Genomic DNA, 57,435 nt, shown 5'->3' with positions numbered 1-57,435 from the left:
CTTCGGCTTCACCTACGTCATCTACGCCACCTTCATCGTCACCGCCCTGGTGCAGGAACGCGGCTTTCCCGAATCCACCGCCGGCTGGTTCTGGTCGGCCATCGGCCTGCTGTCGCTGGCCTCCGGCCCCGGCTTCGGCGGGTTGTCGGATCGGATCGGCCGCGGCCGGGGGATGATGATCGTGTTCGCGTTCCAGGCGTCGGCCTATCTCCTGGTGGCGCTGCCGCTGCCCGAGCCGTTCCTCTACGCCTCCATCATCCTGTTCGGGCTGGCGCTGTGGAGCATTCCCTCCATCATGGCGGCGGCGGTCGGCGATTACCTGGGGCCGGAGCAGGCCGCCTCGGCGTTCGGCACCATCACGGTGGCCTTCGCCGTCGGCCAGATCGTCGGCCCCGCTTTGGCCGGGCGCATGGCCGACAGCCTGGGCAGCTTTTCCGGCAGCTTCGCCATGGCCGCCGCCATCGCCGCCGCCGCTATCGCGGGGGCGGCGTTCCTGCCGCCGCCGAGGAAGCACTGAGCCTCCTGGCGATCACTCCGGCGGCGATCAGCTGAATCAGGTGGTAGAGGATCGTCGGCGCGATGATCAGCCCCAGGGCGGGGCTGGCGCCGAACATGATCTTGGCCATGGGAATGCCGGTGGCCAGAGACTTCTTGGTGCCGCAGAACATCCCGGCGATGGCGTCCGCCCGCGAGAATCCCAGCCGCCGGCACACCAGCCACAGCAGCCACAGCACGGCGAAGAACAGCGTCGCCGCGCCAAGCACCACCAGGACCAGGGTGGAGCCGCCGTGGCCGGCCCAGACTCCCTCCGCCACCGAATCGCTGAACGAGTTCAGCACCACCAGCAAGATCACCAGCCGGTCCAGGCTTTTCAACCAGCGGGAATTGCGCTCCACCCACCCCTTCAGCCAGGGCCGCAACGCCTGGCCGACGATGATGGGCAGCAATACCAGCAGGGCGATCTTGGTCAGCACCCGCCCCAGGTCCAGCGAGGCGCCGCCGGCAGCCAGATAGGCGTTCACCAGCAGCGGCGTCAGCGCCACCCCGATCAGACTGGACAGGGTGGCGTTGAAGATGGCGGCGGCAACGTTGCCGCCGGCGATGGCGGTCATGGCCACCGATGACGAGATGGTGGACGGCAGCGCCGCCAGGAAGAAGAAGCCCAGCAGCAGGTTCGGATCGGCCCGGCCGGCCAGGACCAGGGCCACCGCCCACATCAGCGCGGGAAACAGCACGAAGGTCGATCCCTGCACCAGCAGATGCAGCCGCCAGTTCATCATGCCGGCCCGCAGGCGCTCGGGCGGCAAGGTCAGGCCGTAGAGCAGGAAGACCAGGGCGACGCCATAGCCGGCGACGAGGTCCATGCGGAGCACCCCGCCGCTGCGCCCCAGTCCGGGCGCCGCCCACGACAGCGCCACCATGGCCGCCAGGCCGATCAGGAACGCATCGAGCCCGACACGCGACAGCAGACGAAGCACCGGATTTCTCCTATATGTCGAACGGCATCATAACGGGGCGTTCCCATGCTGACGACCTTGCGCATCCTGGCGATATCGCTGTCGCTTCTGCCCCCGTTCGCCGCCGGGGCCGAAACCCCGGTCGGCCGGGCCGTGTTCGCCGATTTCGCCTTCGACCCCACCACGGCCGAACTGAAAGCCGCGGAACGCTGGGGCTCCGACCTGTTGGCCCGCGCCAAGGCGGCGGGACGGCCGGTGCGGATCTCGGTGGCGCGAAGCGAGGCGACCACCCTGATCAGCCTGGAATCGGTGGCCATCTGCGAGCGGGCCAAGGGCTGCCCGCTGCTGGTGTTCCGCGACATCACCAAGCCGCCGGTGCTGACGCGCTCATCGTTCCAGAACCTGATTCTCGACTATCGCGACGAGGGCACCTTCCTCGTCATCCGGGTCTGGGAAACGGTCACCGAATGCCGGATCAGCGGCGTGCCGAAGGCCATATGCCGCGACCGGCCGGCGGCCAGGTGATCACTTGGTCTTCATTTCGTGAATGCCGGACCAGTCGTCCGGCGGCGGCTCGGCCAGATAATGGGTGCAGCGGTCGATGAAGGTGGCGGAAAGCTTGCCGTTGGCCGACACCCCGGCAAGCTGCCGGTACAGTTCGATGGCCTGCTCCCAGCGCCGCCCGCGATACGCCTCGAAGGCGGCCGAGGTCAGACGGCACAGCTCGGCCTGTTCCGGGGTCGCCAGCAATTCCGCCGGACCATGGCGCAGCGCCACCAGTTCGTGAACCAGTTCGCCGGCCTTGCGCCCCTTGACCGCCACCACGTCGAGCGGCCGGGTCATGATGGCCTCGCCCGCCACCCGCGCCACCGCGTCGCTGATGCAGATCTGGGTGCCATAGCTCTTGTTGACGCCCTCCAGCCGCGAGGCGACGTTGACGCCGTCGCCCATCACCGTATAGCTCATGCGCTGGGTCGAGCCGATGTTGCCGACGATGACGTTGGCAGTGTGCAGCCCCATGCGGACAAACATGGTGGGCAAGCCCTGGGAAGCCCAGTCCTCGTTCATCAGGGACTGAACCCGCTTGGCCTTGAGGGCGGCGACGCAAGCGCGCAGGGCATGGTCCTCGCACGGATTGGGCGCCCCCCAAAAGGCCATTACCGCGTCGCCGATATACTTGTCGACGGTGCCGTTCTCCTCGCCGATGCATTCTGAGATGGCGGCGAGATGGCGCGAGACATGGACCAGCAGGGCGCCGGGCTCCATGCGTTCCGACAGGCTGGTGAAATCGGCCACGTCGGTGAACATCACCGTCAGGGTGCGGTCGTGCCCCCCCAGTTCGATGGGGCGGCCGCCGGCGACAAGGTCGCGCACCAGATCCCTGGGCACGAACATGCCGAAGGAACGCAGCGCCCGCTTCATCATGTTGAGCGAGTGGATCAGCTGGTTGACCTCGACCACGAAGGAATGGATGGCGATGGGACCTTCCAGGTCGAATTTCTGGATTTTCAGGATCTCGCCCCCCAACCGTTCCAGCGGCCGCGAAATCCACCGGGACAGCATGGTGAGGATGATCATGCCCCCCACCATCATCCCCAGTCCCACGACGACGATGTCCTGGGTGTTGTCCTTCAGGGTTCCGACGAAATCGTCCTCCAGGACGACGATGGCCAGCAGCCATTTCTTGCCGAACCGGTCGGGCAGGCCGGAAAACGAGCCCAGATACCGCTTTCCGCCGGATTCGAAACGGACCAGGGGCGATGGATTGGCCCGGTGGGCGGCGAAGGCGTCGCTGACCCTGACGTCATTCAATTCCTTGGCCTTGACCAGCGACAGCTTCAGCCCGTCCTGGCGCACCGCCTTGGCGGCGTCCGGAAAGGCGATCAGTTGCTCCTTCTCGTCGACGATCAGCGCGATGCCCGACTTGCCGAGGTCGAGACCAGCCAGGAAATCCGACAGCCGGCGGGTGGCGATGTTGGCGGCGGCGGCGCCGATGACCCGGCCGTCCTTGCCGAAGATGGGATAGACGGCGGCGATGCCGGGCTGGCGGTTGCTGGTGAACACCACCAGATCCGTCCATTGCAGGCCGGGCTTGGCCAACAGGTCCTTGTACCAGGAACGGGTGCGGAAATCATATTTCAGGGTGTTGGAGGTCTCGCGGCCGACCACGGTCCCGTCCCGGGCCACATAGGTCCAGGTGTCGGAATAGACGCCCTTGGCCCAGTCGACCACCCGGAGGGCGAACTTGGCGCCGGGCGGCGGCGGATTGTCGTTGGCCCCGAACTTGTCCGTTCCGGGAGGAATCGGAAAAGCCTGGAGAAAGCGCCCGTCGGCCTCGAACGCCAGATAGACGCTCTGAATCTGCGGCGTCGTCTCCAGCAGGCTCATCATGTAGGGAAACAGCGAGCCGTCGCGGCCGCGGGCCACGTCGATGGCGGCAAGCTCGGCCGCCGCCTGGACGTGCGAGGCCGCCGGCTCCAGCAGGGTGATCGTGCTGTTGATGCCCGACACCGCCACCCGTCCGACGAAACGTTCCATCAGATCCAGGACGGACCCCGAGTTCTTCTGGTAGGCGTAGAACAGCAGCGTGACGATGATCACCGTCAGGAGCGAGGCAAAGGCGGTGATGATGTTGACCTGAAGGGTCAGGCCGCGCATCCGCTTGCGCCCCCGCCTCTCCCGCGTCACGTTGGCCGATGGCGCAACCGCCCCACCCGGCCCGTCAGTCGGCGATGCCGCACCCATTTCCCATCCGTTCCGTTCGACCCCGAAATGTCACGGACCGCCCATGTCAGACAGGTGGTCAGGACACGAGCGGAATACAAGCCCAATCCCCGAGCGTCACATTGTCCCGAGCCGGTAAGAAAAGCAACTCTCCAGGAAACCTCCTTGCATACTTCCTGCAACCCCGCCGATGTGTTAGGAACAACGGCGAGGCTGGTGGAACCGGTGGCCTTGGGGAACGGATGGGACGGATGCGAATCAACGGATTGGCCAGACTGGCCGGACGCTGCGCGATGGCGTTGACCGCCCTCGTTCCGGCGGCCTGCTCCATGACTCCCGAATACCAGCGTCCGCAGCAGCCCCTGCCCGCGTCCTTTCGCAATCAGGTGCCCGAACCGTCGCCGGAACTGCCGCGGCCGCTGTCGCAGTGGTGGAAAGGATTCGGGTCCGAGGAACTGAACGCGCTGATCGAAGAGGCGCTGGACAAGAACCACGACATCAAGGCCGCCACCTTCCGCATCGCCCAGGCCGAGGCCCAGGCCGGATCGGCGGCGGCGGCGCTGCTGCCGACCATCTCGGTCAGCGGCAAGCGCAGCGTCGACGCCCCCACCGGCGGCCAGGGCGCCATTCTCGCCGCCGGCACCAATCGCACCCACCGCCTGTCGTCCATGAGCCTGTCGGCCAGCTATGAGCTGGACATCTGGGGCAAGATTCGCGCGTCCGAGGCATCGGCGCTGGCCACCGCCCTGGCCAACGTCCACGACCGCGAGGCGCTGGCCATCACCCTGGTCGCCGATCTGGTGGGAACCTATCTCCAATACCTGGAATTCATGGACCGCGAGGCGGTGGCGCTGCGCAACATCGCCAATATGAAGACCATGCACGCCGCCGTGCGCGAACGGGTCCGCCTGGGCGAAAGCTCCCATCTGGAACTGGCGCAGCAGCGCAACGTCCTGGCCCAGGGCGAGGCCAGCGTGCCGCCGCTGGTGCTTCAGCGCGAACGGGCGTTCAATCGTCTGGCGACCCTGCTGGGCCGGCCGCCGGGAATGCTGCGGCTGTCGGGCAACTCCCTGGAAGGGCTGAAAGTTCCGGAAGTCTCCCCCGGCCTGCCCACCGACCTCCTGCTGCGCCGTCCCGACATCAAGAAGGCCGAGGCCAATCTGGTGGCCGCCAACGCCAATATCGGCGTCGCCCGCGCCAAGATGCTGCCGTCGCTGACCCTGACCGGCGAACGTGGCTGGGCCAGCCAGCTGTTCGACAACATCACCTCGCCCGGCAGCATCTTCTTCGTGGCGGCGGCCAGCGTCGCCGGCACCATCTTCGATTACGGCAAGACCCAGTCCGATATCGAATACAGCCGCGCCAAGCATTCCGAACTGGTGGAGGTCTATCAGCAGACCGTCCTGGCCAGCCTGCGCGACGTGGAGGACGCCCTGGCGGCCATCCGCCTTCAAGGTGAACTGGAAGTGGCCCAGCGCGAGGTTCTGCTGGCCTCCGAGGATGCCTACCGCCTCAGCTCCGAGGCGTTCCGCCTGGGCATGGTCGACTATCTCAACGTCCTGGAAACCCAACGGACCCGTTTCCAGGCCGACGACGCCAACGTCCAGGCCAAATCCGGCCGGCTGGCGGCGGTGCTGTCGCTCTACAAGGCGCTGGGCGGCGGCATGGAACGTCCCGAGGACCGGGCCGAGGAACAGAAGACGTCGGAGCAGAAGCCGGAAGGGAAGAAGCCGTCGGAGCAGAAGCCGGACACCGCCGCCGTCGCCCCCCGGAACGCGCTGATTCCCGTCTCGGCCCCCGTCGCCGAGGCGCCGGAACCGGTTTCGGCCTCCGTCGCCACCCTGACCACCATATCGACGGCGTCGGACATGCCCGTCTTTATCCCGCTGCCGCCCAAGGCCAAAAGCCGGGAACTGCCGGCGCTCAGCTTCACCAACGCCGACTGATCACTTTCCCGCCGGGCGATGCTTGGTCAGGTCGTCCGGCCAGATGGCGCTGGGGTCCATCTTGTCGCGGCCGGGCTCGGGCTCGGACAGCGGCTGGCAAGGCCTGAAGCTTTCCAGGCACTTGGCCGCCAGGTGCTGGTAGGCCTCGGTGCCACGGGTCTTGCGGGCGATCTCGTCCTCGCTCAGTTGCCTGATCACCTTGGCCGGAATGCCGGCCACCAGGGTTCCCGGCGGAATCCTGGTTCCCGCCGGAACGAAGGCCATGGCGGCGATGATGGCGTTCTCGCCGACCTCGGCCCCGTCATAGATCGACGAACTCATCCCCACCAGGGCGTTGCGCCGAACGGTGCAGCCATGCACCACCGAACCATGGCCGACATGGCCGTTGTCCTCGACGATGGTGTGAAACCCCGGGGTGCCGTGCAAGATGCAGTAATCCTGGATGTTGACCCCGGCGCCGATGATGACGCTGGAAAAATCGGCCCGCAGGGACGCCCCCGGCCCGATATAGCAGCCGGGACCGATGCGCACGTCGCCGATCAGGACGGCGGTGGGGTGGACGAAGGCGGTGGGATGAACCACCGGAATCATTCCCTCGAACGAATAGCAAAGACCGCTCATGAAATCCTCCGATGGCGCTCGAACACGGCGCGGACGTCGTCCGGAATGGGGGTGGGGCGCTGGCTGGCCCGATCGACGAAGACGTGAATCCAATGTCCCTCGGCGGCGGCCTCGTCGCATCCTTCCTCGAACAGGGCCAGGCCGTAGCGGGCGCTGGTGCGGCCCATGTGGTCGATGCGGATGCCGGCGATGATGCCGGCGGGATAGGACAGCGGCCGCAGGAACCTGCAATGGCTCTCGGCGGCGAAGGTGATCACCGGCGAATTCATCAGATCGATGGCGCAGGGACCGCGCAGGAACGCCACCACCACATGTTCGAAAAAGCGCTGGTAGAGCACGTTGTTGACGTGGCCGAACATGTCGTTGTCGGACCAGCGGGTCTGGATGGCGACCCGAAAGGGATAATCGGCCTGACGGCCCGGCTCCTTCTTGTGGGTCATGCCGCCCCGCTCATTGCGACGTCCAGCCCCCGTCGACCGGCAGGCTGGCGCCGGTCAGGTTGGCGGCGGCCGGCGAGCACAGGAACACCGCCAGGGCGCCCAGCTGTTCCGGGGTGGTGAACTGTTTCGACGGCTGCTTCTCCGACAGCAGGTCGCGGCCGGCCTGGGCCACCGGAATGCCTTCCCGCTCGGCGCGGGCGTCGATCTGGGCCTGGACCAGCGGCGTCAGCACCCAGCCGGGGCAGATGGCGTTGCAGGTGACGTCGATCTCGGCGGTTTCCAGCGCCACCACCTTGGTCAATCCGACCACGCCGTGCTTGGCGGCGATGTAGGCGGCCTTGTTGGCGGAGGCGACCAGGCCATGGACGGAAGCGACGTTGACGATGCGGCCCCAGCCCTTTTCCTTCATGCCGGGAAGGGCGGCGCGGATGGCGTGGAAAACCGCCGACAGGTTGATGGCGATCACCGCGTCCCAGCGGTCGGGCGGAAAGTCCTCGACCGGCGCCACATGCTGGATGCCGGCGTTGTTGACCAGGATGTCCACCGCCCCGAAACGTTCCCGGGCATCGCGCACCAGCGCGCCGCCGCCGTCCGGTTGCGACAGGTCGGCGCCGTTATAGGCCACCTCGACGCCGAATTCCGCCGCCAGCGACGCCCGCAACGCCTCGATGGCGCCGGCCTCGCCAAAGCCGTTCAGCATGATGTTGGCGCCCTGCCCCGCCAGCGCCCGGGCGATACCGAGGCCGATTCCGCTGGTCGAGCCGGTGATGACCGCCGACTTGCCGTTCAACATGGCCTTCCTCCTGTAGCAGACTGGTCATACCGCGCCCGAATTCGGCAATCAAGTACCGATTTACCGCTTGAAAAACGCCTCGGCGCCGGCCTTCACCGCCTGCTTGCGGGCGATGGCGTCCCGGGCGCGGAGGATTTCCGCCTCCAGTTCTCCGATATAGTCCCGCAGCTCCTCGATGGACAGGGGATCGAGGTTGCGAAGCGCGGCGACCGCCTTGCGGGGCTCCAGATCGTCGGTATCCATGGGCTCATCCTCTCTTGCCTTCGCGACAAGACCGTACCAGATTGGCCCGGCAATCGACAGAGCAGGGGACGATGATGGTGCCCGACGGCATGACATGCGTTGAAATCTCCCGGCCCGGCCCGCCCGAGGCGTTGGTGGCCGTCCGCCGTCCGCCGCCCCGGCCGGCCGCGGGCGAGGTGCTGATCAAGGTCGCCGCCGCCGGAATCAACCGCCCCGACGTGCTCCAGCGCCAGGGCGCCTATCCGGCGCCGCCGGGCGCCTCGGACCTGCCCGGCCTGGAAGTGGCCGGCACCATCGCCGCCCTGGGCGACGGCGTCGCCGCGCTCCAGCCGGGCGAGGCGGTCTGCGCCCTGGTTCCCGGCGGCGGCTATGCCGAATACTGCGCCGTCGATGCCCGCCTGTGCCTGCCGCTGCCCGACGGCTACGACATGGTCCGCGCCGCCGCCCTGCCCGAGACCTTCTTCACCGTCTGGCACAACGTGGTCGAGCGCGGCCGGTTGCAGGCCGGCGAAACCTTCCTGGTGCATGGCGGGGCCAGCGGCATCGGCACCACCGCCATCCAGTTGGCCAAGGCCCTGGGCGCCCTGGTGTTCGCCACCGCCTCCGGCGCGGCCAAATGCGAGGCCTGTCGTCGCCTGGGCGCCGATCTCGCCATCGACCATACCGCCCAGGATTTCGTCGAGGTCGTCAAGGCCGAGACCGGGGGCCGGGGCGTCGACGTCATCCTCGACATGGTGGGCGGCGACTACATGGCCCGCAACATCCGGTCGCTGGCCGCCGACGGCCGGCTGGTCTCCATCGCCTTCCTGCGGGGCTCGACAGCCGAGCTGAACATGATGCCGGTGATGCTGAAGCGCCTGACCCTGACCGGTTCGACGCTCCGGCCGCAATCCAACGACGCCAAGGCCCGCATGGCCGAGGGGCTGCGCCGGACCGTCTGGCCGCTGCTGTCGTCGGGCCGGATCGCCCCGGTGATCCACGCCACCTTCCCGCTGGCCCAGGCCGCCGAGGCCCACCGCCTGATGGAGAGCAACGCCCATATCGGCAAGATCGTGCTGACGGTTTGACCCGGAGGACGTTCGCCCATATAACTAGCGGCGCATTCCAAGGGATCGCCGCCGTCCGTATCCTGACCCCACCGGGTCCGGCAGGCGGTTCTCGCAAGCTCGCGGGCCGACACCCGGCCCGCCCGAAGGACCATACAGGAGGTTTCATGGCCCTGCCGCTCATGCCCAAGGCGACCGCCGTCTGGCTGGTCGAGAATACCGCTCTCACCTTCGAGCAGGTGGCCGATTTCTGCGGGCTTCATCCGCTGGAAGTCCAGGCCATCGCCGATGGCGAGGTGGCCATCGGCATCGTCGGCCTCGACCCCGTCGCCAACGGCCAGGTGACCCGCGCCGAGATCGAGCGCTGCGAGGCCAATCCCGATGCCCGCCTCAAGCTGACGGTCACCGACATTCCGCAGCCGCACGCCAAGGCCAAGGGCGCCCGCTACACCCCGGTGTCCAAGCGCCAGGACCGGCCCGACGCCATCGCCTGGATCATCAAGCATCATCCGGAACTGTCGGACGCCGCCATTTCCAAGCTGATCGGCACCACCAAGCCGACCATCCAGTCGGTGCGCGACAAGAGCCACTGGAACGCCGCCAACATCAAGCCGCGCAACCCGGTGACGCTGGGCATGTGCTCGGAGGCCGACCTGGAGAAGGCGGTGGCGCTGAGCGGCCGTTCGCGCGGACATCACGAGGGCGGCCGCACCGACGAGTCCGTCGCGGAATAGACCCCGTCGCCGCATCCCGCCCCCCCCTTCCGCCACCAAGGCCGGAGGGAACGGGCGGCGGGGCGGCGTCAGTCCGTCAGCCCCCGTCGTGCCCGGTCGGCCGCGGCCAGGGCCGCTTCGGCATCCTCGCCCGGCGCGAGGACATGGTACCCCGAGAACATGGCGAAGGCGTGGGGCTGCCCCAGCCACAAGAAGGGCTGGGCGTTGATGCGCTCCATCACCACCCGCACCTTCTCACGGCCGGCGGCCAGGTCGGTGGCCGGCATCAGAATGGCGAAGTCGCTCATCCCCAGCAATCCCACCGGATCGGTGCTGCGCAGATTGCCCACCAGATTGGCCGAGACGTGGCGCAACGCGCCGTCGCCGGCGGCCAGCCCCTGCACCTGCCGGAGATGCTCGATCCCGTTGACGTGCAGCACCACCAGGGTGCCGTCGCCGCTGCCGGCGGCCAGCAGCGCCTCCAGTTCGCGCATGAAGCCGCGACGGTTGAGCACCGGCACCACGGTGTCGCGTTCCGCCAGCCCCTCCAGGAAGGCCTGGCGGCGGCGGTTCTGCGAATCCAGCCAGCGCAGACGGTCCAGTTCCGACAGCAATCCGGTCACCGCCGCCAGCACCGCCGGGGTGATGACGCTTTCCGGCAAGCCCAGGATGGAGGCGACGTCGGCCGGACTATGCTGGACCGGCGGCGGTTCGCTGGGCGGATAGGGCGATTGATGATGACCGGGATGATGGCCGCCGTGATCGAGCACGTACTCGTTTACGTGCCCGACGGAAAAGATCGGGTCGGTGCGAAACTGACTGGCCATTTCTCGCCTCAGGTTCTGTTCGGCATCCTATCATGGACAGCGGCCGATGTCCGATATTTCGGCAATACGGCCTTGCTTCGCCGGTTGCGTTCCCTATAATTCCGCCCTTTCCTCAACCTCCATCCGGGACTTCAGCCGCATGGTGAACACCAAGGCGCCCCAGGTCGGAATCATCATGGGAAGCCAGTCGGACTGGGAAACCATGCGCCATGCCGCCGCCACCCTGGCCGAGCTGGGCATCGGCTTCGAGACCCGGGTGGTTTCGGCCCACCGCACCCCCGGACGGCTCTACGACTATGCCGGAACCGCCAAGGCCCGCGGGCTGAAGGTGATCATCGCCGGCGCCGGCGGCGCCGCCCACCTTCCCGGCATGACCGCCGCCATGACCCCGCTGCCGGTGTTCGGCGTGCCGGTGGAAAGCAAGACCCTGAAGGGGCAGGATTCGCTGCTGTCCATCGTCCAGATGCCCGGTGGCATTCCGGTGGGAACCCTGGCCATCGGCAAGGCCGGAGCCATCAACGCCGCCCTGCTGGCCGGCGCCGTCCTCGCCCTGCTCGACCCGGCGGTCGATGCCGCCCTGGAGACCTGGCGTGCCCGCCAGACCGCCTCGGTGGCCGAGGCGCCGGTGGACCCCGACAACCCCGACCTGATCCGCCCGTGAGCCCAAACCCCGATTTCCGGCCGCTGCCCCCCGGCAGCACCATCGGCATCATCGGCGGCGGCCAGTTGGGCCGCATGGCGGCGCTGGCGGCGGCGCGGCTGGGCTATCTGGTCCACGTCTACTCGCCCGAGAAGGACGGACCGGCATCGCAGGTGGCGGCGGCGGCGACCCTGGCCGAATACACCGACGAGGCCGCCATCGAGGATTTCGCCCGCAAGGTCGACGTCGTCACCTTCGAGTTCGAGAACATTCCGGCGGAAAGCGTCCGCCTGATGGCCGCGCATGTGCCGGTGCGTCCGTGCTGGAGCGTGCTGGAGGTGGCCCAGGACCGCATCCGGGAAAAAAGCTTCTTCAACTCCATCGGCGTCAAGACCGCGCCGTGGCGGGAAGTCTCCAGCCTGAAGGAATTGCGGACGGCGGTGGCCGAGATCGGACGGCCGGCGGTGCTCAAGACCGCCCGCCAGGGCTATGACGGCAAGGGACAGGTCAAGATCGTCGCCGATACCGATCTGGCCGAGGCCTGGGCGGCGCTGGGCGCCGGATTGACCGCCGGCGGCAACGGCGTGCTGGAAGGATTCATCAACTTCAGAAGCGAGATCTCGGTAATCGTGGCGCGCGGCGCCGATGGCGCCTGGCAGGCGTTCGATCCGGTATGGAACGTCCACCGCGATCACATTCTCGACACCTCCACCGCCCCGGCTCCCATCCCGGCGGCCCTGGCCGGGGCCGCCATGGATATCGCCCACCGCGCCGCCGAGGAGTTGGGAGTGGTCGGGCTGCTGGCGGTCGAGATGTTCGTCACCGACGACGGCCTGCTGGCCAACGAGATGGCGCCTCGCCCGCACAATTCCGGCCACTGGACCATGGACGCCTGCGTCACCGACCAGTTCGAGCAATTCGTCCGCGCCGTCTGCGGCCTGCCGCTGGGGTCGCCCGAACGCCATTCCGACGCGGTGATGAAGAACCTGATCGGCAATGATGCCGCCCAATGGCTCGACATCCTGAACGACCCTTGCGCCAAGCTGCACCTCTATGGCAAGGCCGAGGCGCGCCCCGGCCGCAAGATGGGACACGTCAACCGCATCACCCCCCGGACCGGACGCCCGTGACGTTTTCGTAATCTCCTATTTTGGTCGTTGACGCCCCTACCTGTATTGCTGGATTTTTGCAGGCGTTTTCCCTGTCTCGTGCCCAGGAGCCCCCTTGGAAGAGTTCGTCGTTCACGTCCTCCAGGAATACGGATTTCTGCTGTATCCCCTGATCACCGCGTGGACCTTCGTCGAGGGCGAGACGGTGGTGATCGTCACCGGCATCCTGGCGTCGGAGGGACGCTACAACATCAACGTGGAACTGCTCGCCCTGGCGGCGCTGACCGGCAGCTTCTTCGGCGACCAGCTCTATTACTACATCGGACGCCGGCACGGCGCGCCGCTGCTGAAGCGCTGGCCCAGGCTGACCGGCAAGATCGACTGGGCCTTCGACGCGGTCAACCGCTCGCCGATCTTGTTCATCCTGTCGTTCCGCTGGATCTACGGCGTGCGCAACGCGGCGCCGTTCATCGTCGGCATCGCCGGGGTCCCCCGGGTGAAATACGCGGTGTTCAACTTCATCGCCGCCGCCATCTGGGCCCACTCCTTCGCCTGGGGCGGCTATTTCATGGGCCGCAAGCTGGAGGAATGGCTGGGTGATGCCAAATGGTACGTTCTGGGCGGATTCATCGTCCTGATGATCTGCATCGGCGTCTTCAGCGCCATGTCCGGCCGCCGCAAGCCTCCGGCGACCGCCGCCGAGGTGACTCCCCCCGAAGTCACCCCCAGCGAATGAGGCCATGATGGACGATGCGCCGGCCACCGACATCGCCGAACAGAAATTCGAGAAGTTGAGCGTTCCGGCCGGAACCGTCCTGTTCCGCCAGGGGGCCTCCGGCGATGCCGCCTATATCCTGGACAAGGGCAGGATCGTCATCTTCCAGCAGGTGGACGGCCAGCGGGTCGAGCTGGATTCCATCAAGCCCGGCGAAATCTTCGGCGAGATGGCGGTGATCGACCGCAGCGAGCGCATGGCCACCGCCATCGCCGCCACCGACAGCATCGTCACCCGCATTCCAGAGCCGCTGTTCGCCCGCAAGCTGGAGGGAACCCATAAATTCGTCCGCGCCCTGGTCAACATGTTCATCAAGAACATCCGCGGCGCCCATCGCATTTTCGTGCGCCGACCGCGCAGCTTTCGCGACAACATCAAGCTGATCCGCCATTTCGCCTTCAACATCCGCCGCTACGCCAACCTGATGGACGACCGGCAGGTGGCCGAGGACATCCTGGCCGTGCTGGAGAGGATCGAGCAGAACGTCACCGAACTGGCGGCCATCGGCCCCCGCGCCAAGGACAAGCGTCACGACCACATCCTGGACGATTCCGACACTGGCAACCTTGATCTGAAGGCCGCCATGGGAAGCGAGGGCCGGCGCCGGCTATGAGGCGATTCCGTAGAGCTGGCGCGCCCGCTTCTCGAAGGCGGAAACCATCAGCTTAACCGCCTCGTTGAACAAGGCCCCGATCAGGGTCTGAAGCAGCTTGGAGCGGAACTCGAAATCGACGAAGAAGTCGATCTCGGTCCGACCATCGGGCAATGCCCGGAACACCCAGTGATTGTTGAGGTGATGGAACGGCCCCTCGGTATAGGTGACGTCGACCCGGTCGGGCCGGCTCAGCGTCACCTTGGAAGTGAAGCGTTCCCGCACCATCTTGAAGCCGATCACCAGATCGGCGAAGAACACCTCGCCTTCCCGCCGGCGGATGCGCGACGCCACGCACCACGGCAGGAATTCGGGATAGCGTTCCACGTCGGCCACCAGCGCGAACAGCTGTTCGGGCGTATAGGGCAATATTCTTTGTTCGGCGTGAGTCGGCATGCTTAGCCCTGGCGGCGCAGGCGCTCGGCCCGCAATTCCTCGAAATCGCGATCGGCATGGTGCGACGACCGCGTCAACGGCGTCGCCGCCACCATCAGGAAGCCTTTGGAACGGGCGACCGCCCGGTAATCCTCGAACTCGTCCGGAGTGACGAAGCGCGAAACCGCCACATGCTTCAGGGTCGGTTGGAGATACTGGCCGATGGTGATGAAATCCACCCCGGCCGAGCGCATGTCGTCCATCACCTGCAACACTTCCCCCCGTTCCTCTCCCAGCCCGACCATGATACCCGACTTGGTGAAGATGGACGAGTCCGCCTGCTTCACCCGCTGCAACAACCGCAACGATTCGAAATAGCGGGCGCCGGGCCGGATGCCGGGATACAGGCGCGGCACCGTCTCCAGGTTATGGTTGAACACATCGGGACGGGCGGCGGTGACCTTTTCCACCGCGTCGCCCTTGTCGCGGAAATCCGGGGTCAGCACCTCGATGGTGCAATGCGGCGATGTGGCGCGGATGCGTTCGATGCAGGCGACGAACTGAAAGGCGCCGCCGTCGGCCAGGTCGTCGCGGTCCACCGAGGTGATGACCACATGCCTCAACCCCATGGCCGTCACCGAATCCGCCAGATTCTCCGGTTCGGCCACGTCGACGGCGCCGGGCCTGCCGGTCTTGACGTTGCAGAAGGCGCAGGCCCGCGTGCAGGTGTCGCCCAGGATCATGAAGGTGGCGTGCCTGTGCTTCCAGCACTCGCCGATATTGGGACAGGCGGCTTCCTCGCACACCGTGTGCAGGTTCTTCTGCCGCATCAGGCGGCGCACCTCGGCCGCCTCCTCCGAGGTCGGTGCCTTGACCCTGATCCAGGCCGGCTTGCGCGGGGACGGATTGTCGGGCTTCCTGGCCTTCTCGGGATGGCGGAGAACTGGCTTTTCGGTCATGCCAAATCGGCCGGCAGCTTGGTGGTCTCATCAATGATCGCCGAATCGATCTGGGCCTTGGTCAGATTAAGAGCACCGGTCAGATCGGCACCGCGAAGGTCGGCACCTTCAAGTATCGCCCCAAACATATCGGCACCGCGAAGGTCGGCTTCTCTCATGATGGCGAACCGAAGATCGGCATCTCTTAAAATGGCCTCAGTCAGATTCGCCTTGGTCAAATTCGTACGAGCAAATCGGGCACTGACCAACCGTCCCTTGCTCCAGTCGGAACGTGGCATAAAGCCACCTTCGAGATTGAGAATCGCAGATGTTCCCGACAACAATCCTTTGCGGGAGCGAGAACTCGATCCTTTCTTGGCTCCCGTATCAGCGCCAGGAAGGGAAGGCTTGTCATCCCAAAGAAGGCTTGCCCAGCTCATTCTTCGTCCTCCGCTGCTTCCGGGCCGACATTCATGTGTAGCCACTCGACAATTACCGCCAAATCCTCGGGCATTCCATTTCCGTCAAGAGCAGAGCTTCGGTTTCGTACATAGGCCGACAATGTCTGCACTACCGGAGCTGCATAACTCCTGAACTCTTGATCCTCGCAGATCGCCCGCAACGTGTAGATGGCGCCGAGGCGAACCTCCAGCTTATCATCCCCGAGTTGCCCGACGGCCCTATTGAATAGTTCGGTAATGTGGTCTCGCCGCGCAAGGTCATTCTGCTCAAGGGCAGCCTTCGCCTGCATATTGGCGGCCCGGCTGCGCCACCACGCAATTCCCAATCCGATGATTCCGGCGATCAGAATCCCGAAATTCCGGGCGATCTCGCTCCAGAGATAGAGGTCGCCCGGAAATTGCGGATTCGGCGGCTGCATGCCCTAGAAATGCACCGCCCGCCCATAGGCGTCAAGTACCGCCTCGTGCATCATTTCCGACAGCGTCGGATGGGGGAAGACGGTGTGCATCAGGTCGGCCTCGGTGGTTTCCAGGGTCTTGGCGACGGTATAGCCCTGAATCATCTCGGTGACCTCGGCGCCGATCATGTGGGCGCCCAGCAGCTCGCCGGTCCTGGAATCGAACACCGTCTTGACCATGCCCTCGGTCTCGCCCAGCGCGATGGCCTTGCCGTTGGCCATGAAGGGGAAGCGGCCGACCTTGACCTGATACCCCTTGGCCTTGGCCTTGGCTTCGGACATGCCCACCGAGGCCACCTGGGGATGGCAATAGGTGCAGCCGGGAATCTTCATCATGTCCAGCGGATGGACGTCGGGCAGGCCCTTGATCGTCTCGACGCAGATGATGGCCTCGTGACTGGCCTTGTGGGCCAGCCACGGCGCGCCGGCGATGTCGCCGATGGCGTAGATGCCGGGCTCGTTGGTCCGGCAGTACCCGTCGGTGACCACATGGGTCTTCTCGACCTTGATCCTGGTGCCCTCGAGGCCGATGTTCTCGACGTTGCCGACGATGCCGATGGCGGTAATGACGCGGTCCACCACCAGTTCCTGGGTCTTGCCGCCGGCCTCGATGGTGACGGTGACGTTGGCCGCCCCCTTCCTGATCCCCTTGATATTGGCCGAGGTCAGGATTTTCATTCCCTGCTTCTCGAACGACTTCCTGGCCATGGCCGAGATTTCCTCGTCCTCCACCGGCAGCACCCGATCCATCATTTCGGCGACCGTCACATCGGCGCCCAGGGCGTTGAAGAAGCTGGCGAACTCGATGCCGATGGCGCCGGAGCCGATCACCAGCAGGCTCTTGGGCATGGTATCGGGGACCAGGGCTTCCTTGTAGGTCCAGATGAACTTGCCGTCGGGCTCGAAGCCGGGAAGAATCCGCGCCCGCGCCCCGGTCGCCAGGATGATGTGGGGGGCCGAGATGGTATCCTTGCCCTCGATGGCGATCTTGCCCCCACCTTTCGGATCAAGGCCCGCCAGCTTGGCGGTGCCGTCGATGACGGTGACCTTGTTCTTCTTCAGCAGATGCCTGACGCCACCCTGCAACTGTGCCGAAACGCCGCGCGAGCGCGCCACCACCTTGGTGAGGTCGAAGCCGATCTGGCCGGCCGACAGGCCATAGGATTCGGCATGCTTCATCTGGCGATAGATCTCGGCCGAGCGCAGCAGCGCCTTGGTCGGAATGCAGCCCCAGTTGAGGCAGATGCCGCCCAGATGCTCGCGCTCGACCAGCGCGGTCTTCATGCCCAGCTGGGCGGCGCGGATGGCGGCGACATAGCCGCCGGGGCCGCCGCCGATGACGATGAGGTCGAATTGAGTATCGGCCATGGGTTCTCTCCAGGAATCAGTCGGGCGAGCCGGGGAAGATGAGGTTGAGGCGGCCTTCGATCTCCAGGTCGTAGGCCTCGGCAAGGCGCCAGACCAGGACCCCCAGCAACTCGCGGAAGGCACCGAGCAGCTGGAAGAAGACGAAGGTCGGAATCTGAAAGCGGCGGCCGGTGCGGCGGTCCCACGCATCGGCCTCGAACAGGTACTTGCGGCAGGCCGAGCGCATGGCCGCCAGCAGGTCGAGGGCGGGGGAGCCGGGCGGCAGCAGCTCGGCGGTGTCGCCGATCAGCCGCTTGGCCTCGGACACGGCGCGGTAGCAGCGCTCCTGCTCCTCGGGCAGGACGCCCCGATTGCAGAATGCCGGATTGTTCTCGATCATGGCGATCAGCCCGGACAACACCGAGCGGTCGGCGGCGCTGCCCACCGGAAACGGCGTCGCCTGCAACCCCGGCGGCCTGGGCATCTCCCTTACTCTCAACCCCATGTCACCCCTCCCGGTATTTTTATTATGCTTCAGGCCCCGGCCAGTGGCCGCCAGGCCTGCTCCATGTCGAAATCCAGATCGTGCTCGGCTGCGTAATGGCCGACGAACCCCTCCAGGTCGCCGCCGAATTCCGCCGCGATGAAGGTCTCGAACACCCGGGCCTTGTCGCGGTAGAGCGGCATCAGGTCGAACCGCCAGCCACCGCCGATCCGTTCCGCCGTCAGCACCGCCCCCTCGTCGACGCCGTTGAACAGGCAGCGGACCGACAGACGCTCCGGCCCGGCCTCGCCGGCCACCCCGCCCAGGTCCCATTCCTCCATCATCATGTCGAGATAGGGAAAGGCGGTGAAGGCCAGCACGAAACCAGCCCCCGGCGTGGCGCCGGTCAGGTCGGCCGGAACCGGCATGCCGCGATGGCGCAGCACCCAAAAGCGGGCGAGCGGGTCGATTGCCTCCAGGTCGGCTCGCCCGGCATCCCGGTACAGAGCGAGCAGCCGCTCGCCCCACGCCAGCGATTCACCGGTCAGCCGCCCCGCCGCCACCGGAAAGCGGGCGTCGCGGAAATCGGCCTTGAGGATGTCGAAAGCGACCCTGACCGCGTTCAAGGGCATGGCCCCGCTCCTACAGCAGCATGGCGAGCGGGTCCTCGATCAGCGCCTTGAAGGCGGCCAGGAACTCGGCCCCGACGGCGCCGTCGACCACCCGGTGATCCACCGAGAGCGTGCAGGTCATCACCGTGGCGATGGCCAGCGTGCCGGCCTTGACCACCGGGCGCTGCTCGCCGGCCCCCACCGCCAGGATGCAGCCCTGCGGCGGGTTGATGATGGCGGCGAAGTCCTTGACGCCGTACATGCCGAGATTGGAGATGGTGAAGCCGCCGCCCTGGAACTCCTCAGGCTTCAGCTTGCCGTCGCGGGCCTTGGCGGCCAGCGCCTTCATCTCACCCGAGATTCCCGCCAGCCCCTTGCGGTCGGCATGGCGCACGATGGGGGTGATCAGGCCGGAAGGCGTCGCCACCGCCACCGAGATGTCGATATCGGTATAGCGCCGGATGGCGTCCTCGCCCCACGAGGCGTTGGCGGCGGGCACCTTCCTCAGCGCCAGCGCCACGGCGCGGACCACGAAGTCGTTGACCGACAGCTTATAGGCATCGGAGCGGCCGTTCAGCTCGGCCCGGACCTTCAGCAGGGCGTCCAGCTCGCAATCGATGGACAGGTAGAAATGCGGAATGGTGGCCTTGGCCTCGGTCAGACGCCGCGCGATGACCTTGCGCATGGAGGAATTGGGAATCTCCTCGAACGCCGGCCCGATTGGGCTGGCGGCGGCCGGGGCCGGAGCCGGCTTGGCGGCGGCAACCGGAGCGGTGGCGGCAACTGGAGCCGCCTTGGCGGGGCCGGCTGCGATGACGGAGTCCACATCGGCCTTGACGATGCGGCCGTGGGGGCCGGAACCCCTGACCGCCTTCAGGTCGACGCCGCCATCCCGAGCGATACGCCGGGCCAGCGGGCTGGCGAAGACGCGCCCTTCATCGGAGCGCGGGCGTCCCGCCCGCTGTTCGGCGGCAACCGGAGCGACGGGTGCGGGCGAGACGCCCGCGCTCCGGGAAACCGGAGTCGGAGCCGGAGCCGCCACGATGGCCGAGGAATCCTCGCCATCCTGCAACAGCACCGCGATGGCGGTATTCACCGCCACGCCCGACGTGCCGCCGGCCACCAGGATCTTGCCCAGCACGCCCTCGTCCACCGCCTCGTATTCCATGGTGGCCTTGTCGGTCTCGATCTCGCACAGAATGTCGCCCGACTTGACGGAATCGCCCTCGGCCTTCAGCCACTTGGCCAGAGTGCCCTCGGTCATGGTCGGCGACAAAGCGGGCATCAGAATTTGCACAGGCATCTCGGGTCCCCCCCTCTTAGCGGCGATAGCAGACGGCGCGGGCGGCATCGGCCACCTGTTCCGGCTGCGGCAGCGCCAGCTTCTCCAGATTGGCGGCATAGGGCATGGGCACGTCGGCACCCGCCACCCGCGCCAGCGGAGCGTCCAGCCAGTCGAAGGCGTGTTCCATCATCACGGCGGCGATCTCGGAGCCGATGCCGGCCACCGGCCAGCCTTCCTCCAGGCTGACGATGCGGTTGGTCTTTCGCACCGAGGCGACGATGGTCGCGATGTCCAGCGGACGGATGGTGCGCAGGTTAATCACCTCGGCCTCGATGCCGTCCGCCTTCAGCAGTTCGGCCGCGTCCAGCGCCACCTGCACCATGCGCGAATAGGCGGTGATGGTGACGTGGGTTCCGGCCCGTTCGACCTTGGCGCGGCCGATGGGCAGGACGAAATCCGGATCATCGGGCACGTCGAAGCTCTGGCCGTACAGCAGCTCGTTTTCCAGGAACACCACCGGATTGGGATCGCGGATGGCGGCCTTCAGCAGGCCCTTGGCGTCGGCGGCGCTCCACGGCGCCACCACCTTGAGGCCGGGGCAATGGGCGTACCACGAGGCGTAATCCTGGCTGTGCTGGGCGCCGACCCTGGAGGCGGCGCCGTTGGGGCCGCGGAACACGATGGAACAGGGCTGCTGGCCGCCCGACATGTACAGCGTCTTGGCGGCCGAGTTGATGACGTGGTCGATGGCCTGCATCGAGAAGTTCATGGTCATGAACTCGACGATGGGCTTCAGCCCGGCATAGCCGGCGCCGCAGGCCAGGCCGGCGAAGCCCATTTCGGTGATGGGGGTGTCGATCACCCGTTCGGCGCCGAATTCGTCCAGCAGCCCCTGGCTGACCTTGTAGGCGCCCTGATACTGGGCCACTTCCTCGCCCAGCAGGAACACCGACGGATCGGCGCGCATTTCCTCGGCCATGGCGTCGCGCAACGCCTCGCGCACCGTCTGGCGCTTATGACTGGCATAGACCTTCTCGTCCGACGGCGGAGCGGCCACCGGGACCGGAGCGGCGGCAGGCGCGACAACAGATGCCGGAGGCGGGGCAGCGGCAGCGGGTGCGGAAGCCCCGGACAGAGCCGAGACATCCTCGCCGTCTTCCAGCAGCAGGGCGATGGGCGTGTTGACTGCGACACCCTCGGTGCCGCCGGGCACCAGGATCTTGCCCAGCACGCCGTCCTCGACGGCTTCCATCTCCATGGTGGCCTTGTCGGTCTCGATTTCCGCCAGCACGTCGCCGGCCTTGACGGCATCGCCCTCGGCCCTCAGCCACTTGGCGAGCTTGCCCTCGGTCATGGTCGGCGACAGCGCCGGCATCAGGATTTGAATCGGCATGGTTTCCCCCTCGCGCTCTAGGCTTCGATCAGCACGTCGGTCCACAGCTCGGACGCATCCGGCTCGGGACTGGCCTGCGAGAACTCCGCGGCCTCGGTGACGATGGCCTTGACGTCGCGGTCGATGTCCTTGAGGCCGGCTTCGTCGATCAGGCCATCGGCCAGCAGCTTTTCCTTCAGCTGATCGATGGGATCGTGCTGTTCGCGCATCTTGGTCACTTCCTCCTTGCTCCGGTACTTGGCCGGATCGGACATGGAATGGCCGCGATAGCGATAGGTGTTCATCTCCAGGATATAAGGCCCCTGGCCGGAGCGGGCGTGCTCCAGGGCGCGGGCGGCGGCCTCGCGCACCGCCAGGATGCTCATGCCGTTGACCGGCTCGCCGGGAATGCCGTAGGCGGCGCCGCGGCGGAACAGCTCCTGGCCGGCGGCATGGCGCTGGGTGGCGGTACCCATGGCGTATTTATTGTTCTCGATGACGAAGACCACCGGCAGCTTCCACAAAGCCGCCATGTTGAAGCTTTCGTAGACCTGCCCCTGGTTGACCGCGCCGTCGCCGCAATAGACATGGGCGACGCCGTCGTCCTTGGTGTACTTGTGGGCGAAGCCCAGCCCGGTCCCCAGCGGCACCTGGGCGCCGACGATGCCGTGGCCGCCATAGAACCGCTTCTCGCGAGAGAACATGTGCATCGAGCCGCCCTTGCCGCGGGAATAGCCGCCGGCACGGCCGGTCAGCTCGGCCATCACGCCCTTGGCGTCCATGCCGCAGACCAGCATGTGGCCGTGATCGCGGTAGCTGGTGATGCAGGAATCGGTCGGACCCGCCACGGCCTGCATGCCCACCACCACCGCCTCCTGACCGATGTAGAGGTGGCAAAAGCCGTTGATGAGCCCCATGCCGTAAAGCTGCCCCGCCTTTTCCTCGAACCGGCGAATCAGCAGCATCTCGCGATAATAGCGGATGAGTTCGTCAGGGGTGGGTCCCGCCACGCCCCGGTCCTTCTTCTTGGTGGCCATGTTTCCTCCCGCTGCGCATGATCATCAGAATACGCCGATAGGTAAACCATGCTTCCCTATTTTACAAGTTGATTCTTGGGATAAAATCGTTGTGCTGCGCACCATTGGCGCTTATTAACCAATATCAGGTTAATTGGGATTTCATCGCTGCGATGCAGCATTATTCTTTTGTGATTAACCCCAGATCCAAACACGCCTCCGCCTCACGCCGCCCCACCCTATCGGGCGGGGTGGCATTGATGTGGGGTGGGCAACGGGAAATGGAAAGAGGCCTACTTCCTCTTGTCGAAGACGACCACTTCGCCGTCATGCCCCATGTTGAGCATGACGCGGGCCCGCTCTTCCAGCATGTCGGGGTCGAGATGATCGGGGCGCAGCAGCAGGACGCGACGCTCCATCTCCTGGCGTTCGGAAGCGACCTTGGCCAGACGCATCTCGGCCTCCAGCAGCTCGTTATGCAGGCGGAGATAGGCCAGGACGCCGCGATCGCCTTCCACGGTGTGGTAGGCGAAATAGGTCACGGCGCCAAGCCCGACCAGCGGACCGACCATGTGACCAAAGCGGCGGCGAATTTCCTGCAACATGAAGCGGATGAAATCACAGCCCGATTCCATACGTCAACGAGTGACGCCACAGGGAATATGAAATTTCACCAGATCAGTAATTGTTGTTGCAGAAATGACTCAGTTTCCGTCGCTTGTGTGACGAAGATCACAATTGGCATGTGAACCTCTTATGAACCGGAATGCTTCCATGTAACGCGAGGTTCCGATCAAATAAATAAGCATGGTCCGAGGCAAACCCCCTGGACAGGCGCCGGCGAACCCTCTATGTGACGGGCCATGACCCGAACCGTTCATGTGATCGGCGGCGGGCTGGCCGGGTCGGAAGCCGCCTGGCAGCTCGCATCGGCCGGCATCCCCGTCGTCCTCCACGAAATGCGGCCGGCGCGTCCCACCGCCGCCCACCAGACCGGTGGGCTGGCCGAACTGGTCTGTTCCAACTCGCTGCGCTCGGACGACGCCGATTACAACGCCGTCGGCCTGCTGCATGAGGAGATGCGCCGGACCGGATCGCTGATCCTGGCCATGGCCGACGCCCACAAGGTGCCGGCCGGCGGCGCCCTGGCGGTGGACCGCGACGGGTTCTCGGCGGCGGTCCAGGCGGCGCTGGACGGCCATCCGCTGGTCACTATCCACCGCGAGGAAATCGCCGGCCTGCCCCCCGCCGAATGGGGCAGCGCCATCATCGCCACCGGCCCGCTGACCTCGCCCGCCATGGCCGAGGGATTGCGCGCCGTCACCGGAGAGGCGTCGCTGGCCTTCTTCGACGCCATCGCCCCCATCGTCACCAGGGAGAGCATCGACTTCTCCAAGGCGTGGTTCCAGTCCCGCTACGACAAGGGCACCGGTTCGGACTACATCAACTGCCCACTGTCCAGGGACCAGTATTATGCTTTCGTCGATGCCCTGATTGCCGGCGACAAGGTGGAATTCCGCGACTGGGAGAAGAACACCCCTTATTTCGACGGCTGCCTGCCTATCGAGGTCATGGCCGAGCGCGGCCGCGACACCCTGGCCTATGGCCCCATGAAACCGGTGGGACTTACCCCCCCCACCGGGCCGAAGCCGTTCGCGGTGGTGCAGTTGCGCCAGGACAACGCGCTGGGCACGCTCTACAATCTGGTGGGCTTCCAGACCAAGCTGCGCCACGGCGAGCAGGTTCGCGTCTTCCGCTCGATCCCCGGGCTGGAAAGCGCCGAATTCGCCCGCCTGGGCGGCCTGCACCGCAACACCTTCGTCAACGGCCCCCGCGTCCTGGACGGATCGCTGCGCCTGAAGGCCGATCCGAGGCTGCGTCTGGCCGGCCAGATCACCGGCTGCGAGGGTTACGTGGAAAGCGCCGCCATCGGCCTGCTGGCCGGCCGCTTCGCCGCCGCCGAGCAATACGGCCGCGCGATGCCGCCGCCGCCGCAACTGACCGCGCTGGGCGCCCTGCTGGCCCACGTCACCGGCGGCGGCAACGCCGAGACCTACCAGCCCATGAACATCAATTTCGGCCTGTTTCCGCCGCCGCCCGAACGCGACGAAAACGGGCGGCGGGTCAAGGGCCGCGACCGCAAGAAGCTGTATTCCATCCGGGCGCGAGAGGCTTTCGCCCCCTGGCTGGAACTGGTGGAAGGCGGCCCGTGGCCGGAATGAATATCGGCTGCTGATGAAACGTTAATCATTTCGTAGTGTTGTTCCCTATAATTGAACCAGGATAGAAGCTGAGAGGCATCCCCCCTCGGAGATAGGGTTTCGTGCGAAGAACTCGCCTTGCCATGAATGCGGTGGTCGCGTTGCTGCTGGCCGGGTGCGCGGCTCCGGCCGATCTCGCCCCCGTTGCGGATGATCTTTCCCGTCATGCCGCATCGCTGCCCTCCGACGTGCTGTCGCGGCCACTGACCGTCGACGACGCCATCGCCCTGGCCATGGCCTACAACCTGGATGCGCGGGTGAAGGTGCTGGAGGAAGTGCTGGCCGCCGGCAAGGCCGACCTGTCCCTGTTCGCCCTGCTGCCCGAACTGGCCGCCAAGGGCGGCTGGTCCAAGCGCAATCCCAAAAAGCTGACCACCTCGCGCGATCTGGGCACCGGCGCCATGGGCAATTTCAGCGTCGGCGAGGATGCCATCGGCCGGACCGGCGACCTGACCGCGTCGTGGAATCTGATGGATTTCGGCATCGCCATGGTTCGGGCCGACCAGGAAAGCGACCGGATCAGGCTGGCCCAGGAAAAGCGCCGCCGGGCCTTGCACCTGCTGATCCAGGACGTGCAGGCCGCCTATTGGAAGGCGGTGATCAACGAATACGCGGAAAAGAAGTATAATTCGCTGCAACAGCGCCTGATCAAGTCGGTGGCCGACGCCGAGGCCGCCGAACGCAGCCGGATCGGCGATCCCATGCAGATGCTGGCCCATCAGCGAGCCATCGTCGACACCATGCGCCAGATCGCCGAATTGCAGCGCCAGACCTCCACCGCCAGGGCCGATCTGGCCGGACACATGGGGGTGGGCTCGGTCACCGCCTTCCGGCTGGCCGAGTTGAGCGACGATTCCTTCCTCGACGTCGCCGATCCATCGCAGACCGTCGAGGACATGGAGGTCGTCGCCCTCGACAACCGCCCCGAACTGAAGGGCGAGGAAATCCAGTTCCGCATCGACGTCAAGGAAATCCGGACCGAACTGCTGAAGTCGCTGCCCGGCATCGGGCCGTTCCTGGGCGGTCACTACGATTCCAATTCGTTCATCAAGTACAACGCCTGGGCCGATGCCGGCCTGCACATGGCCTGGAACCTGATCGACATGCTGAGTGCCCCCAAGCGCATCAGCCAGGCCAAGAACGTGGCCGAGGTCACCCGCACCAGGCGTCTGGCCCTCGGCATGGCGGTGGTGACCCAGGTTCACGTCGCCGACATCCAGCATCGCCACGCCCTCAAGGAATACCGGCTGACCGAGCAGATGGCCGCCATCGACCGGCGCATTTCCGGACTGGCCGCCAAGTCCAAGGCGGCCGGCAGCGGCAGCGCCATGGAGGAGATCAAGGCCGAGGCGTCGGGAATGCTGTCGACGCTGCGACGCTTCATCCTGTATTCCGACCTCCAGGCGGCCAAGGCCCGCCTCAATTCCGCCATGGGCATCGATCCGCCCCCGCCGGATTCCGCCGCCGGCGCCGCCCCGTCCCCGGATTCCCCCGCCGATGCCGCCCAGCCCGCAGGCTGACCCCTCCGGTCTGGACGGCGAGGCGCGAGCCATATCAGCCTGCCTGCGTATGCTTGGCCATCCGGTCGCCGCCACGGCGCTGATGGATTCCTACCGCATGGCCGAGGCCGAGGACGCCGCCGCGCCCTGGGTCGTCGCCCTCGGCCGTTACGGCTTCGCCGCCCATGTGGAGGACGGGGTCAATCCCGCCCGGCTGTCCACCGACCTGTTCCCCTGCGTCGATCTCGCCCCCAAAGGCGCGCGCGCCCTGCTAATGCCGCCCCACGAAGGCGAGGCGGGAACGCTGCTGTTCCTGCGCCCCCGCCTGGACCGCGAGGCGACGACCCTGCCGACATCCTGGCCGGCCTTGCTGGCGTCGTGGAAACCGATGGTGATCCGCGCCGGGCTGGCCGGCATGCTGGCCAACATCCTGGCGCTGGCGGCGCCCATCTTCTCGGCCCAGGTCTACGACCGGGTTCTGCCCCATGGATTGCTGGATTCCCTGGCGGTCATGGCCGCCATGTTCTTTGGCGCGGCGCTGTTCGAGCAGGTGTTCCGCCGGCTGCGGGCCCTGTTCGTCGAGGATGCCCTGCACGAGGGCAATGTCCGCCTGGCCATGGACATGCACCGCCGGATCATCGAAACCCGATTCGACGGCGCCGCCGCGCCGTCGGGCCATCTGATGCGGCTGTTGCAGGATTTCGATTCCATCCGCGACGGTTTCGGCGCGGCGGCGGTGTCGCTGCTGGCGGACCTGCCGTTCATGGCCCTGTTCCTGTTCGGCCTGTTCCTGTGCGATCCGCTGATCGCGCTGGTCATCCTCGGCCTCAACGTCCTGATCAGCCTGTCGACCTTCATCGCCATCCGCCGGCAGCGGCTGCTTTACAAGGAGCTGTCCCGCGCCGCCACCCACCGCGCCCAGGCGGCGCAGGAATCGTTCTTCGATCCGGAAACGGTGCGCCGCGTCGGGGCGGGCGCCTATCTCCAGGCCCGGTTCCGCCAGGGCACCGCCCTTTACGCCGCGGCGGCGCGGGCCATCCGCACCTTGTCGGCGGCGCGCGGCAACCTGTCGATGCTGGCCCAGAACCTGTCCATGCTGATCGCCATCGGCCTGGGCGGCTGGCGAGCGGTCGACGGCGACATGAGCGCCGGCGTGATCCTGGCCGCCACCATGCTGGCCACCCGCTTCACCGGCGCCACCATGCAGCTGGTATCGGTGGTGCCGCAGGCCCTGTCGGCCGTCGCCTCGCTGGACGCGCTGAGAACCGTCACCGGCCGGCCGACCGAACGGCCCGAGGGCTCGGCCCTGATCCACCGGCCGGTGGCCCGGGGCGGCCTTGTGGTCGACGGCGTCGTCGCCCGCTATCCCGGTTCCAGCCATCCGGTGCTGGACGGACTGGATTTCACCGTCGAGCCGGGCGGGCGCCTCGCCGTGGTCGGGCCATCGGGATCGGGCAAGACCACCCTGGAAAAGGTGCTGTCGGGCATCATCCGCCCGGCATCCGGCCGGGTGCTGCTGGACGGCGTCGACATCGCCCTGATCGACCCCGCCGACCTTCGCCGCCATGTGGCGGTCTGTCCGCAGACACCGCCGCTTTATTCCGGAACCCTGCGCAACAATCTGTCGTTCGACGGACAGGTCTCGGACGACGACATGATCCAGATGATGAACGCCCTGGGCGCCGGCGGGGTGATGCCCATGGGCATGGGACTGGATTTCGACGTGATCGAGGGGGGGCGGAACCTGTCGGGCGGCCAGCGCCAGCTGGTGGCCCTGGCCCGGACCTTGTTGCGGGCGGCCCCGGTGACCATCCTGGATGAACCCACCGCCTTTCTCGACGAAGCCACCGAGAAGCGGGCCATCGCCGGCATTCACCGCGCCATCGCCAACCGGACCCTGGTGGTGATCTCGCACCGGCCGGCGGTGATGATGCTGGCGCCCCGCGTCGCCCAGATGGAAAGGGGCAAGATCGTCCGCATCGGCCAGCGGACGCCGTCCCCGGCCGCAACCACGCAGGCGGGGACGTGATGGCCCGGCGCGACGGCAAGGCCCCGCCCCCCGCCGCCAGCCTGGACGGTTTTCGTTCACCGCTGCACGGCATCGCCCCCAGGCTGACTCCACCCTCGGCGTCGTGGCTGCTGCTGTGGTCGGCCCTGGCGTTCGTCGGCATGTTCGGTGCCGCCTGGCTCCTGGAGCTTGACGAGGTGGTGACCGCGCCGGCCCGCATCGAACCGTCGGGACAGATTCGCCACGTCCAGCATTTCGAGGGCGGCACCATTCAGGAGGTGCTGGTTCACGAAGGCAGCTTCGTCGGCATCGGCGACGTGCTGGTGCGTCTGGTCAATTCCCAAAGCGCCGGCGATCTGGCCGACAAGCGCGCCCGCTGGGCCGCCTTCCAGGCCCGCGCCGCCCGGCTCAAGGCCGATCTGGCCGGCGTCAAGGACATCGCCTGGCCCAAGGACGTGGTCATCGATTCCGAGACCAGGCGGCGGGAAAGCCTGATCCACGCCGAACGCCTCGGCCATCGCGCCCAGCAGGTCACCGTCATCCAGCGCGAGATCGAACGCCGGCAGCGCGAGGTGACCGAGATCGAGACCAAATCGGCGGGACTGGGCCGCGCCCTGGCCAAGGGCGTCGAGGAAATGCGCATCAAGAAGAAGGCGTACGAGGCCGGCGTGGTCGGCGACCAGGAAATCATCAAGCTGGAACGCGAGCAATTGTTGCTCGAAACCGAGGTGTCGACGTCGCGCGACACCATCGCCCGCCTCAAGGCCCAGATGCGCGAGGCCGAGGCCAAGCTGGCCGAGTTCGAGCAAGGCTGGCGGGCCGGGGTGCTGGACGACATCGGCAAGGTCGAGGCCGAGATCTCGGCGCTGAAGGCCACCATGGAGGTGGCCTCCGACCGCGAATCCCGGTCCGAGGTGCGGTCCCCGGTGCGCGGCGTGGTCAAGATGGCCGCCATCACCAATGTCGGCCAGGTGGCGCGCCCCGGCGACACCTTGATGGACATCGTGCCGCTGGACGACGCCCTGGTGGTGGAGGTCAAGGTGCCGCCCCAGGATATCGGCCATGTCCGCGAGGGGCTGCCGACCTCCATCCGGCTGTCGGCCTACGACCAGTTCCGCTTCGGCCACCTGACCGGCCGAGTGATGATGGTGGGCGCAGACGCCATCGAGGAGGTCAAGGGAACGGCCTCGGTCTCCTATTACAAGGTCCTGGTCCATTCCGAGCAGGGAGCGCTCACCGACGCCAAGGGGATAAGCTATCCCGTGCGCTCGGGCATGGCCGGGACCGCATCCATCGTCATAGGCCGCAAATCCATCCTCCGGATGGTTTTTGATCCGCTGCTGCGCAATGAAATGATTTTTTCATTGAATTCGTTCAAGGTGGAGTGGCCGGGTAGCAAATCCCTTCCCCAGAAGGAGAAGGCTGCGCCCTGACCGCAGGTAGAAGCCATGCATGTCGGTTCGTCGCACATCCCCGCCCCAAAGCCCCTCGCGACCCCGGTCGCCGATGCCGACACGCCGCCTCCGGCCGATCCGGCCAAGCCCGCCGTCTCCGCCAAGGTGATCGGCAAGGTGGTGCAGGTCCAGGGTGAGGCCTGGGTGATCCACGACGGCAAGAAGATACCCGCCAAGGCCGAGATGGCGGTGACCCAGGGCGATTCGATCGAAACCGCCCAGGGTGCCCAGATATCCCTGGTGTTCGCCGATCGCTCCACCTTCGCGCTGAAGGACAAGGGATTGGTGGGGCTCGACGAATTCACCTACGACCCCGTCACCAAGACCGGAGCCGAAACCTTCCTGGTGGCCCAGGGCGGCTTCTCCTTCGTGTCGGGCGACATCGCCAAGACCCAGCCCGACGCGGCCCGCATCGCCACCCCGGTGATGAGCCTCGGCATCCGCGGCACCACCGTCGCCGGCAATGTCGGCGCTGACGGCGCCACCTCGGTGGCACTGCTGCCCGATCCCGGCTCCAACTTCGTCGGCGAGATCACGGTCGGCAAGCTGGGCGGCGGCGGCGAAAGCTTCACCATCAATGCCGCCGGAGCCGGCATCGTCGACGCCACCTCGGGCGGCACCTGGTCGGTCAGCACCAATGCCGCCGCCGCGGTCGCCACCGCGATTCCCGCCGCCGTCCCGCCGCCGGCCACGCCGCCGGTCCTGCCGGCCGCCCCCGCCGCCCCGGCCGCCCCGGGCGGAGGAACCGGACAGGCCCCGACCGGCGGCGCCACCCAGCAGGCCGCCGCGCAGCCGGCCGGAACCGCCGCTCCCGACGCGCCGCAGCAGACCGCCGCGCCCGAGCCGCCGCCGCTGCCGCCACCACCCGAACCGGCCAAGGTCGCCCTTCCCGAACCGCCGCCACCACCGCCGGAGCCGGCCGCCCCGCCGCCGCCGGTCAATGCCGCGCCACCGGCGGCAGCCCCTCCCCCCCCCCCCAATCGGGCGCCCGTCACCAGCACGGTAACCCTGGCCGCCGGTACCGAGGACACCTCCCGGACCATCACCCGGGCGGAATTGCTGACCCACGCCTCCGACCCGGACGGCAATCCGCTGACCATCGGCGGCGTCACCGCCAGTCAAGGAACGCTGGTGGATAACGGCGACGGCACCTTCACCTTCACGCCCGCCGCCGATTTCAACGGGCTGGTGGATATCGGCTATACCATCAGCGACGGCAGGGGCGCTTCGGTCCAGGGCGACGCCGACCTGACCATCACCGCCGTCAACGACGCGCCGGCCAACAGCGGCGCGGTGGCGCTGAGCAGCGGCGCCGAGGACACGCAGAAAATCATCGCCATCGCCGACCTGGTGGCCAACGCAGCCGACGTGGACGGCGATACGCTGACCGTCAGCGCCATTTCCGCCGATAACGGCACCGTCGCCATCAGCGGCGGCGACGTCATCTTCACGCCCGATGCCAATTACAACGGGGCGGTAACCTTCACCTACACCATCAGCGACGGCAATGGCGGCACCATTCCCGGCAGCGCCACCCTGACCCTGGCCGCCGTCAACGACGCGCCGACCAACAGCGGCGCGGTGACGCTGACCGCCGGAACACAGGATATGGCGGAGACCATCGCCATCGCCGACCTGGTGGCCAACGCAGCCGACGTGGACGGCGATACGCTGACCGTCAGCGCCATTTCCGCCGATCACGGCACCGTCGCCATCAGCGGCGGCGACGTCATCTTCACGCCCGATGCCGGCTTCTCCGGCACCAACACCTTCAGCTACACCATCAGCGACGGCAATGGCGGCACCGTTGGCGGCAGCGCCTCCATGGCGGTCAACGCTCCCTCGGGATTGCTGACGCAAAGCGGCACCGTGCTGCATTCGATCACCGCCGCCGCGCTGATCGACAGCGACTTCAGCAGTTTTTCCGGCGCCAGCTCACTGGTGTTCGACGTCGCCGCCGGGGCTCAAGGGGTGACATTGGGCACCGTCACCAACGCCCTGGGCCTGACCACCATCGACGCCACCGCGACCACCGGCGCGGTCACCATCAACGGTGCCGCCGCCACCGGGAATCTGATCGTCACCGGCGGCTCCGGCAACAGCAGCTATATCGGTGGCAGCGGCGACGACACCTTCACCGGCGGCTCGGGCGCCGATTCCTTCGTCGGCGGCTTGGGCAACGACACCATCCACGGCGCCAGCAATGACGCCCTGATGGATGGCGGCGACGGAACCGCGGACGTGCTGTCGGTCGACGCCATCAATTTCGAGGACGGCTTGGGCAACAATGGCCAGATCGTCAACATCGAGATCATCAACATCACCAACGCCAGCACCGCCAGCCAGTGGTTCAAGTTCGACGACCAGAACGACGGCTTCACCTTCAACATCACCAGTTCCGCCAACGTCACCATCCAGGGCAGCCAGGGCAACGACGTCATCAACGGCGGCAGCGCCGGCGAGTACCTGTGGGGCGATCAGGGCAACGACACCATCACCGGCGGCTTGGGCGCCGATACCCTGGCCGGAGGCAGCGGCGCCGATCTGTTCGTCTATACCGCGGCGGACCAATCCACCGACGGAACGCGCGACACCCTCACCGACTTCACCACCGGCACCGACCAGATCAGGATCAGTCTGACCGGCAACCATGTGGACGTGTCCACCTTCACCTCGGTGGCAAACTACAACACCGGGCAGGGAACGCTCATGCTGGGCGGCGTGGTCGGCAACGGCTTCTATTCCACCTTCGACGACGCGCTTTACATCTACGTCCAGGGCAGTTCGACCGCCATCAGCAGCAGCGACTACGTCATCGGCAGCGCCAATGATATTGCCGCGACGGATCTGCAATTCGTCATCAGCGGCACCACCGGCGGCGACACCCTGGTCGGAGGTTCCGGCAACGACACCATCGCCGGAGACGACGGCGCGGACACCATCACCGGCGGCGGCGGCAACGACGTCGTCACCGGCGGCGGCGGCGCCGATATCGCCATATTCTCGGGCAGTATCGCCAACTACGCCATCACCTCCAGCAGCGGAACCCTGACCGTGACCGCGCTCAGCGGCAGCGACGGCACCGATACGCTGAGCGGCATCGAGACCTTGCGCTTCGGCGACGGCGACATCACGGTATCGAGCGTGGGGCCGCAGGCGGCCATGACCGGGACGCTGGGGTTCACATCGTCCGGAACCTATCAGAACACGGGCGGGTCGGTGGACACCCACGGCTTCGTCGCCGATGTCAATGGCGATGGCCTTCTCGACATCTTGTACAACAACAACTCGGACGGCCTGGTTCTGGGGCTGAACCAGGGAAGCGCCTTCGGCTCCTCCAGCTTCGACTTCTCCATCCTCGCGGGAACCCTCGGCAGTGGCGGCCATTACACCGTCGGCGACATCGACAATGACGGCTTCGTCGACATCATCGCCCTCGACCCCTTCAACGGCCTTACCAGCTTCCTCGTCAATGACGGGCAGGGCAGCTTCACCGCCTCGGGAACCACCATCAGCCTGTCGGCAACCCCCTTCGCCGGGGTGGCGCACCTGAACAACGACAGTTATCCGGATCTGGTCCTGCTGCGAAACAGCGGTCTCGGCGACACCATCCATTTCGGGACCTCCGGCGGCGGCTACACCGCCAGCGGCCAGATTCTGGGATCGGCCGGCGCCAAGTCGGTGGCCTTCGCCGACCTGGACGGCGACGGCGACAACGACTTCGTGGTCGGCAATTGGGGCGCCGCCGGACAGGTCTGGATCAACGGCGGAGACGCCAGCGGCACCAATACCGGCACCTTCACCCTTGGCCAGACCCTGACCGTCACCGGCTTCGCCCAGCCCGCCAACCTGGCGGCGACCCTGGGCATCGAGCTTCAGGACTTCGACGGCGACGGCAACATCGACATCTTCTTCGCCAATCGCGGCACCGAAAACATGCTGTATCTGAACGACGGCAACGGGGCGTTCACACGGACCGGCACCGGCTACGGCACCGACAACACCGCCTCGGCCGAAATCATCCGTCCAGGTTCGGCGGCGGCCGACGTCAACAATGACGGCAACATGGACGTGATCGTCGCCACCGAGGGAGGCGACGAGATCTGGATCAACGACGGCGCCGGCGGCTTCACCCGCTCGACCATCACCCTCGATTCCGATTGGAACGCCGACATGATCGCCGCCGATTTCGACGGCGACGGCGATGTCGACATCGTCGCCCTGGCCTCACACGGGCAAGCGACCACCTTTTACGCCAACACGATGCTCAGTCCGCCCACCTATGCCGAAGGCGGAGCAGCCGCCTCCCTGTTCGCCAATCTCAGCCTGACCGACGCCGACAGCGCCAACCTGAGCGGCGCCACCCTCACCATCACCAATTATTCGGCCGGCGACACCCTGACCTTTACCGACCAGAACGGCATCACCGGCTCGCTGAGCGGCGGCGTCCTCACCCTGAGCGGCATAGCCACCCTGGCCAACTACCAGACCGCCATCTCGTCGGTCACCTATTCCAATTCCAACGCAGCCATGAGTTCCGCCGACCGGATCATCAGCCTGACCGTCAGCGACGGTCTCAATACCAGCGCGACCCTGACCCAGACCGTTCAGGTCAGCGTCCTCGACGACACCCTGTCCGCCACCGTCGGCGCCGACGTCCTGGACGGCGGCGACGGCAGCAATGTCTACGTGGTGAGTTCGGCCACCTTCGGCGGCGGCGACGTCATCGCTGACAGCGGCGACGATTCCGGCGACGTGGACATCGTCCAGATCAGCGGCGGCGGCACCATCGATCTGGCGGCCGGAACCATCACCGGCATCGAGGTCCTCTCCCTGGACGCCGCCGGCAATACCGTGATCCTGGGGGGGACGGCCGACCCGCAGCAATTGCAATCCATCGTCGGCGGCGCCGGCACAGACATCCTGGAACTGGCCGGCGGCGAGACCGTCCTTGACCTGACCGGCGTCGCCCTGTCCTCGATCGAAAGCATTTCCACCGGCGCAGGCAACGCCACCGTCAGCTTCGACGACGTCAGCACCCCCGGCGTCAGCACGGTCCTGGACGGCGACGCCTCGGCCGGCGATGCCGACACCGTCGTCTTCTACAAGCTGACCCAAGGCGGCACCCTGGACATCAGCGGCGTCACCACCGTCGACATCGAGCACGTAGTGTTGCAGGCGACCGCCGATGTCGCCGAGAACGCCAGTTATACCGGCCTCGACATCACCTTCATCGGAAACGACGACGGCAACACCATCATCGGCGGCGACGGCGACGACACCGTCACCGGCGGCAGCGGCAACGACACCATCGCCGGCGGCGCCGGCACCAACACCCTGAGCGGCGGTCTTGGCAGCGACGTCTTCGCCCTGTCCTCCACCGGCGTGGCGGTGATCACCGATTTCTCGGCGGGCGAGATCATGGAACTGTCGCACGCCGACGTGGCGCTGGGCAGTTCCGGCACCCTGGCCATCGGCAATTACGCCGAGGAGACCAATTCCGCCAACGCCATGTCGGCCACCGCCCAGGATTTCAGCGCCGGCGTCCACAATGCCGGCGTGGTGGTGATCGACAACGGCGGCGGCGGCGCCAATATCTGGTACACCACCGACATGGCCGCCGCCACCACCGCCAACTCCACCCAGATCGCCCAGGTTTCGGTGGATACCTCGTCGCTGGACAACACCAGCTTCCATCTGGGCGTATAATATCGGACGAAGCGACGCCGAGGAGTTGCCGCCGCCCGGCGACGGCTTCGCCCCGGCGTTCCGGTCAGGCCCGTCTGGCGGCGTTGGACGAATGCACCGACATGGCGAGACCGTCGTCGTGCACGGTGGTGGCGTCCTCGGGATAAGCGCCGATCTGATGGATCGACAGGTCGGCCCCGGCGAATTCCTCCTCCTCGTCCAGGCGAATGCCCAGCCAGGCCTTGAGACCGCCGTACACCGCCACGCCGCCGGCCAGGCCAAAGGCCGCGCCGGCAAGGGTTCCCACGATCTGCGCCCCCAGGCTGACGCCGCCCAGGCCGCCCAGCGCCTGCTGGCCGAACACGCCGCAGGCGATGCCGCCCAGCACGCCGCACATGCCGTGCAGCGCCCATACCCCCAGGACGTCGTCTATCCGCCACTTGGTCTGGCACAGATTGAACAGCCATACGAACATGGCCCCGGCGATGCCGCCGGTAGCCAGCGCGCCGATGGGATGCATGACGTCCGATCCGGCGCACACCGCCACCAATCCCGCCAGGGCGCCGTTGTGGACGAAACCGGGATCGTTGCGCCCCACCACCAGACTGGCGATGATGCCGCCGACCATGGCCATCAGCGAGTTCAGCGCCACCAGGCCGGAAATGTCGGCGATGGCCTGGGCGCTCATGACGTTGAAGCCGAACCACCCCACCGACAGCACCCAGGCGCCCAGTGCCAGGAAGGGGATGTTGGACGGCGGAATCGCCACCAGCTTGCCGTTCTTGCGATAGCGCCCCAGGCGGGCGCCCAGCAGGACGACGGCGGCAAGGCCGATCCAGCCGCCGACCGCGTGCACCACCACCGAGCCGGCGAAATCGTGGAAGGCTACTCCGAACGTCGCCTTCATCATGTCCTGGAAGCCGAAGCGGCCGCCCCACACCATGCCTTCGAAGGTGGGATAGACCAGGCCGACCAGAATGGCGGTGGCCATCAATTGCGTGTTGAACTTGGCCCGTTCGGCGATGCCGCCCGACACGATGGCGGGAATCGCCGCCGCGAACGTGGCCAGGAAGAAGAACTTCACCAAGTCGTAGCCCAGGGGGGCGAAGGCATCGCCGCTCTTGCCCACCAGCACGTCGGCCCCCACCAGGAAACCGGTGCCGTAGGCGACGCCGTAGCCGACAAAGAAATAAGCCACGGTCGAAACCGCGAAATCGGACAGAATCTTCACCAGGGCGTTGACCTGATTCTTCCTGCGGACCGTGCCCACCTCAAGGAAGGCGAAACCGGAATGCATGGCCAGGACCATCACCGCTCCCAACAGCACGAACAGCACATCCGCGCCCGTCTTGGTCGTCTCCATCTTAATCCTCGATTCAAAAGGATGCCGCCGCATCGGAGTGGCAGGCGCACAGCAATATCCGTGCCGGCCGCGAAAGCAGGCAAAGCCTTGCCGCCCATGAACGAGGCAGATGTGGCTGCTTAATGTTTATGCATTTCCGCGAAGCAATCCGCCATGAAAACAGGCAGACAGCCCGGTTCCGTCGCCAGCGGCGAAACGGAACGCGACCATGATGCGAAAAGGGAAATGGCGCGAGTGACGGGGCTCGAACCCGCGACCTCCGGCGTGACAGGCCGGCGCTCTAACCAACTGAGCTACACCCGCGCGAGGGCCGTGGATATAGCAGCCGATCAGACTCGACGCAAGCGCTGAATCGCGATTTCGTTTAAGCTTCCGACAAGAGTGAACCGCAGGAGGCCGCCATGGCCGAGATCGTCAACCTCAACCGTTTCCGCAAGGCCAAGGCCAAGGCCGCCGAGGAGATCAAGGCCAACAACAACCGCCTGCTGTTCGGCCGCAAGCGCACAGACAAGGAGATCGACAGGAAGGAACGGGAAAATGCAATGACCGAACTGGACGGCAAGAAACTTGATGAGTGAAATGTTGCACATATCAAGTGTATGTTACTTACGCTGAAGAACGCTTGAATTACCCTTCAGGACCAGTGCAAAGTAAATCCGGCCAGGCAATGAACCGTATCATTGAAACAATAAAAAAATAGCGCGGAAAAATCGCGCTGCCGTTGGGGAGGCTGCGATGAATGCTCGAACTGGGCGAGTGATCGGCGCGATACCGACCGATATGCTGCCGGTATTGCTCGAACGTCTTCCCGAGGTTTTTTTCAAGACGGATGCCGATGGCACCCTGACCTGGATTTCGGCCGGGGCGCCGCGCATGCTGGGCTATTCCCTGGAGGAACTGGTGGGAATGCCGGCCAGCGACCTCTATGTCCGGCCCAGCGAACGCACCGCCATCATCCGGGCCATCCATGCCGGCCACGGCGCCGCCGTCGACGTGGAGGTGGAACTGCGCCGCAAGGACGGCAGCACCATCTGGGTGATGATGAGCGCCTGCGCCGCCACCGACGCCGCCGGCCACTTCGCCGGCCTCCAGGGCGTCACCCGCGACATCACCGAGCTGTGGAAGACCCGCAAGACCCTGGAGGACAGCGAGGACCGCTTCCGCCGGCTGTCGGACGTGGCCACCGAAGCCATCTGCATCCACTATCAGGGCAAGATCATCGACTTCAACAAGGCGTTCGAGACCCTGTTCCGCTACACGCGCGAGGAATTCCTGTCCATGTGGGCGTGGGACGTGATCGATCCGCGCGACATTCCCCGCGCCAAGGAGATGGTGCGGCTGCAATACGAGGACCCCTACGAGGTTCGCGGCCTGCGCAAGGACGGTTCGGTCTTTCCCATGGAGATCTATTCCAAGCATAGCTGGATGGGCGAGAAATCGGTGCGGGTCACCTCGATTCGCGACCTGACCCAGCGCAAGCAGGCGGAAGAGACGGTGCGCCTGCTGTCCCAGGCGGTGGAACAGAGCCCGGTGGCGGTGGCGGTGATCAGCGCCGAGGGCGTGGTCCAGTACGTCAATTCCGCCCACGGCGACATCACCGGCCATGCCGCCTCGACGGTGGTGGGACAGAAGCTGACGGCGCTGTATCCCCCCAAGGCCCGCGGCGCGATCGAGGAGATGTGGCAGACCCTGATCCAGGACGGCGAGTGGCATGGCGAGATGCTGGTGCCGCGACCCGACGGCACCCAGCACTGGCTGGAGGCGCAGGGCTCGCGGGTGGCGACGCCCGGCGCCGATATCGTCCACTATCTGGTCGTGATGGAGGATATCACCGTCCGCAAGGAGCAGGAGCGGCGGTTGCAGCATCAGGCCCTGTTCGACGGCCTGACCGACCTGCCCAACCGCACCCAGGCCCTGGACCGGCTGGCCCACGAGATCGAGGCCGCCCGCGAGACCGAGCGCAAGGTGGCGCTGCTGTTCGTCGACCTGGACGAGTTCAAGGCCATCAACGATTCCCTGGGGCATGAATACGGCGACGAACTGCTGGTGCTGGCGTCGGAACGGCTGCGCAAGGCCGCCGGCGCCGGCCGGGTCGTCGCCCGCTTCGGCGGTGACGAGTTCCTGGTGATCATGGGCGACATCGCCGATGCCGCCGCCGCCCAGGAGGTGGCCGCCGCCATCGTCGCCGAATTCGCCGCACCGTTCACCATCAGCCGCCGCGACCTGATCGCCACCGCCAGCATCGGCCTCGCCCTCTATCCCGAGGACGGCAGGACCCACCAGACCCTGCTGCGCAACGCCGACACCGCCATGTATCAGGCCAAGCAGGGCGGGCGGAACCGCTATTGCTTCTTCACCGCCCGCATGAACGAGGAGGCCGAGTACCGCCTGCGCATGGAAGGCGAACTGCGCAAGGCGGTGGGAACCGGGCAGCTGTTCCTCAACTACCAGCCGCTGGTCGATGTGCGGTCCGGCCGGGTGGTGGGAATGGAGGCGCTGCTGCGCTGGAAGAATCCCGAGCTGGGCAGCGTTCCGCCGGATCGCTTCATCCCCCAGGCCGAAACCAGCGGCCTGATCGTGCCCATCGGCCGCATGGTGCTGTTCACCGCCTGCCGGACGGCGCGATCCTGGGTGGATGCCGGCCATCCGGACATCAAGATCTGCGTCAACGTCTCGCCGCGCCAGTTTCAGGACGGCGGATTCATCGACGATGTCCGCCGGGTGCTGGCGGAAACCGGACTGCCCCCCGCCAGCCTGGAGCTGGAGATAACCGAGGGATTGCTGCTGGCCGAGCGCAGCGACGTCGGCGCCCTGCTCAACGAACTGCACGACATGGGGGTCAAGCTGTCCATCGACGATTTCGGCACCGGCTATTCGTCGCTCAGCTATCTGGAACGCTTCCCCTTCGACACCTTGAAGATCGACCGCTCATTCATGGTCGGCATGCTGGAGCGGCACGAACGCAAGGTGCTGGTGGAAACCATCGTCACCATGGCGTCCGGCCTGGGGCTGGAGGTGATCGCCGAAGGCGTCGAGACGGCGGAGCAACTGGCCCATCTCGCCGCCATCGGCTGCGACATCGCCCAGGGCTTCCTGTTCAGCCGGCCGGTGCCGGAGGCCGAGGCGGCGATGATCGTTGGACGCGCCTTCGCCCCGTCCTGAGGCCGGCGCCATCCTTCACGGCAAGTCCGGCCTCACAGCAGGTCCGGCCTCACAGCAGGTCCGGCATCTCCTTGGCCAGGGACTGGCGCTCGGCCGCCTTGCCGCCGCTGAGGGCGAAGCCCAGACGGCGGCCGTCGGCGCCGATGAACAGCGCCTTGCGGTCGCGGCCATCGCCTTCCACGACCCATTCCCCGACGGCCCCCGGGGCGGGCGGACAGACCGCCACCGGCAGGGCCGGGGTCTTCACCGCCACCGGCAGGGCGGGAAGCCGCAACGGCGTCCCGGTGCCGGCCAGGGTGGCGGCCAGGGCCTTGGCCTCGGCCATCAGCGGCAGCACGAAGGGCAACGGCCCCGCCTCGGTCTGGGCGCAATCGCCCAGGGCGAAGATGTCGGGATCGCTGGTCCGCAGCAGCCGGTCGACCACGATGCCCTTGTCCACCGCCAGTCCCGCCGCCGCCGCCAGGGCGACGCGGGGGACGAGGCCGATGGCCGACAGCGCCTTGTCGAAATCGATCACGGCGCCGTCGTCGAGAATGGCCCGGCCCGGTTCGACGCGGACCAGCGAACGGCCGAGATGGAGGGCGACGCCGATTCCCTCCAGCGCCCGGGCCATCTCGTCGCCCAGTTCCCTGGGCAGCAGACGCCCCAGCGGCCACGGGGCCGGATCGACCACGGCGACGCGCTGGCCGGCGGTGGCGAGATCGTTGGCGAATTCCGCCCCGATCAGGCCGGCGCCGATCAGCAGAACCCGGCCGCCGGGAATGAGGCCATCGCGCCAGACCGCGTAATCGTCGAGGTCGTTGACGGTGTGGATGGTCACATTCTCCGAACCATCCACCCGATAGGGTCTGGGATCGGCGCCGACGGCCAGCACCAGACGGCCATAGGCCAGGGTCTTGCCGCCATCGAGGATCAGGCGGCGGGCCTGGCGGTCGATGGCCGCGACCCGGCAGCGCGTCATCACCGAGATTCCCTGTTCCTCGGCATACTGGCCGGCGCTTTTCTGGGCCAGGGTCTGGATGGTCTTTCCCTGGGCGAAGGCGGCCGACAGCATGGGCTTGCTGTAGACCTCGCCGCCATCGGCGGTGATCACAGTGACGGCGACGTCGCGGTCCAGCCTGCGAAGCTCGCGGGCCAGGGTATAGCCCCCGAGCCCGCTGCCGACGATGACGACACCCGGAGCGGCGGTGGTCATCTAGCCCTCCTGGACTTCGAAATCGGACTTGGAGACGCCACATTCCGGGCAGGTCCAGTCATCGGGGATGTTCTCGAACGGGGTTCCGGCGGGGATGCCGTCGTCGGGCATGCCGATGGCGGGGTCATAGACGAAATTGCAGACGACGCAGACATACTTCTTCATGGCGTTATTCTCCTCTTCCGATGGCTGGTTCAGGCGTCCTGGTGGGCCTTGAGGGTATCGCGGTAGTGGTTGGCGTGGCGTTCCTCGACCTTGGCCAGGGCGGCGAAACGCTTGGCGGCGGTGGCCAGGGTCTTGGCGAAGCGCTCGGCATGCTCCTTGGATTCGGCGATCTGCTCGTCCAGTTCGGCCACGGCGGCGGCATTGCCTTCCTGCTCGGCAAGGTGACGAAACTTGGGATACATCTCGGTATATTCGTAGGTCTCGCCGTCGATGGCCATCTGGAGCATCCCGGCCACCGTCAGCCGCTCCTTGGGATAGAGCAATTCGAGATGGCCGAAGGCATGGGCGGTCTCCTGCTCGGCGGTGCGTTCGAACACCTCGGCCACGTCGACGGCGCCCAGTTCGCGCGCCCGGCGGGCGAAGTAGAGATACTTGCGGTTGGCCATGGACTCGCCGGCGAAGGCGGCTTCGATGTTCTTGATGGTGGGAGAGGCGGTGTCGTTTGCCATGGGGAATGTCTCCTTGGAGGTGGGCTGATCCGATGGAGGGACATTACCCGAGGACTTTAATTCGAAAAAACGGATAAAACTTGTTTCAGAAATCGTCTTTATAGATTTATCTGGTGCCCCCGCAGGCACCGTCCGCCGGATTCGGCTTTTCGGGCGAATCGCCCCCGAAGGACCCGGTTCTAGGGTCATGGGCCGATTGTCAAAGCGACCCTAGCAAAATACAGTGACGACAGATCAATAGACTCCGGATAGAGTTGCCGTCTCCGCCAAAGGTGGCATCCCTATCGGGAACGCATTCTGGAGTGGCCGTGGCAAAGAAAATTGCCAAGCATGGTAGCAAAGGCGGAGATCACACCGGGAAAGCCCGGAGTGAAAGTGAAGAACTGCTCCACACCATATTTGAATGCGCCGGGGACCCCGTCTTGCTGTTATGCAACGGGAATTTCATTGACTGCAACACCGCCGCCCTGAAGCTGCTCGGCTACGCTTCCAAGGCCGATCTTCTCGACCGGCGTCCAAGCGACATTTCGCCACCCCATCAGCCCGATGGCCTCGCCTCGCCCGACAAGGCGGCCGAGATGATCGACCGGGCCATCGAGAACGGATACCACCGATTCGAGTGGGTCCACCTGCGGGCCGACGGCTCGACCATTCCGGTGGACGTGATGCTGACCTCCATCACCGTGGGGGAAAGGCTTTATCTCCATACCCTCTGGCGCGATCTCACCGAACGCAAGCAGGTCGAGGAAACCCTGCGAAACAGGGAAACCCTGATTCGAACCATCTACGACACCTCCAGCGTCGCCATCTTCTTCATCAACGCCACCGGCCGGATTTGCCACGCCAATCGCCGGATGGCGGAAATGTTCCGGCTGTCCATGGACCGGTTGATCGGCGCCGACTACGTCAGCCTGGTCCATCCGGCGGAACGCGACGACGCCAGGCAGAACATGCACCGGCATCTCAGCCGCGACATCGCCGACGTCAATCTGGTCCGGCGCTACTGGCGCGAGGACGGAACCGAATTCTGGGGCCAGCTGACCGCCAACAGGATGCTGGACAATCCACGCGACGGGGCCGGACTGGTCTGCGTCGTCATGGACATATCCGAACGCAAGGCGGCCGAGGAAGCGCTGGTCGAGCGCAGCCGCGAGCTTGAGACCCTCAACCAGGAACTGGCCGCAGCCAACACCCGTCTTGCCAGCGTCCAGCAGGAACTGGAACGGCTGGCCATGCGCGACACCCTGACCGGAGCGTGGAACCGGCGCTACCTGAGCGAGATCGCCCAGCAGGAAATCCTGAGGCTGGACCGCTACGGGCACCCCGTCTCGGTGATCTTCATCGACCTGGATCATTTCAAGGCCATCAACGACAGCCATGGCCACGCGGTCGGCGACATCGTCATTCAAGGGTTCTGCGACATCGCCCGGCGATGCATGCGGATCACCGACATGCTGGGCCGCTGGGGAGGAGAGGAATTCGTGATCATCATGCCCAACAGCGGCCTGATGATCGCCAGCCTGCTGGCCGAACGCATCCGCGCCGCGATGGCGGCCCATTCGTTCCCGCAGGCCGGCGGCGTCACCGCCAGCTTCGGCGTCGCCGAATGCCGGCGCGACGAATCGTGGGAAACATGGCTGGAACGCGCCGACGCCGCCCTCTACGCCGCCAAGAAGGCCGGCCGCAACCGCGTGGTTTCCGACACGTCGGACCGCAACGACGCCGCGCAGGCCGAATCCCTGGATTCCTCCTTCCTTCGCCTGGTCTGGCACAATGCGTATGAATGCGGCCTCTCCCACATCGACAATCAGCACCGGAGCCTGTTCGAACATGCGGATTCCCTTCTGGGCGCCGTCATGGGGGACCGGCCGAAGGACGAGATCATTCCCCAGATCAATACCCTCCTGAACGACCTTCTGGTCCATTTCGCCGATGAGGAGGCGATTCTGCGCGCCGCCGGCTATATGGAGCTGGAACAGCACGCCGAGATACATCGCGGGTTGAGCGAGCAGGCCATCGAGATGGCGAGAAAGTTCACGGATGGAGAGCTGAATATCGGCGACCTTTTCAACTTCATCGCCCACGATATCGTTGGAAAGCACCTCCTTTCAGACGACCGGAAATACTTTCACGCATTGTCGACAACCGAAACGTGATGAAAAAACAACAATTGCTACGGATTGTCCATTGATGCATTCCAGGCCATCTTTGTAGTAATTGATTGATATATGGACGTGTGGACGATTCGAGGACGTCAATCTTGATGGCGACGGCAGATCAGGCATTCATTCTCGTCGTCGAGGACGACGCGCAAGTGCGCAGCCTTGTTTGCCGGATCATGGCTCGCGAGGATTACGACGTCTCGGCCGTCGCCTCGGCCGCCGACGCCCGGACGGCCATCAAGGCCAGATCGCCGGACCTGATCTTGCTGGATCTTGGCCTCCCGGGGGGAAGCGGCCTGGATCTCAGCCGCTGGGCCCGCTCCATCCTTCCGTCGGTCGGCATCATCATCGTCACCGGCAAGAGCGATATCGGCGACCGGATCATCGGCCTCGACAGCGGCGCCGACGACTACATCACCAAGCCCTTCGACACCGACGAGTTGCTGGCGCGCGTCCGCAGCCTGCTCCGCCGCCTGGGAAGCCGGGCGGAAGCGGCGTCTCCCCCCAGGGAATGCCTGTCCGTGGGGGAATGGGGCATCAACCCGGACCTGTGCGCCCTGGTGCATGAAAAGACCGTGGTCAAGCTGACCTTGATGGAATTCCGCCTGCTGACGGCCCTGGCCGAAAGGCCGAACCGGACCGCGACGCGGGAATGGCTGCTGGACCGGCTGAAGGTGGACGAGGACATCGGGGAACGGATGGTCGACTACCACGTCCATGCCTTGCGGGGAAAGCTGCGCAAATGCGGCATCGGCGACGGTGTCGTCGCCTCGATCCGCGGCGTCGGCTACGCCTTCGTGCCGCCGCCTCCCGAATAGATCAGACCAGCAGCCGGTCCACCGCGTCGGTCAATTCGATCATGTTGAGCGGCTTGACCATGAACGCCGCCACGCCAGCGGCGTCCCGTTCCTCGGGCGTCACCTTGTCGTCGCGGCCGCTGCACAGGATGACCGGAGTGGACGGGCTGTAAACCTTGATGGCGTTGGCGATTTCGATGCCGGTCACCTCGGGCATCATGTGGTCGGAAATGACGAGATCGAAGCGGACCCCGTCACGGATCAGATCCAGCGCCTCCTTTCCCGAGGAGACCGCCTTGACCTTGTGTCCCTGACGGCTGAAGAAGCGCCGCAACATCTCGGTGATGGCGGTCTCGTCGTCGACCACCAGGATCGAGCCACAATGGAAGGAAGATGACGGCGAATCGTCGGAGACCGGCGGCGGCGGCGCCATCGGCCCATTTGCCTCGGGCAATTCGATGACAAAGCGGGAGCCGCCGTCGACGGCCGTCTCGATCATGATCCGGCCGCCAAGATCCTCGACAATACCATGCACCACCGACAGGCCGAGGCCGGTCCCCCTGCCGGTGGCCTTGGTCGTGAAGAACGGATCGAAGACGCGGCTGTGGATGGCATCGGGAATTCCACAGCCGGTATCGGTGACCGAAAGCCGCAGCCATCCTCCCCGATCCCGCTTCAAGGCGATGGTGATGGTTCCGGCCCGGCCTTCGAGCGCGTCGGCGGCATTGCTGCACAGGTTGATCAGAACCTGATGGAACTGAACGGCGGTGCCAAGGACGATGGCGCCCTCGGCCGTCACGTCGAACACGACGTTTATGGTCTTTGGAATGGTCGCCCGGATCAGGGCGAAGGCCTCGTGAATGGCCTGCGGCACGTCCACCGGCTCCTTCGGCATCACCGCATTGCGGCTGAAGGTCAGAATCTGGCGCACGAGATCCTTGGCCCGGGTCGCCGCGACGTGAATCTGATGGACATCGTCGGCCAACGCCCTCGAATCGGCGACATCGCCGAGGATCAGGTTGTTGTAGCCAAGGATGCTGGTCAGGATATTGTTGAAATCGTGGGCGATTCCTCCCGCCAGGGTACCGATGGCCTCCATCTTCTGGCCCTGCCGCAGGCGTTCCTCCGCCCTGTGGCGCGTGGTGATGTCGTGACCGTAGACATTGACGTAGCCCGAGGCGGCGACAGGCACGAACAGAAAGCTGAAATAGCGATCCTGGAGCTTCAGCTCCATCTCCTTCGACGCCTCCCCAGACAGACATGCCCGCAGGCTTTCCCGCCACTCCATCGGCATGGCGGGACGGGTGTCCAGCAATTCGCGGGCGGGGCCGTTCGCGTAAAGGATTTCGCCGTCGCCTCCCAATCGCAAGATGGGGTCCGGGCTCTGATCGGGAAGCTTGAGCAGTTCCCGCATCTCGTCCTCGATCCGCCGGCGTTCGGTCACGTCCTCCTTGATCGCGACAAAGAAGGTGGCGCCATTGCTGTCGCGCACCGGCGTGATGGTGATGTCCTCCCAGTACAATTCGCCGTTCTTCTTGCGATTGAGCAGTTCGCCCTGCCATTCCTTGCCGGCGGTGATGGCCTGCCACAGGGCGTTGTAGGTCGATTCCGGCGTAAATCCGGATTTGATGATGGACGGCCGTTGTCCCAGGATTTCGTCGGCGTTGTAGCCGGTCAGGGTGACGACGCGGGGATTGACGTATTCGATCCGCCCGGCGGCATCGGTGATGATCACGGCCAGGGGGCTGTTCTCGACCACGGTGGACAGCAGGCGCAACACGTCCTCGGCCTTCCGCCGCTGGCTGGCGTCGGTGATGGTGCCGACCATCCGGGTCACCCTGCCGTTGTCGCGGCTTATCACGGCGGCCACCTCGCGGAACCAGCGCCAGCCCCCGCCCTTCTCCTTCAGGCGGAATTCATGCTCGATCCGGACGCCGTCCCCCTTGAAAAGGCCGAGATAGCGTTGCCTGACGCCCGCGGCGTCGTCCGGATGGAGAAACTCGCGCAGGCTGATCGTCTCGGACGACATTTCCCCGTTGTCATAACCGAGAATGGCGACGATATGAGGGCCGAAGAAGATCCGGTCGTTGATCAGGTCCCAATCCCAGAAGGCGTCGTTGCTGTTCTCCAGCACCAGACGAAGCCGCTCCTCGTTCTCCCTGAGCGCCATGGAAACCGCCATGGCGTTGTTCTCGGCCCTCAGCTGGCGGGCTATCAGCAGTTGGATGACGCCCCACAGGACGAAGGCCAGCAGGCATCCGGCCGCCAGGATCACGTTGGACGGATTGAGGAGCGTCGGCGGCGGCGAGGTCGACGCGACGTAGACCTTCCAGACCCGGCCGCCGACGTCGATCTGGAACCAGACCTCGCGTGGCCGCGAGGTCTGGGCATCCGTCCCGGACCAGCTGCCGTCGGTGTCCAGCAGCAAGGTCTCGCGGCTTGGCTCGCCGTCGAAGATTTCAAGATCGATCGGCTCGCCGGGGGCGATGATGTCGGCCATCACGTCGGACACCGTGATCGAGATGACGGCCCACCCCTGGATGGCGGCGCGGCGCTCGTCAACGGTGCCGGCCGGCTTGCCATAGCGATAGATCGGCAGATACATCAGAAGATTGCCGCTGGTAAGAAGCGTCAGCTTCGGCGTCACCGCCAGCCGGGCCTCGTCGCGTGCCCGTTCCAGGGCCTGGCGCCGCGTCGGCTCGCTGCCGACGTCGTACCCCACCGCCTTGGACAGGGGCGCCATCGGTTCGAGATAGGTGTTGACCATGTAGCTCTCGCGCTCGCCCGACGGAAACACCGAGAATCCGGTGACCTCCATTTGCCGCGACGCGATGAACCGGGGCAGGTCGTTGCGCCGGACATGGGACACGTAGCCCAGTCCGACGATGCCGGGATAGTTCCGCTTGATGTTGATCGCCTCGACGAAATGGCTCCAGCGCAGGCCGGAAATGCCCTGGGGATCGCTGAACTCGGCGGCGGCGGCGCGCAGCAGGTCCTCGGTGCGCCCGATCCTGGCGGAAATGATGGATTGGATGCGGCTGGCCTGATGCTCGAACGCCGCCTGCTCGTTGAGGTCGGCGTTCATGTTTTCCCGGTACCAAAGCAGCAGCGCGATGATGATGGCGCCGGCCAGAACCATCAGCGGAATCAGGGAATAGACTCCCAGCCGGCGGCTCGCGAACCATGAACGGGGGCCGGAACCGTCCGGCGCCGGCACGTCTCAATCCCCCATCATCATGGTGAAGATACCGTCGAACGACGGTTCGACCTTCTGGAACGCCTCCAGCACATCAGGATCGAAATGATCGGCCGAGGTCCGCTCGTCCCCCTTCAGCATGGCCCGCAGCGCCTCGGCATGGGTCAGGCCGGATTTATAGGGACGGGCGGAACGCAAGGCGTCGTAGACGTCGCAGACGGCGACGATCCTGGCCTCGATCGGAATCATGGCGCCGCGCAGGCCGAACGGATAACCGCCGCCGCACCAGCGTTCGTGGTGATGCCGGGCTATGTTGGCGGCGCAGCCGAGGACCGGGCTGCTGGCCGCCGACAATATCTGGTAACCGGCGATGGTGTGGTGTTCCATTCGGATTCGCTCGTCCGGAGTAAGCGGGCTGCGCTTGAACAAGATATCATCCGGAATGCCGATCTTGCCGATGTCGTGCAGCGAGGCCGCCAATTCGATGGTCCGGCATTGCTCCGGCCGCCAGCGCAGCGCCTTCGCCAGGACCCCGGTATAGCAGCCGATGCGCCGGTTGTGGCGGCCGGTCTCATTATCCTTGTGTTCCGCCGCCACCGCCAGGCATTCGAACAGCTTCTCCACCTCCCCGCCGGTTCCGGCGGAAGGCGTCTCCTCCCCGGGCGGGGGGGCCTGCCGACGCACCGCCTTCATCACCGCGAAGACGGCCTCGGGCTCGACCGCCGACGGCGACAGGAGCACCGCCTCGATGTCGCGTCCCAGCGCCGAACGGGCCGTGTCGACCAGCCGTCCGCCGCCACCGCCCGGCAGGTCGGCCGACGCCGCGATGATCGAGATGGCGGGGTCCGCCCACAGGCTTTCGGCCGCACCGCGGAAACACGTCGCCTCCGCCACGCGGACCCCCCGGCGCCTCAGGGCGGCGGCGACGTCGGCGTGGCCGGCCACCAGGACCGTGCCGTTCCCTAAAGCCTGGATATTGGTGGCCGGAGCGCTTCCCGTGGCAATCATGGCACCCACCCGCTTGTCTGGCGTCCCATTCTCCGGACACATTAGCGCACAGGTTTGTTTGGAAATTATTGGGGAGCGGAGTGGAAGCAAATAGTCCCCAAACAAACCTTCGCTATGGTTGGAACAAGTCCAACCGGCTTTGACGCCGCGCCAGCCGACGACGCCAGGCCCCCCCGCTTAAGGATCGTTCCCCATGGCTCTCTGCCACCGCCAGTGCAAGCTTTGCCCCATGCGGGTCACCGTCCTGATCGAGTCGGCGTCGGAGGGATGCTCCCTGGGGATCGTGGCGGATGCCATGATGGATGAGAACAAGGATGACGACATCGCGATCATCGTGCGGATCAATGGCTTCGACAGTCCGGGGAATCCGTCGCCGACTGCCTGTTCTAGGTCCGGCGGTCGCGTCAGCAGCAGGAGATCGGAATGGTGATCCAGTGGAAACCCGTCTACGAGATCGGCGTGGACTTCGTGGATGCCGACCATCGCAAGTTCTGCGACATGATCAACGACCTGGGGGCGGCGCTGGCGGCCGGACGGCTGGCCGAGGCCCCCGGATTCATGACCCAGGTGGGCAGCTATTTCGAGCAGCATTGCGCCCGCGAGGAAGCGGCGATGCGCAAGATCAACTTCCCCGGCCTGGACCGGCACATCCAGGAGAACCGCAAGATCAGGGACAACATCGGGCAACTGACCGAGAAACTGAGGCGCGACACCTCGCCCCCGGTGGTGGAGGCGGCCGCCGCCTTCCTGACCCGCTGGTTCCTCGATCACGTCCTCGGCCAGGATCTCCAGCTGCGCGCCGCCTACCGGGCGGCCGGAATGGCCAAGGCCACCGCCGGGTCCGGCATCGCGGCCCGGGTCGACCTGTTCCTGGCCGGTTTCAGGGTCCGCACCCGCATCCTGACCGCCGCCTTGATTCCGACGGTCCTCGCCATCTGCGTCACCGTCCTCCTGATCCACGGCAAGTACGGCGTGGTCAAGGAGATGGAGCACGTGCACGCCCTCGCCGCCCATGCCGTCAACACCGGCAACCTGGTTCACGAGTTGCAGCACGAACGCGGCCTGACCGCCCTGGCGCTGTCCGGCGACGCGCTGGCCCAGTCCACCTTGCCGGGGCAGCACGAAAAGGCCGACAGGCTGCGGGCGGTGGTAACCGTGGAGGCGATGGGAAACACGGCCAAGGTCCTGGCCGAAATCGACCGTCTTCGCGCCGCCGCGCGCGACAAGTCGATGAATACGCCGGACATCGTCGAGGGTTATTCCACCGCCATCACCAACCTTCTCGACGGATTGGGGGAAGTCGCCCGTGGACTGGAAAGCGCGCGGGTGACCAATCGGCTGACCGCCTATCTCAGCCTCGCCCAGGGCAAGGAGCGGGCGGGACAGGAACGGGCGGTGGGCGTCGTCGGCTTCGCCGAAAGCTTCTCTGAAATTCGCTACAGGCGGTTCGTCGAACGCAGCGCCCAGGAACGCGCCTATTTCAGCACCTACCTGACCTTCGCCGAGCCGGCGCATCAGAAGAAATTCAAGGACGTCCTCCAAAATCCCTCGATGTCCGGCTTCGAGGACTTGCGCAACTCCGCCAAGCTCGACCTGCCCCCGGGAGCGGTCGACGCGAAGAAGTGGTTCGACGCGGCCACCAGCCGCCTCACCGTCCTCAAGTCGCTGGAAAACGATGCCGCCGCCGATCTTGTCGCCACCGCCACCAGCATCGGTTCGGCCGCCAAGCGCGATCTGACGGTGATCGCCACCATCATGGCGGCGCTGATCGGCCTGGCGCTGACCCTGACCGTCGTCATCATCCGCAGCGTGGTCGGTCCCTTCCTGGCCCTGGCCGGGACGATCCACCGCATCGGCCAGGGCGAGAAGGATGCCGAGGTCCAGGGAATCGACCGCAAGGACGAGATCGGCGACATGGCGCGGACCATCATGGTGTTCCGCTCCGCGCTGCTCACCAACGACACCTTGCAAGCGGAACAGGCGCTGGAACGGGCCTTCAACGAGACCCGCGTCCACCGCCGCGAGGATCTGACCCACACCTTCGACCGGAAGGTCTCCCAATACGTCGGCGTCCTGGCCTCGTCCGCCACCGAACTGGTCGCCACCGCCCACGAGATGACGCGGGTGGCCGGCGACACCACCGACCGCTCCACCACCGTCGCCGCCGCCTCCGAGCAGACCAGCACCAACATCCAGACCGTCGCGTCGGCGGTGGAGGAACTGGCCGCCTCGGTGGGAGAGATCACCCGCCAGGTCAGCCATTCGGCCCATATGTCGGCCGACGCCGTCCGCGAGGCCGACCAGACCGACGCCACCGTGGCCGGACTGTCCCAGGCCGCGCAGAAGATCGGCGAGGTGGTCAGCCTGATCAACGACATCGCGTCCCAGACCAACCTGCTGGCGCTGAACGCCACCATCGAGGCGGCCCGCGCCGGCGAGGCCGGCAAGGGCTTCGCCGTAGTCGCCAACGAGGTCAAGCAATTGGCCAACCAGACCGTCAAGGCGACCAGCGAGATCGGCGACCACATCAAGGCCATCCAGGAAGCGACCCGCGATTCGGTCGACGCGATCCGCCACATCGGAGGCACCATCCGCGAAATCAACGGCATTTCCACCGCCATCGCCTCGGCGGTGGAGGAACAGAGCGCCGCCACCGCCGAGATCAGCCGCAACGTCCAGCAGGCGGCCCAGGGGGTCGAGGACGTCAACCGCAATATCGTCGAGGTCTCGCACGGGGCCAACCAGACCGGCGCCGCCGCCACCCAGGTTCTGCAAGCGGCCGGCGACGTTTCGAACCGTTCGGAGATGATCCGGGCCGAGGTGGAGGGTTTCCTGTCGGAAATCCGGGCGATCTGAACCACTCCGGTCGCCCCGAACGCTTCGGCCATCCCCCACCCGTCACCGCTCTCGGGAGCGGCGGTCAAGGCCGCCCCCGGAACGACATGTCCTACTTCTTCATGGCCTTCCACGGGTCGGCGACCTGGGGAATGGTATCGGTCTCGATGTTGACCAGCTTGCCGCCGACATCCTCGACCCTGCGGATATACTGGTTCTGGACGATGTCGCGGGTGGCCGGATCGATCTTGATCGGGCCGCGCGGGCTCTTGGGATTGGACCAGTTGGACAGGAACGCCATGGTCTTGTCGGGATCGATCCTGCCCTTCTGGGCGATGATGGCGTCGAACACCGCCTTCATGCCGTCCCATCCGGCCACGGCGAAGAAGGTCGGAACCGCCGCCTCGCCGTATTCCTTCTTCCAGGCGGCGACGAATTCCTTGTTCTCGGGCCGGTCGCCCGAGGGGGAATACTGAAGCAAGGTGGTGACGCCCAGCGCCGCCTTGCCCATGTTGGGAAGCTCGTCATCGCTGGTGATGTCCCCCGGCCCGATGATCCTGACCTTGGACCTGGTCAGTCCGATGTCGTCGAACGCCTTCATGAAGGCGGTGGCCTGGGGGCCGCCCGGATTGAACACGTAGATGGTTTCGGGATTGGCTTCCTTGACCTTCTGGAGATAAGGCAGGTAGTCGCTGGTCTTGAGGGGAATGCGGACCGATCCGACGACGTCGCCGCCATTCTCGGTGAAGCCCTTGATGAAGGCCTGTTCACCATCATGGCCGGGCGCGAAGTCGCTCACCACGGTATAGGCCTTCTTCATCCCCTGCTTGCCCGCCCATTGGCCCAGGGGATAGCTGGTCTGCCACAAGGTCCAGCCGGTGCGGATCACGTAGGGCGATTGCTCGGTCACCGCCGAGCCGCCGGCGGTCATCACCACGAAGGGGACCTTGGCTTCCTTCGAAAGCGCGGCCACCGCCGTGGCGTTGGGCGTCCACTGGCCGCCGGTCAACATCTGGACCTTCTCGCGCAGGATCAGCTCCTGGGCCAGCCGCTTCGCCACGTCCGGGTTGGGGCCGGTATCGTCGCGCCGGACCAGCTCGACGGTGGTTCCCGCCGGCAGGTCGGCGCCGTGCAGCTTCACATACAGGTTGATGGCCCGGTCAATCTGCTCGCCCAGGGCGGCGTCCCGGCCGGAATAGGTCAGGATCACCCCGACCTTCACGTTTTCCGCGCCGACGGGCAACGCCGCCGCCGCCAGCCCGACCCCGCCCATCAGCGCGGCCCGCGCCGTCCTCCAGAATATCCGATACATGTCCCTTACCTCCCGTTTTAGTGGTTATTCCACCTTACCGATTCGACACAGCAATGCGCGGAGCTGATAGGTGCCCATGGCCGGGTCGTAGGGTGGCTCGCTGTTGGTCAGCATGTTGACGTTGGATTTCCACACCCCGTATTCCGGCCCCTCCTCATCGGGGAACCACCAGGCGTGTTCGGCGTTGATCACGCGGGCGTCGATGCCGGTGGTGACCTTGGCCTTCTGCTTCATGCGTCCGCGACGGGTTTCGATCCACATCCAGTCGCCGTTGCCGATGCCAAAGCGGGCGGCGGTGTCGGGATGGATCTCGGCCTGGGGGTCGCGCCGCGCCTTGCGCAGCTTGGGCAATTGGCGGTGTTCGGAATTGAAGTAAAATGGAATGCGGCCGCCGGTGGTCAGGACCAGGGGGAAGTCCTTGGCGATTTCGGGGGCCGAGATCGGGCTTTCCGGCGGCTCCTCGTAATAGGGCAGCGGGGCATAGCCCATTTCCTCCAGCCGGGTGGAATACAGCTCGATCTTGCCGGTCGGCGTCTTGAACCCCTTCTCCTCGTACTTTCTGTACCTGAACGGGACCTTGACGAAGCCCCTTTTGGTCAGTTCCTCGAAGGTGATCCCCAGCCCCTTCAACTGGGAATCCAGCACGTCGCGCACCGGCTCGGTGCAGCCGGGCAGGTTCATGCGCCGGGCCAGTTCGGTGAAGATTTCCTCGTCGGCCTTGCATTCGTGCACCCGGACCGCTTTCTGCTGACCCAGCACCACGTTGGCGGCGATGGTGGGCAGGCCGGCGATCTGGTCCAGTTCCGGCCACGACGCGGCGGGCAGGACGATGTCGGCCAGTTCGGCGGTCGGCGTCATGAACAGGTCGGCGTTGACCATGAAGTCCAGCTTCATCAGCGATTCATGGACCAGCGACGAATTGGCGTAGGTGGTCAGGGTGTTGTTGCCGAACACCAGGAAGGCCTTGACCGGATAGGGCTTGCCTTCCCGCATCGCCTGGAGCAGGGTCGGGATGTGGGCGGCCGGCAGGTCGGCGCCCTCGCCGCCCAGCAGCTTGAACTGCTGCCCGCCCAGACGCTTGGCGCCGGCTTCCGGGGTCAGCAGCTCGATCAGGCTGGGAAAGCGGCCGATGCCCTTCATCCCGAACACCCAGCCGCCGGGAATCTCGATATTGCCGGTCAGCACCGGAATCATGGACAGGGCACGGATGGTCTGGATGCATTTCGGGGTATGCTCGATGGCGCAGCCCCATTCCAGCAGCGCCGGCCTAGCCTGGGCGAACAGCCGCGCCGCCGCCCTGATCTTGTCGGCCGGGACCCAGGTGATGGGCTCTGCCCATTCCGGGCTGAACTGGACGACGTGGCGGGCCAAGTCGTCGAAGCCATGAGTCCAGCGGCCGACGAAATCCGCATCGTAGAGCGTCTCGCCGATGATGACGTTCAACATCGCCAGCCCCAGGGCGTCGTCGGCGCCGGGCCGTACCTGCAACCAGAGTTCGGCCCGTTTGGCCAGTTCGGTCTCGCGCGGGTCAACCACGATGATGTGCTTGGCCGCCGCCGCCGAATCGCGGGCGTTGAAGCGGGTCTCGCCGTCCGGCCCTGAATTCACCGGGTTGTGGCCCCAGTACATGATGGTCTCGGCGGCAACGTCGCCGGTGAAGTCGCAGACCGGATAGTCGCCCATGGTCAGGATGCAGGTGTTGACCCGGGGGTGAAAGCATTGGGCGAAGCCGGGCTCGGCCCAGTTGGGGGTGCCGAGCGCGTGGCCGAAGCGCGACACCCAGCGGATGTGATGCCGTCCGGTGCCGGTGCCCAGCGCGATGGCCTCGGCGCCGTGGCGCGCCTTGATGTCGAGCAGGCGGGTGGCGATCTCGTCCAGCGCCTCGTCCCAGGTGATGCGATCCCATTGGCCGGAGCCCCGCTTTCCCACCCGGCGCATGGGATATTTGAGCCGGTCGGGATGATAGACCAGATCGCGGGTGACGGTGCCGATGGGGCACAGGCGCCCCCGGTTCAGCGGCGAATCCGGATCGCCCTCCACCTTGACCAGTTCCCCGCCCCGGACATGAAGCAACGCGCCGCATCCGCCGTGACAGGACCGGCAGACGCTCTTGAGGATGGTCGTCCCGCCATCGGTCGCTTCAACTGTCAACTCGGCAGGCGTCATCAACGTCCTCCTTCGGAATTCGGTATCGCAAAGGCAATGTGTCGGCGGTTCGGGGCACGACAGCGATGATCGCATCACTGTATGTCCGGGATTGCCCCGGCTCTGATTTAATATCGTCGGATACCGTTCGCGGAAATCGAACGATCAGGCCCGCTCTGATTATCGAGATACAGCCACGCCGATAATTTTCATGACAATCATCAAGATTGCCGACCTTCGTTCTGCAAAACAAAACGTCAAAATAACAATTGGCAACTATCGACGGTTTCACCTGTCGTTACGATCACCATGGTTCCCCTGAACCTGGCCGGCACGCCCGGATATTGTCTCCCCACCACCGGGGTGCCGTGCCACGGCATCCTCTCTTGGCCGGACGAGCATTCGTCCGGCCCCTTTTCCCTTGCGCCTCGGGCCGGTTCGTCCCACGATTCCCGTCCCTGAGCATCAGGCACCCCCAACCGACGGAAAATTCACCCGATGCTGTCAAACTCCCGCACCGTCCTTGTCGAATTCGGACACTGCGACCCCACCGGAATCGTCTTCAATCCCAATTACTTCATCTGGTTCGATTCCTCCATGCACGCCCTGCTGGCCAGGGCGGGAATCCCCTTCAGGTCCATGATCGCGCAATTCGGCATCGACGGCATTCCCCTGGTCGACTGCAAGGCGCAGTTCAAGGCGCCGTCCCGCTGGGGCGACGAACTGGTGATCGAGTCCAGGTTCTCGGCCTTGCACCGCAGCGCCTTCGAGTTGCAGCACACCGTCCGCAACGGCGACGCCGTCGCGGTCGAATACGCCGAAACCAGGGTGTGGACCGTATTCGACGCCGAACAGGCCCGCATCAGGGCGGCGCCGATTCCGCCCGCCGTCATCGCGATGTTCTCGGGAGAAGCCGGAAGCTGACTCCCCGCCTATTTCGTCCAGACACCGAAATGGACGAACTCGCCGATCTCCCGACGGATGCGGGGCGCCACCTCCCGGACCCGCAAGGGTTCGGGCAACACCTCGGGCGGGCCGGGATAGGCCACCGCCATCAGCGCCACCACGTCGAAGGCGGCGGACAGGCCCAGGGCCTCGGCGGCGGTCCGGTGGTCGAAACCGCCGATCATGTGGACGGTCAGGCCAAGCTCGGCCGCCCGCAGCGCCAGATGGGCGTTGGCCTGCCCGACGTCGTGATAGGCGTGGCGGTTGACGCCACCCCGGCCGCGAAATCCCAACTGGGCCACCGAGGCGAGGATGACCGGCGCCTTTTCCGCCCAGGACCGGTTGTGCGGCTCCATGCTGGCGAGCACGCGCAGCCGGGCGTCGGAAGCCGGGTCGTCCAGAACCACGTAGTTCCAGGGCTGTTCGTTGAAGGCGGACGAGGCCCAGCGCGCCGCCTCGAACATCCGGTCGAGAATCCCGCGCTCGATGGGGCGGTCGCTGAACGACCGCAGGCTGCGGCGCTGGAGCAAAAGCTGGTCAAGGCTGGGCATCATGATGGTCGTCTCCTACAGCAGCATGGCGAGCGGGTCCTCGATCAGCGCCTTGAAGGCGGCCAGGAATTCGGCCCCGACGGCGCCGTCGACCACCCGGTGATCCACCGACAAGGTGCAGGTCATCACCGTGGCGATGGCCAGCGCGCCGGCCTTGACCACGGGGCGCTGCTCGCCGGCCCCGACCGCCAGGATGCAGCCCTGGGGCGGGTTGATGATGGCGGCGAAGTCCCGGACGCCGTACATGCCGAGATTCGAGATGGTGAAGCCGCCGCCCTGGAAGTCCTCAGGTCTAAGCTTGCCGTCGCGGGCCTTGACGGCCAGCGCCTTCATCTCACCCGAGATTCCCGCCAGCCCCTTGCGGTCGGCGTGGCGCACGATGGGGGTGATCAGGCCGGAAGGCGTCGCCACCGCCACCGAGATGTCGACGTCGACATAGCGCCGGATCGCCTCCTCGCCCCACGAGGCGTTGGCGGCGGGCACCTTCCTCAGCGCCAGCGCCACGGCGCGGACCACGAAGTCGTTGACCGACAGCTTATAGGCATCGGAGCGGCCGTTCAGCTCGGCCCGGACCTTCAGCAAGGACTCCAGCTCGCAATCGATCGACAGGTAGAAATGCGGAATGGTGGCCTTGGCCTCGGTCAGACGCCGCGCGATGACCTTGCGCATGGAGGAATTGGGAATCTCCTCGAACGCCGGCCCGAACGGAGCAGCGGCGGCGGGTGCGGGCGAAACGTCCACGCTCCGTGACAGGACGGAATCCACGTCGGCCCTGACGACGCGGCCATGGGGGCCGGAGCCCCTGACCGCCTTCAGGTCGACGCCGCCATCCCGGGCGATACGCCGG

48 protein-coding genes, 1 tRNA gene and 1 pseudogene (2 of these 50 running past the window's edge) are annotated in these 57,435 nt (G+C 66.0%); 21 read left to right on the top strand and 29 right to left on the bottom strand.

Annotated features, from left to right (window positions below; translation table 11 throughout):
- On the top strand, positions 1-517 hold the 3' end of the coding sequence (locus tag MTBSS4_RS15345; protein ID WP_173984268.1) for an MFS transporter. It extends 734 nt beyond the left edge of the window; only the last 517 of its 1,251 coding nucleotides appear in the window; its start codon lies off the left edge, out of view; its stop codon occupies positions 515-517.
- Here the strand turns inward: MTBSS4_RS15345 and MTBSS4_RS15340 are convergent.
- A complete protein-coding gene (locus MTBSS4_RS15340) occupies positions 474-1,478 on the bottom strand; it encodes a bile acid:sodium symporter family protein (RefSeq protein WP_173984267.1) in 1,005 nt (334 codons plus the stop codon). The two genes, MTBSS4_RS15345 and MTBSS4_RS15340, sit on opposite strands and share 44 nt — an antisense overlap.
- 45 nt (positions 1,479-1,523) lie before the next feature.
- Between MTBSS4_RS15340 and MTBSS4_RS15335 the strand changes: the two genes are divergently transcribed.
- Positions 1,524-1,982, top strand: coding sequence for a hypothetical protein (locus tag MTBSS4_RS15335; RefSeq protein WP_173984266.1), 459 nt, complete (start codon positions 1,524-1,526; stop codon positions 1,980-1,982).
- On the opposite strand, the gene MTBSS4_RS15330 is transcribed toward MTBSS4_RS15335, so the two are convergent.
- Entirely contained in the window at positions 1,983-4,115 is a 2,133-nt protein-coding gene (locus MTBSS4_RS15330; RefSeq protein WP_254432584.1) for an adenylate/guanylate cyclase domain-containing protein, read from the bottom strand.
- A 317-nt stretch (positions 4,116-4,432) separates the two neighbouring features.
- Here MTBSS4_RS15330 and MTBSS4_RS15325 point away from each other — a divergent pair, with 317 nt between their 5' ends.
- Entirely contained in the window at positions 4,433-6,127 is a 1,695-nt protein-coding gene (locus tag MTBSS4_RS15325; RefSeq protein ID WP_173984264.1) for an efflux transporter outer membrane subunit, read from the top strand.
- Here the strand turns inward: MTBSS4_RS15325 and MTBSS4_RS15320 are convergent, their stop codons facing one another.
- From MTBSS4_RS15320 to MTBSS4_RS15305, 4 genes are read right to left on the bottom strand one after another with little or no spacing between them, the layout of a single operon-like run.
- On the bottom strand, positions 6,128-6,748 hold the full coding sequence (locus MTBSS4_RS15320) for a transferase hexapeptide repeat family protein (protein ID WP_173984263.1): 621 nt from the start codon (positions 6,746-6,748) through the stop codon (positions 6,128-6,130).
- Entirely contained in the window at positions 6,745-7,188 is a 444-nt protein-coding gene (locus tag MTBSS4_RS15315; RefSeq protein ID WP_173984262.1) for a thioesterase family protein, read from the bottom strand. The genes MTBSS4_RS15320 and MTBSS4_RS15315 overlap by 4 nt, the downstream gene beginning before the upstream one ends.
- A 10-nt stretch (positions 7,189-7,198) precedes the next feature.
- Positions 7,199-7,981: a 3-hydroxybutyrate dehydrogenase gene (locus tag MTBSS4_RS15310; protein WP_173984261.1), complete on the bottom strand. Its 783-nt coding sequence runs from the start codon at positions 7,979-7,981 to the stop codon at positions 7,199-7,201.
- Between the two features lie 60 nt (positions 7,982-8,041).
- Positions 8,042-8,224, bottom strand: a complete 183-nt coding sequence (locus MTBSS4_RS15305; RefSeq protein ID WP_173984260.1) for a DUF1192 domain-containing protein — start codon at positions 8,222-8,224, stop codon at positions 8,042-8,044.
- Between the two features lie 74 nt (positions 8,225-8,298).
- Here MTBSS4_RS15305 and MTBSS4_RS15300 point away from each other — a divergent pair, with 74 nt between their 5' ends.
- Together MTBSS4_RS15300 and MTBSS4_RS15295 are read left to right on the top strand one after the other, a co-directional pair.
- On the top strand, positions 8,299-9,291 hold the full coding sequence (locus MTBSS4_RS15300) for an NAD(P)H-quinone oxidoreductase (RefSeq protein ID WP_173984330.1): 993 nt from the start codon (positions 8,299-8,301) through the stop codon (positions 9,289-9,291).
- A gap of 146 nt (positions 9,292-9,437) precedes the next feature.
- Positions 9,438-10,004, top strand: a complete 567-nt coding sequence (locus MTBSS4_RS15295; RefSeq protein WP_173984259.1) for a DUF1013 domain-containing protein — start codon at positions 9,438-9,440, stop codon at positions 10,002-10,004.
- A 68-nt stretch (positions 10,005-10,072) separates the two neighbouring features.
- Here MTBSS4_RS15295 and MTBSS4_RS15290 read toward each other — a convergent pair whose 3' ends face one another.
- The gene (locus tag MTBSS4_RS15290; RefSeq protein ID WP_173984258.1) at positions 10,073-10,810 is read right to left on the bottom strand and encodes a GGDEF domain-containing protein; all 738 of its coding nucleotides are present in this window, start codon (positions 10,808-10,810) and stop codon (positions 10,073-10,075) included.
- A 139-nt stretch (positions 10,811-10,949) separates the two neighbouring features.
- On the opposite strand from MTBSS4_RS15290, the gene purE reads away from it, so the two are divergent.
- The 4 genes from purE to MTBSS4_RS15270 all read left to right on the top strand — a co-directional run bounded on the left by purE (position 10,950) and on the right by MTBSS4_RS15270 (position 13,947).
- Complete coding sequence (gene purE, locus MTBSS4_RS15285; protein ID WP_173984257.1) at positions 10,950-11,471, top strand: 5-(carboxyamino)imidazole ribonucleotide mutase; 522 nt, start codon at positions 10,950-10,952, stop codon at positions 11,469-11,471.
- A complete protein-coding gene (locus MTBSS4_RS15280) occupies positions 11,468-12,580 on the top strand; it encodes a 5-(carboxyamino)imidazole ribonucleotide synthase (protein ID WP_173984256.1) in 1,113 nt (370 codons plus the stop codon). The genes purE and MTBSS4_RS15280 overlap by 4 nt, the downstream gene beginning before the upstream one ends.
- Before the next feature lie 94 nt (positions 12,581-12,674).
- Complete coding sequence (locus MTBSS4_RS15275) at positions 12,675-13,295, top strand: DedA family protein (protein WP_173984255.1); 621 nt, start codon at positions 12,675-12,677, stop codon at positions 13,293-13,295.
- 4 nt (positions 13,296-13,299) lie between these two features.
- Positions 13,300-13,947, top strand: coding sequence for a cyclic nucleotide-binding domain-containing protein (locus MTBSS4_RS15270; RefSeq protein WP_173984254.1), 648 nt, complete (start codon positions 13,300-13,302; stop codon positions 13,945-13,947).
- On the opposite strand, the gene MTBSS4_RS15265 is transcribed toward MTBSS4_RS15270, so the two are convergent.
- From MTBSS4_RS15265 to MTBSS4_RS15215, 11 genes are all read right to left on the bottom strand, one after another.
- The gene (locus MTBSS4_RS15265; RefSeq protein ID WP_173984253.1) at positions 13,942-14,382 is read right to left on the bottom strand and encodes a type II toxin-antitoxin system RatA family toxin; all 441 of its coding nucleotides are present in this window, start codon (positions 14,380-14,382) and stop codon (positions 13,942-13,944) included. The two genes, MTBSS4_RS15270 and MTBSS4_RS15265, sit on opposite strands and share 6 nt — an antisense overlap.
- Before the next feature lie 2 nt (positions 14,383-14,384).
- Positions 14,385-15,320, bottom strand: a complete 936-nt coding sequence (gene lipA / locus MTBSS4_RS15260; RefSeq protein WP_173984252.1) for a lipoyl synthase — start codon at positions 15,318-15,320, stop codon at positions 14,385-14,387.
- The gene (locus MTBSS4_RS15255) at positions 15,317-15,739 is read right to left on the bottom strand and encodes a pentapeptide repeat-containing protein (RefSeq protein ID WP_173984251.1); all 423 of its coding nucleotides are present in this window, start codon (positions 15,737-15,739) and stop codon (positions 15,317-15,319) included. The genes lipA and MTBSS4_RS15255 overlap by 4 nt, the downstream gene beginning before the upstream one ends.
- On the bottom strand, positions 15,736-16,179 hold the full coding sequence (locus tag MTBSS4_RS15250) for a hypothetical protein (RefSeq protein ID WP_173984250.1): 444 nt from the start codon (positions 16,177-16,179) through the stop codon (positions 15,736-15,738). Before MTBSS4_RS15250 ends, MTBSS4_RS15255 begins: the two co-directional genes overlap by 4 nt.
- A gap of 3 nt (positions 16,180-16,182) precedes the next feature.
- The gene (lpdA, locus tag MTBSS4_RS15245) at positions 16,183-17,586 is read right to left on the bottom strand and encodes a dihydrolipoyl dehydrogenase (protein WP_173984249.1); all 1,404 of its coding nucleotides are present in this window, start codon (positions 17,584-17,586) and stop codon (positions 16,183-16,185) included.
- Between the two features lie 16 nt (positions 17,587-17,602).
- Positions 17,603-18,070, bottom strand: a complete 468-nt coding sequence (locus tag MTBSS4_RS15240; RefSeq protein ID WP_173984248.1) for a hypothetical protein — start codon at positions 18,068-18,070, stop codon at positions 17,603-17,605.
- 29 nt (positions 18,071-18,099) lie between these two features.
- Positions 18,100-18,681 carry a hypothetical protein gene (locus MTBSS4_RS15235; protein ID WP_173984247.1) on the bottom strand — a complete coding sequence of 194 codons (582 nt, stop codon included), beginning with the start codon at positions 18,679-18,681 and terminating at the stop codon, positions 18,100-18,102.
- A 10-nt stretch (positions 18,682-18,691) separates the two neighbouring features.
- The gene (locus MTBSS4_RS15230) at positions 18,692-19,963 is read right to left on the bottom strand and encodes a pyruvate dehydrogenase complex dihydrolipoamide acetyltransferase (protein ID WP_173984246.1); all 1,272 of its coding nucleotides are present in this window, start codon (positions 19,961-19,963) and stop codon (positions 18,692-18,694) included.
- Positions 19,964-19,979: 16 nt separating this feature from the next.
- The gene (locus tag MTBSS4_RS15225; protein ID WP_173984245.1) at positions 19,980-21,338 is read right to left on the bottom strand and encodes a pyruvate dehydrogenase complex E1 component subunit beta; all 1,359 of its coding nucleotides are present in this window, start codon (positions 21,336-21,338) and stop codon (positions 19,980-19,982) included.
- Between the two features lie 17 nt (positions 21,339-21,355).
- A complete protein-coding gene (gene pdhA / locus MTBSS4_RS15220) occupies positions 21,356-22,354 on the bottom strand; it encodes a pyruvate dehydrogenase (acetyl-transferring) E1 component subunit alpha (RefSeq protein WP_173984244.1) in 999 nt (332 codons plus the stop codon).
- Positions 22,355-22,626: 272 nt separating this feature from the next.
- Positions 22,627-22,968: a septum formation initiator family protein gene (locus tag MTBSS4_RS15215; RefSeq protein WP_254432583.1), complete on the bottom strand. Its 342-nt coding sequence runs from the start codon at positions 22,966-22,968 to the stop codon at positions 22,627-22,629.
- 228 nt (positions 22,969-23,196) lie between these two features.
- On the opposite strand from MTBSS4_RS15215, the gene trmFO reads away from it, so the two are divergent.
- The 5 genes from trmFO (at position 23,197) to MTBSS4_RS15190 (ending at position 35,264) form a co-directional block, all read left to right on the top strand.
- The gene (trmFO, locus tag MTBSS4_RS15210; RefSeq protein ID WP_173984243.1) at positions 23,197-24,555 is read left to right on the top strand and encodes a methylenetetrahydrofolate--tRNA-(uracil(54)-C(5))-methyltransferase (FADH(2)-oxidizing) TrmFO; all 1,359 of its coding nucleotides are present in this window, start codon (positions 23,197-23,199) and stop codon (positions 24,553-24,555) included.
- 101 nt (positions 24,556-24,656) lie between these two features.
- Complete coding sequence (locus MTBSS4_RS15205; RefSeq protein WP_254432582.1) at positions 24,657-26,114, top strand: TolC family protein; 1,458 nt, start codon at positions 24,657-24,659, stop codon at positions 26,112-26,114.
- The gene (locus MTBSS4_RS15200) at positions 26,092-28,122 is read left to right on the top strand and encodes a peptidase domain-containing ABC transporter (protein WP_173984242.1); all 2,031 of its coding nucleotides are present in this window, start codon (positions 26,092-26,094) and stop codon (positions 28,120-28,122) included. Before MTBSS4_RS15205 ends, MTBSS4_RS15200 begins: the two co-directional genes overlap by 23 nt.
- Positions 28,122-29,534, top strand: coding sequence for an HlyD family type I secretion periplasmic adaptor subunit (locus MTBSS4_RS15195; protein ID WP_173984241.1), 1,413 nt, complete (start codon positions 28,122-28,124; stop codon positions 29,532-29,534). The genes MTBSS4_RS15200 and MTBSS4_RS15195 overlap by 1 nt, the downstream gene beginning before the upstream one ends.
- A gap of 15 nt (positions 29,535-29,549) precedes the next feature.
- A complete protein-coding gene (locus tag MTBSS4_RS15190; protein WP_173984240.1) occupies positions 29,550-35,264 on the top strand; it encodes a cadherin-like domain-containing protein in 5,715 nt (1,904 codons plus the stop codon).
- A 64-nt stretch (positions 35,265-35,328) separates the two neighbouring features.
- Here the strand turns inward: MTBSS4_RS15190 and MTBSS4_RS15185 are convergent, their stop codons facing one another.
- Together MTBSS4_RS15185 and MTBSS4_RS15180 are read right to left on the bottom strand one after the other, a co-directional pair.
- Positions 35,329-36,606, bottom strand: a complete 1,278-nt coding sequence (locus MTBSS4_RS15185; protein ID WP_173984239.1) for an ammonium transporter — start codon at positions 36,604-36,606, stop codon at positions 35,329-35,331.
- A gap of 226 nt (positions 36,607-36,832) precedes the next feature.
- Positions 36,833-36,909, bottom strand: a tRNA-Asp gene (locus MTBSS4_RS15180).
- Positions 36,910-37,007: 98 nt separating this feature from the next.
- Between MTBSS4_RS15180 and MTBSS4_RS15175 the strand changes: the two genes are divergently transcribed.
- A complete protein-coding gene (locus tag MTBSS4_RS15175; RefSeq protein WP_173984238.1) occupies positions 37,008-37,184 on the top strand; it encodes a DUF4169 family protein in 177 nt (58 codons plus the stop codon).
- 157 nt (positions 37,185-37,341) lie between these two features.
- Complete coding sequence (locus tag MTBSS4_RS15170; RefSeq protein ID WP_254432581.1) at positions 37,342-39,768, top strand: EAL domain-containing protein; 2,427 nt, start codon at positions 37,342-37,344, stop codon at positions 39,766-39,768.
- Positions 39,769-39,817: 49 nt separating this feature from the next.
- Here MTBSS4_RS15170 and MTBSS4_RS15165 read toward each other — a convergent pair whose 3' ends face one another.
- From MTBSS4_RS15165 to MTBSS4_RS15155, 3 genes are read right to left on the bottom strand one after another with little or no spacing between them, the layout of a single operon-like run.
- The gene (locus MTBSS4_RS15165; RefSeq protein WP_173984237.1) at positions 39,818-40,963 is read right to left on the bottom strand and encodes an NAD(P)/FAD-dependent oxidoreductase; all 1,146 of its coding nucleotides are present in this window, start codon (positions 40,961-40,963) and stop codon (positions 39,818-39,820) included.
- Positions 40,964-41,128, bottom strand: coding sequence for a rubredoxin (gene rd, locus MTBSS4_RS15160; protein ID WP_173984236.1), 165 nt, complete (start codon positions 41,126-41,128; stop codon positions 40,964-40,966).
- A gap of 29 nt (positions 41,129-41,157) precedes the next feature.
- Entirely contained in the window at positions 41,158-41,637 is a 480-nt protein-coding gene (locus MTBSS4_RS15155; RefSeq protein ID WP_173984235.1) for a rubrerythrin family protein, read from the bottom strand.
- 272 nt (positions 41,638-41,909) lie between these two features.
- On the opposite strand from MTBSS4_RS15155, the gene MTBSS4_RS15145 reads away from it, so the two are divergent.
- Both MTBSS4_RS15145 and MTBSS4_RS15140 read left to right on the top strand, forming a co-directional pair.
- On the top strand, positions 41,910-43,793 hold the full coding sequence (locus MTBSS4_RS15145; RefSeq protein ID WP_368667793.1) for a diguanylate cyclase: 1,884 nt from the start codon (positions 41,910-41,912) through the stop codon (positions 43,791-43,793).
- A gap of 107 nt (positions 43,794-43,900) precedes the next feature.
- Complete coding sequence (locus MTBSS4_RS15140) at positions 43,901-44,617, top strand: response regulator transcription factor (RefSeq protein WP_173984234.1); 717 nt, start codon at positions 43,901-43,903, stop codon at positions 44,615-44,617.
- A gap of 1 nt (position 44,618) precedes the next feature.
- Here the strand turns inward: MTBSS4_RS15140 and MTBSS4_RS15135 are convergent, their stop codons facing one another.
- Together MTBSS4_RS15135 and MTBSS4_RS15130 are read right to left on the bottom strand one after the other, a co-directional pair.
- Complete coding sequence (locus MTBSS4_RS15135; protein ID WP_173984233.1) at positions 44,619-47,813, bottom strand: CHASE domain-containing protein; 3,195 nt, start codon at positions 47,811-47,813, stop codon at positions 44,619-44,621.
- Between the two features lie 3 nt (positions 47,814-47,816).
- A complete protein-coding gene (locus MTBSS4_RS15130; protein ID WP_173984232.1) occupies positions 47,817-48,800 on the bottom strand; it encodes an HD-GYP domain-containing protein in 984 nt (327 codons plus the stop codon).
- A 229-nt stretch (positions 48,801-49,029) separates the two neighbouring features.
- Between MTBSS4_RS15130 and MTBSS4_RS15125 the strand changes: the two genes are divergently transcribed.
- Positions 49,030-49,230, top strand: a complete 201-nt coding sequence (locus tag MTBSS4_RS15125) for a hypothetical protein (protein WP_173984231.1) — start codon at positions 49,030-49,032, stop codon at positions 49,228-49,230.
- Entirely contained in the window at positions 49,224-51,656 is a 2,433-nt protein-coding gene (locus MTBSS4_RS15120) for a nitrate- and nitrite sensing domain-containing protein (RefSeq protein WP_173984230.1), read from the top strand. Before MTBSS4_RS15125 ends, MTBSS4_RS15120 begins: the two co-directional genes overlap by 7 nt.
- A 91-nt stretch (positions 51,657-51,747) precedes the next feature.
- On the opposite strand, the gene MTBSS4_RS15115 is transcribed toward MTBSS4_RS15120, so the two are convergent.
- A complete protein-coding gene (locus MTBSS4_RS15115; protein ID WP_254432579.1) occupies positions 51,748-52,947 on the bottom strand; it encodes an ABC transporter substrate-binding protein in 1,200 nt (399 codons plus the stop codon).
- 24 nt (positions 52,948-52,971) lie between these two features.
- Complete coding sequence (locus MTBSS4_RS15110) at positions 52,972-55,113, bottom strand: molybdopterin-dependent oxidoreductase (protein WP_173984229.1); 2,142 nt, start codon at positions 55,111-55,113, stop codon at positions 52,972-52,974.
- A gap of 477 nt (positions 55,114-55,590) precedes the next feature.
- On the opposite strand from MTBSS4_RS15110, the gene MTBSS4_RS15105 reads away from it, so the two are divergent.
- On the top strand, positions 55,591-56,016 hold the full coding sequence (locus tag MTBSS4_RS15105) for a thioesterase family protein (RefSeq protein ID WP_173984228.1): 426 nt from the start codon (positions 55,591-55,593) through the stop codon (positions 56,014-56,016).
- Positions 56,017-56,024: 8 nt separating this feature from the next.
- Here the strand turns inward: MTBSS4_RS15105 and MTBSS4_RS15100 are convergent, their stop codons facing one another.
- On the bottom strand, positions 56,025-56,591 hold the full coding sequence (locus MTBSS4_RS15100; protein WP_173984227.1) for a nitroreductase family protein: 567 nt from the start codon (positions 56,589-56,591) through the stop codon (positions 56,025-56,027).
- Positions 56,592-56,603: 12 nt separating this feature from the next.
- Positions 56,604-57,435, bottom strand: a pseudogene (locus MTBSS4_RS15095) (2-oxo acid dehydrogenase subunit E2) (its annotated part continues 23 nt past the right edge of the window); the annotation flags it as partial.

The sequence above is a fragment of the Magnetospirillum sp. SS-4 genome (assembly GCF_902729425.1).
GTDB lineage: Bacteria > Pseudomonadota > Alphaproteobacteria > Rhodospirillales > Magnetospirillaceae > Phaeospirillum.
The sequence above is the reverse complement of the archived record's forward strand: the minus strand, read 5'-3'. Positions and strand labels throughout refer to the sequence as shown.

What these genes read in the sequence shown, in the direction of transcription:
- MTBSS4_RS15335 (WP_173984266.1), top strand. Translation starts at nt 1,524, where the DNA reads ATGCTGACGACCTTGCGCATCCTGGCGATATCGCTGTCGCTTCTGCCC.
- MTBSS4_RS15330 (WP_254432584.1), bottom strand. Translation starts at nt 4,115, where the DNA reads ATGCGCGGCCTGACCCTTCAGGTCAACATCATCACCGCCTTTGCCTCG.
- MTBSS4_RS15325 (WP_173984264.1), top strand. Translation starts at nt 4,433, where the DNA reads ATGCGAATCAACGGATTGGCCAGACTGGCCGGACGCTGCGCGATGGCG.
- MTBSS4_RS15320 (WP_173984263.1), bottom strand. Translation starts at nt 6,748, where the DNA reads ATGAGCGGTCTTTGCTATTCGTTCGAGGGAATGATTCCGGTGGTTCAT.
- MTBSS4_RS15315 (WP_173984262.1), bottom strand. Translation starts at nt 7,188, where the DNA reads ATGACCCACAAGAAGGAGCCGGGCCGTCAGGCCGATTATCCCTTTCGG.
- MTBSS4_RS15310 (WP_173984261.1), bottom strand. Translation starts at nt 7,981, where the DNA reads ATGTTGAACGGCAAGTCGGCGGTCATCACCGGCTCGACCAGCGGAATC.
- MTBSS4_RS15305 (WP_173984260.1), bottom strand. Translation starts at nt 8,224, where the DNA reads ATGGATACCGACGATCTGGAGCCCCGCAAGGCGGTCGCCGCGCTTCGC.
- MTBSS4_RS15300 (WP_173984330.1), top strand. Translation starts at nt 8,299, where the DNA reads ATGGTGCCCGACGGCATGACATGCGTTGAAATCTCCCGGCCCGGCCCG.
- MTBSS4_RS15295 (WP_173984259.1), top strand. Translation starts at nt 9,438, where the DNA reads ATGGCCCTGCCGCTCATGCCCAAGGCGACCGCCGTCTGGCTGGTCGAG.
- MTBSS4_RS15290 (WP_173984258.1), bottom strand. Translation starts at nt 10,810, where the DNA reads ATGGCCAGTCAGTTTCGCACCGACCCGATCTTTTCCGTCGGGCACGTA.
- purE (WP_173984257.1), top strand. Translation starts at nt 10,950, where the DNA reads ATGGTGAACACCAAGGCGCCCCAGGTCGGAATCATCATGGGAAGCCAG.
- MTBSS4_RS15270 (WP_173984254.1), top strand. Translation starts at nt 13,300, where the DNA reads ATGATGGACGATGCGCCGGCCACCGACATCGCCGAACAGAAATTCGAG.
- MTBSS4_RS15265 (WP_173984253.1), bottom strand. Translation starts at nt 14,382, where the DNA reads ATGCCGACTCACGCCGAACAAAGAATATTGCCCTATACGCCCGAACAG.
- lipA (WP_173984252.1), bottom strand. Translation starts at nt 15,320, where the DNA reads ATGACCGAAAAGCCAGTTCTCCGCCATCCCGAGAAGGCCAGGAAGCCC.
- MTBSS4_RS15255 (WP_173984251.1), bottom strand. Translation starts at nt 15,739, where the DNA reads ATGAGCTGGGCAAGCCTTCTTTGGGATGACAAGCCTTCCCTTCCTGGC.
- MTBSS4_RS15250 (WP_173984250.1), bottom strand. Translation starts at nt 16,179, where the DNA reads ATGCAGCCGCCGAATCCGCAATTTCCGGGCGACCTCTATCTCTGGAGC.
- lpdA (WP_173984249.1), bottom strand. Translation starts at nt 17,586, where the DNA reads ATGGCCGATACTCAATTCGACCTCATCGTCATCGGCGGCGGCCCCGGC.
- MTBSS4_RS15240 (WP_173984248.1), bottom strand. Translation starts at nt 18,070, where the DNA reads ATGGGGTTGAGAGTAAGGGAGATGCCCAGGCCGCCGGGGTTGCAGGCG.
- MTBSS4_RS15235 (WP_173984247.1), bottom strand. Translation starts at nt 18,681, where the DNA reads ATGCCCTTGAACGCGGTCAGGGTCGCTTTCGACATCCTCAAGGCCGAT.
- MTBSS4_RS15230 (WP_173984246.1), bottom strand. Translation starts at nt 19,963, where the DNA reads ATGCCTGTGCAAATTCTGATGCCCGCTTTGTCGCCGACCATGACCGAG.
- MTBSS4_RS15225 (WP_173984245.1), bottom strand. Translation starts at nt 21,338, where the DNA reads ATGCCGATTCAAATCCTGATGCCGGCGCTGTCGCCGACCATGACCGAG.
- pdhA (WP_173984244.1), bottom strand. Translation starts at nt 22,354, where the DNA reads ATGGCCACCAAGAAGAAGGACCGGGGCGTGGCGGGACCCACCCCTGAC.
- MTBSS4_RS15215 (WP_254432583.1), bottom strand. Translation starts at nt 22,968, where the DNA reads ATGGAATCGGGCTGTGATTTCATCCGCTTCATGTTGCAGGAAATTCGC.
- trmFO (WP_173984243.1), top strand. Translation starts at nt 23,197, where the DNA reads ATGACCCGAACCGTTCATGTGATCGGCGGCGGGCTGGCCGGGTCGGAA.
- MTBSS4_RS15200 (WP_173984242.1), top strand. Translation starts at nt 26,092, where the DNA reads ATGCCGCCCAGCCCGCAGGCTGACCCCTCCGGTCTGGACGGCGAGGCG.
- MTBSS4_RS15195 (WP_173984241.1), top strand. Translation starts at nt 28,122, where the DNA reads ATGGCCCGGCGCGACGGCAAGGCCCCGCCCCCCGCCGCCAGCCTGGAC.
- MTBSS4_RS15190 (WP_173984240.1), top strand. Translation starts at nt 29,550, where the DNA reads ATGCATGTCGGTTCGTCGCACATCCCCGCCCCAAAGCCCCTCGCGACC.
- MTBSS4_RS15185 (WP_173984239.1), bottom strand. Translation starts at nt 36,606, where the DNA reads ATGGAGACGACCAAGACGGGCGCGGATGTGCTGTTCGTGCTGTTGGGA.
- MTBSS4_RS15175 (WP_173984238.1), top strand. Translation starts at nt 37,008, where the DNA reads ATGGCCGAGATCGTCAACCTCAACCGTTTCCGCAAGGCCAAGGCCAAG.
- MTBSS4_RS15170 (WP_254432581.1), top strand. Translation starts at nt 37,342, where the DNA reads ATGAATGCTCGAACTGGGCGAGTGATCGGCGCGATACCGACCGATATG.
- MTBSS4_RS15165 (WP_173984237.1), bottom strand. Translation starts at nt 40,963, where the DNA reads ATGACCACCGCCGCTCCGGGTGTCGTCATCGTCGGCAGCGGGCTCGGG.
- rd (WP_173984236.1), bottom strand. Translation starts at nt 41,128, where the DNA reads ATGAAGAAGTATGTCTGCGTCGTCTGCAATTTCGTCTATGACCCCGCC.
- MTBSS4_RS15155 (WP_173984235.1), bottom strand. Translation starts at nt 41,637, where the DNA reads ATGGCAAACGACACCGCCTCTCCCACCATCAAGAACATCGAAGCCGCC.
- MTBSS4_RS15140 (WP_173984234.1), top strand. Translation starts at nt 43,901, where the DNA reads ATGGCGACGGCAGATCAGGCATTCATTCTCGTCGTCGAGGACGACGCG.
- MTBSS4_RS15130 (WP_173984232.1), bottom strand. Translation starts at nt 48,800, where the DNA reads ATGATTGCCACGGGAAGCGCTCCGGCCACCAATATCCAGGCTTTAGGG.
- MTBSS4_RS15125 (WP_173984231.1), top strand. Translation starts at nt 49,030, where the DNA reads ATGCGGGTCACCGTCCTGATCGAGTCGGCGTCGGAGGGATGCTCCCTG.
- MTBSS4_RS15120 (WP_173984230.1), top strand. Translation starts at nt 49,224, where the DNA reads ATGGTGATCCAGTGGAAACCCGTCTACGAGATCGGCGTGGACTTCGTG.
- MTBSS4_RS15115 (WP_254432579.1), bottom strand. Translation starts at nt 52,947, where the DNA reads ATGTATCGGATATTCTGGAGGACGGCGCGGGCCGCGCTGATGGGCGGG.
- MTBSS4_RS15110 (WP_173984229.1), bottom strand. Translation starts at nt 55,113, where the DNA reads ATGACGCCTGCCGAGTTGACAGTTGAAGCGACCGATGGCGGGACGACC.
- MTBSS4_RS15105 (WP_173984228.1), top strand. Translation starts at nt 55,591, where the DNA reads ATGCTGTCAAACTCCCGCACCGTCCTTGTCGAATTCGGACACTGCGAC.
- MTBSS4_RS15100 (WP_173984227.1), bottom strand. Translation starts at nt 56,591, where the DNA reads ATGATGCCCAGCCTTGACCAGCTTTTGCTCCAGCGCCGCAGCCTGCGG.